This window comes from Paracoccus haeundaensis (genome assembly GCF_006239215.1).
Taxonomy (GTDB): domain Bacteria; phylum Pseudomonadota; class Alphaproteobacteria; order Rhodobacterales; family Rhodobacteraceae; genus Paracoccus; species Paracoccus marcusii.
On the sequence record NZ_VDDC01000013.1, the window covers coordinates 1 to 57262 of the forward strand.

Sequence of the window (57262 nt, forward strand, 5' to 3'; positions counted from 1 at the left end):
CGGGGGGCGCTGTCGGCGGCCGCGGCGGCGGCGCGGTGGCGCGGACCGCCCGACAAAGCGCCCACCGGTGCCGGCCGTGTGCCCGCGACGGTCAGGCCGGGCGCCGCGCAGTCCATGTCCAGCAGGGGCTTCAGGTCGTCGTCCAGCGCCATGACCGTCAGCGTGGCCCCCACCATCTCCAGCGATGTGAAATAGTTTCCGACAAAGGCCCGGTGCACCCGCAGGCCCGCGCGTTCCAGCCCGACCTCGATCCGGTCGTACAGCACATAGAGTTCGTTCACGGGCGTCGCGCCCAGGCCCGAGACCAGCACCGCGACCTCGGTTCCGTTGGGCAGGGCGTGATCGTCCAGCACGATCCGGACCATGTCGTCGGCGACCTGGTCGGCGGTCTTCAGCGCCTCGACCCGCGTGCCGGGTTCGCCGTGATGGCCGATACCGACCTCCATCGTGCCGGGCGCGATCTGGAAGTTCGGATGGCCCACCGCGGGCAGGGTGCAGGGGCCAAGGCCCACGCCCACCGACCGGCAGGCGTCGATCGCCTGCTGGGCCGTGGCCCGAACCTCGGCCAGGGTGCCGCCAAGCGCGGCCTTGGCGCCGCCGATCTTCCACATGAAGATCTCTCCGGCCACGCCGCGGCGCTTGGCGCGTTCGGATGCGGGGGCGGAACAGACGTCGTCATTGGCCACCACGGTCGCGACCTCGATCCCGTCCTCGGCCACCATGTCCGCAGCCATGCGCACGTTCATGTTGTCGCCCGCATAGTTGCCGTAGAGGACCGCGACCCCGGCACCGCCATCGGCGGCCCGGATCGCATCGGCAAAGCTTTTCGCGGTGGGCGACGAGAACAGCTCTCCGACGGCCACGGCATCGACTAGGTTGCGGCCCGCATAGCCGATGAAGGCCGGTTCATGCCCCGACCCGCCGCCGGTCACGATGCCGACCTTGCCGTCCTGGGGCGCAAAGCGCGACAGGACCACGCGCGGGTTGGCCGGGTCCTTGCGCACCAGGTCGCGATGCGCCTTGATGAAGCCCGCCACCGTCTCGTCGACGATGTCGTCGGGGTCGTTGACGAAACGCTGCATCGCCTTGGTCGTCATGTCGTCCCCCATCATCGCACCGTGTATCCGCCGTCGACCAGCAGGTCGGCGCCGTTGATCATCGCCGCCGCGTCCGATGCCAGGAACACCGCCGCCGCGGCGATCTCGTGGGGTTCGGCAAAGCGGCCGGCGGGGATCAGCGCCTTCATCGCCTCGCCCTTGGGGCCCTCCCAGGCCTTGCGGCCCAGATCGGTCATTACCACGGTCGGAGAGATGGAGTTGACGGTGATCCCGTGCCCGCCCCATTCCAGCGCCAGCGTCTTGGTCACGCCGACGATGCCGAACTTCGACGCGCAATAGGCGACATGCCCCTCGATCGCGACCGAGCCTGCCTGGCTGGCCAGATTGATGATGCGCCCGCCCTTTGCCCGCGCGATCATCCCGCGGCCCACGGCCTGCGCCATCAGGAAGCTGCCGGTCAGGTTGACCGCGATGGTGCGCGTCCAGGCGCCGTCGCTCAGATCCTCGGCCGAGGCCAGGTCCACGATGCCCGCGGAATTGACCAGGATGTCGATGCCGCCAAAGGCCTGCGTCACCGCATCGACGGCCGCGCCGATGCTGGCCGCGTCGGTCACGTCGCAGGCAAAGGCCTGCGCGTCGGGCAGGGCGGCCGCGGCATCCGTCGCGGCGGCCAGGTTCATGTCCAGCAGCGCGACGCGCGCGCCCTGGGCGGCAAAGGCCTGCGCGATGGCGGCGCCGATGCCCGATCCGGCACCCGTCACCACGGCGGTCCGGCCGCCCAGGCTGAAATCAAGTGAAGCGGCCATCCGCAGTCCTTTCGTGGGTCAGGTGGCCCCTCCGGCAGGCGTGCCGCCGAAGGGGGTGGTCGTTACTGGCGCGTGGCCAGCAGGGCGTCGACGTTCTCGGCGGTCACCGGGGTCCAGGGCACGTTGTATTCCTTGTCCGCGCCGTTGTTCCACGGCATGTCGGGATACTGTTCCCAGATCGCCGACATGGGCTCATAGTCGGGCTTGACTGCCTTGATCGCCACGTCGATAGAGCCCAGGGCCTGGGCCTCGCCGTCCTGCAGGATCGAATCCATCTGGCCCGCCTTGACCGCGTTCAGCGCGTCGGTCACCCCGTCCACGCCCGCGATCGCGAAATCGGCCACGTCCATGCCGGCGGCCTTGATCGCCTCGATGGCACCCAGGGCCATCTCGTCGTTCTGGCCGATCACGCCCTTGATGTCGTTGCCATGCGCGGTCAGCCAGTTCTCCATCAGGGCCTGCGCCTCGGCGCGCGACCAGTTGCCGGTCTGGCGTTCCAGGATCTTGACGTCGGGGCATTCGGCCAGGGCCTTCTCGTTGCCCTCGCCGCGCTGGATTTCGCCGGACTGGCCGATCGGGCCCTCGATGATGACCACCGCACCCTGGCAGCCCATCTTGTCCAGGACGGCCTTGGCCTCCAGATAGCCGGCCTCGACGTCGTTCGATCCGACATAGGCGGTCAGCAGGTCGCTGTTGACCCGCGCGTTCGATCCGACGACGGGGATGCCCGCATCGACGGCCAGCTGGACGGCGGTGGCGCCGGCCTCGACGTCCATCGGCGCAAAGACGATCGCGTCGAAGCCTTGGGTGATCATCGTCTCGAACTGGTCCTGCTGCACCAGCGCGTCATAGCGGCCGTCAAAGATGGTCAGCTCGACCATGCCGGATTCGACCGCCGGGTGCTTTTCGCCCGCCGCCGACCACAGCTGCATGAACTCGGCATTCAGGCCATAGGCGGCCATGCCGATCTTGATCGGGTCGTCCTGCGCCTGCGCCGCGCCAAGACCCAGGCCAAGCGCCAATGCGCTGGCCGTCATCATCATCTTCGTCGTCATCTGGTTTCCTCCCTCGGTGACACCATGTCCCGGCACGCGCCGGATCTCAGTCTTCGGTCTTGCGGGACCGGTCCAGCATGACGGCGGCCACGATCAGCGCCCCCTTGATCACCTGCTGGTAATAGGATTCGACCCCAAGCAGATCGAGGCCGTTGTTCATCACCCCGATCAGCAGCGCGCCGATGACGGTCCCGGTGACCCGGCCCACGCCGCCCGCCAGGCTGGTACCGCCGATCACGACCGCCGCGATGGCGTCCAGCTCATAGGCGACACCCGCTTGGGGCAGGGCCGAGCCGGTCCGCGCGGCCAGGATCATCCCCGCGATCCCCGCCAGCGCGCCCGATATGGCATAGACCGAAAACCGGATGGCCCGGACGGGCAGGCCCGACACCTTGGCGGCGTGCGGATTGCCGCCCACGGCATAGACATGGCGGCCGAACCGGGTCCGGGTCAGCACGAAATGCGACAGCGCAAAGACCAGGCCGAACAGGATGATCGGCACCGGGATGCCCGCGATGTCGCCCGTCCCGATCCAGCGATAGCCGTCGGTCAGCGCCGGGACCGGCCGTCCGCCCGAATAGATCAGCGTCAGCCCGCGCGCCGCAGACAGCATGCCAAGCGTCGCGACGAAGGCCGGAACTGCAAAGCGCGCGACCGCGATCCCCGACAGCGCGCCCATCGCGGTGCCGGTGATCAGGCCCACCGCGATCGGGATCAGCGGCATGTAGGGCGCGCCGTGAATGAACCCCGCCGCCGAGGTCGTGGCGAAGCTGGCCGAAACCACGCCCACCAGCGCGACCACCGATCCGACCGACAGGTCGATGCCGCGCGTCAGGATGACGAAGGTCATCCCGATCGCCAGGATCCCGTTGATCGAGGTCTGGCGCAGCACGTTGATGATGTTGCGCGAGGTGAGGAAATTCTCGCTGACGATCGACAGCACGATGCACAGCAGCGCCAGCGCGATCAGGATGCCGTATCGCTGCGCGTCACGTCCGATCCGCGCCGGGATCATGCGGCGCGGCTGCGCTGCGGTCTTGATCTGGTCTTCCACCCTGTCTCTCTCCCGTTCATGCATCCGTCGACGGCGTCCGTCCCGGCGCGTCAGGCCGCCAGATGCAGCAGTTTCTCGGCCGACATCGAGGCCCGGTCCAACTCGCCCGCCACGCGCCCGTCCCGCATGACGACCGCGCGGTCGGCCATGCCCAGCACCTCGTCCGTCTCGGACGACACCATGATGACCGCCCCGCCCGCGCGGGCGAAATCGGACATCACGCGATAGATCTCGCGCTTCGCGCCCACGTCGACGCCGCGGGTGGGTTCGTCCAGCAGCAGGATGCGCGGCTCGGTCAGGAACCACTTGCCCAGCACGACCTTCTGCTGGTTGCCGCCCGACAGATGCGCGACGTTCAGCCGGTCCGAGGCGGTGCGGATGTTCAGCGTGTCGATCATCCGGGTGGCGGCACGGCCCTCGGCGCGGGCGTTCATCACCGGGCCCGCGGACATGCGCTCCAGCGTGGCCAGGCACAGGTTCTCGCGCACGTCGCCGGTCAGGACCAGGCCGGACCGCTTGCGGTCCTCGGTCACATAGGCCAGCCCGGCCTCGATCGCCTCACGCGGGGTGGTGATGCGGGCGGGGCGCCCGTCGATGGTCACGGTGCCGGCCGTCTCGGCCGACAGGCCGAACAGGCGGTCGAATATCTCGGTCCGGCCAGACCCCATCAGGCCGTACAGCGCCAGGATCTCGCCCTCGTGCAGATCGAAGCTGACGTCCCGGACGCCGCGATCGGCGGCAAGCCCCGCGACCGACAGCAGGCGGCGCGCCTGCGGGGTGTTCTCCTTGACGAATTCCTCGGTCAGGGGGCGGCCCACGACCAACTGGATCAGGTGGTCCTTGTCGATGTCGGCCAGGTTGCCCGTCTCGACGAAGCTGCCGTCGCGGAACACGGTATAGCTGTCGCAGACGCCGAAGATCTCGGACAGGCGGTGGCTGACATAGATCACCCCCTTGCCGCGCGCCTTCAGCGTGTCGATGGCGGCGAACAGCTGGTCGGCCTCGGCCTCGCCCAGGGCAGAGGTCGGCTCGTCCATGATGATGACCTCGGCGTCATAGCTCAGCGCCTTGGCGATCTCGACCAGCTGGGTCTGGGCCACGGTCAGGTCCATCATCAGGCTGTCCGCGCGGATGCCGAACTGGAACCCGTCCAGCAGCGACTGGGCGCGGCTGTTCATCTCGCGGAACGCGATGCGTCCGAACATCCCCACCGGTTCGCGGCCCAGATAGATGTTCTCGGCCACGGTCATGGCCGGGACGGGGCTCAGCTCCTGCTCGATGATCGAGATGCCGTGCGCCAGGGCCTGGGACGGGTTGTCGAACACCACCGGCTGGCCGTTGCGCAGCAGGGTGCCCGCATCGCGGTGATGGATGCCCATCAGGATCTTGAGGAAGGTCGACTTGCCCGCGCCGTTGCCGCCGCACAGCGCATGCACCGATCCCGGCTCCAGCCGGAACTGGCCCAGCTTCAGCGCGGGAACGCCGTCGAAGGATTTGCGAAAGCCCGAGGCCTCCAACAGCGGCGTAGTCATGTCGTCCCCCCATGCCGGACGCCCACCGGGCGTGCCGATACATATGTCAGTCTCCCTCTGACATTTGCACGCTAAGCGGCGCGGGTGACTTCTGTCAACAGGGATGTGACATAGTTCAGATATGATCTGGCAGTTGTCCGCACGGCCCGCCTGCTGCTAAGCGTTGCGAAACAACAAGGCTGCAGGGGCAGGGACAGGCATGGGTTTTTCAAAAGGGATGCTGCGCGGCGCCGCGCTGCTGGCGGTGCTGTCGTCGCTGGCCGCCTGCGGCGGTTTCAAGCGTCAGAGCGAGCTGGAATGCATGGAACGCGCCATGTATTTCGAATCGAACCGGTCCAGCCGGGACGGGATGATCGCCGTGGGCAGCGTGGTGATGAACCGCGTCCAGTCGGGGAACTATCCGCGGTCGGTCTGCGGCGTGGTGGGGCAGAAGAACCAGTTCGCGCCCGGCGTCCTGACCAAGCGGATGGACCGCGCGTCGGCCCCGCGCCTGCGCGAGGCGGCCGTGTCCGTGCTGCGCGGCGAACGCCATCCGATGATCCAGAACGCCCAGTTCTTTCACGCGGCCAGCTATCGCGCGTCCTACAACAACATGCATTACGTCGTGACGGCGGGCGGCAACGCGTTCTATGAACGCCGCCGCCCGGAACTGGTGACCCAGCCCCGCGTGCTGCCGCAGATCGAGGGCATCACGGGGCGCTGAGGCGGATCTAGCGGGCCTTCATCCGCGACAGGATGTTGGCCACAAGCGCGCCCGAGATGTTGTGCCACACGCTGAAGATCGCCGCCGGCACCGCCGTCAGCGGCGAGAAATAGGCGGTGGCCAGCGCCGCGGCCAGGCCCGAATTCTGCATGCCGGTCTCGATCGCGATGGCCTTGCGGGCGGCCAGGTCCAGCCCGGCCAGCCGCGCCGCGATGAACCCGATCAGATAGCCCAGCATGTTGTGCAGCACGACCACGGCAAAGATCATCAGCCCCGACTGGACGATCGCGCCCTTGGATGCGCCGACGACGGCGGCCACGATCAGCACGATGCCCGTCACGCTGACCAAGGGCAGGGCGGGCACCGCCGCGCGCACGAAGGCCGGCAACAGCTTTTGCGCCGCAAAGCCCAGGGCCAGCGGGAACAGCACGACCTTGACGATGGACTGGAACATCGCCCAGGCATCCACGGGCAGGTATTCGCTGGCCAGCATCAGCATCAGGAAGGGTGTCACGATCGGCGCCATCAGCGTGGTCACGCTGGTGCAGGCGACCGACAGCGCCACGTCGCCCTTGGCCAGATAGGTCATCACGTTCGACGACGTGCCGCCGGGGCAGCAGCCGACCAGGATCACGCCCGCCGCGACCTCGGGGGACATCGGGATGATCATGGTCAGCGCCACCGCCAGCAGCGGCATGATCAGGAACTGCGACGCGACGCCCACGCCGACATTGACCGGGCGGCGCAGCACCTCGGCAAAGTCGCGCCCCGAGATGGTCAGCCCCATCCCGAACATGATGATCCCCAGCAGGGTGACGATCCAGGGTGTCAGCTGGCGGAACAGGTCGGGCAGCAGAAAGCCCAGGACCGCGAACAGGACGACCCAGGCCGCAAAAGTATTGCCGACGAACCGCGAAAGTGATGCCAATGATTTCACCGATGCCTCCTCTGGCACAGCTTTCCTGCGCCCTGACGTTTCGGCATGGGCCATAGTGCTGCCCGTGGCGGGCTTCAACCCGTGGTGGCGGAAAAACCGGCCCGGCGCCGTGAGTGGTCGGGTCCGCGCCGCTGCATCATCCCGGGCTGGCCGCACTCCGGTTGCGTCCCGGCCCGGCTGCGCGTGCGCGCCGACTGCGTCCTTGCCGCGTCCCCAGGCCGGCTGCCCCCCTGTGCGGCCCGGTCTGTGCCGGGCCGTCGGCGGGTCAGGACCCAGCGCGGACCACGACAGACATGCCGGGGCGCAGGGCGGCGCGGTCCTGGTCGGGATCGATGGTGATGCGCACCGGCAGGCGCTGGGCGATCTTGGTGAAGTTGCCGGCGCTTGCGGTGCCCGCCATCAGGCTGAATTCCGATGCGGTCGCGGGCGACAGCGATTCGACCTGACCGGTGAACCGGCGGTCCTGCAGCGCGTCCACGGTGAAGCTGACCGGGGAACCCGGCGCCAGGCCCCGCATCGCGGTTTCGCGAAAGTTGGCGATGACCCACAGGTCGGTGCCGACATGGGGGACCAGCGCAGTGCCGGGGGTCACGTACTGGCCGACATGGACGGCGATCTGGCCCAGGCTGCCGTCGGCGGGGGCATGGATGACGGTGTTGTCGACCTCGATCCGGGCCAGCTGGACGGCGGCCTCGGCGCTGGCGATGTCGGCGCGGCGGGCGTCCAGCGCGACATTGGCCGAACGGATCGCCTCGGTCTGGACGTCCAGGCGGGCGCCTGCCTGGATGCGGGCGGCCTGGGCCTGCTGAAGGGCCAGCCGGACCTGGTCGGACGACGACTGCGACGTCACGCCCCGGTCCAGCAGCTGCCCCGCGCGGTCGGCCTGCGACCGTGCATTCTCCAGCGCGCCGTCGGCGGCCTCGACGCCCGCCTGTTCGGCGCGGGCCACGGCCTCGGCCGACACGACGTCCTGTTCGGCGACCTTCAGCGCGGCCTGGGCGCCCTGCAGCAGGGCCTCGGCCTGGGCCAGCTTCTGGCGGGGGATGCGGTCGTCGATGCGGGCGATCACGTCGCCCTTCGCGACGGTCTGATAGTCCTCGACCTCGACCGCGGTGACATAGCCCGACAGCTGCGGGGCTATCATCGTGACCTCGGCGCGCAGATAGGCGTTCTCGGTCTGGGGGGCGGCGGTCGAGAAGGGCGGCAGGCCCCATGCGAACAGCAGCAGCAGCGTGCCCGCCAGGCCCAGGATCAGGGCAATGGCGGTCGGGACAAGGTTCTCTTTCTTCATGGCGTGGTTCCGGTGTTCTGGACGGCGGCCCGGCGGGCCATCACGTCGCGCAAAAGGTGAAGCAGCAGCACGGCCGCCGCCAGCAGGGCGGCCAGCGCGGTCAGCGCATAGGCATCGGCATAGGCGCTGACCCAGGCCTGGGCCGCGACCTGCTGGCCCAGATCGGTCGCCGCCTGCGCGCGGCGCGCGGCGGCATCGGGGATCTGGGCGGCCAGCATCGCGGCCCGGCCCGCCAGGGTCGCGACCGTGGCCGGATCGGTGGCGGTCAGCTGGACGGACAGGTCCTGCAGGTGCAGCGCCTCGCGCCGGGTGGTGAAGGTGTTGAACAGGCCCGACCCCAGCACGCCACCCAGGCTTTGGGTCGAGATGAAGACGATGACGAAGGACAGGATGTATTGCGGCCCCTTGGCCAGGGCCGACAGCAGGCCCGCCATCATCGCGGGCGGCATGAACAGCATCGCGGCAAAGCCGATCAGCGCCTGGCTGACCACCATCTGCGCGGGCCGGGTCAGTACGCCGGCGCCGCTGTCCAGCCAAGCTCCGGCGGCGATCAGCAGCAGGGCGGCCAGGTGGAACTGGGGCACGCGGGTGGGCCGCATCCAGGCGATGCAGGCCAGCGCGCCCATCAGGCTGGCCAGGGCGATCACGGCGAACAGGACGGTCATCTGCTGGGGCGCGACACCCAGCACCTGGAACATGCGCGGCGCGCCCGCCGACTGTTCCGACAGGATCAGCCGGAACAGGAACAGCGTGCCGGTCAGGTGCAGGATGGCCGGGCTGGCCAGCCAGCGGATGTCCAGCAGGGGGGCGGTGCGGTTCAGCTCCACGACCACCGCCAGGGTCAGCGACAGCGCCGCGCCGGCCAGCAGCCAGCCGATCCACGCGACATCCGTCCAGTTGTAGATCGGCCCCATGACGAAGGCCACGATCAGTCCGCCGAAGCCTGCGCCGATCAGCACGAAGCTGGCAAAGTCCAGCGGCTCGATCACCTTCTGGCGGGGGATGGGGCGCAGGGGCAGGCAAAAGACCAGCATCAGCGACACCAGCGCCATGCCCAGGCCCGTCACGTGGACCGCCGTCATGCCGCCGTCGCCGATCAGGTACGGCCCCACGACCCGGGCCAGCGTGGGGCCGGTCATCAGCACCGTCATCGCCAAGGGCAGGCCCAAGGTCATCTTGGCCTGCGGGGACAGGGGTTCCAGCATATAGAGGAAGGCCAGCGTCGACAGGGGCGCCGCGGCGGCACCCGCCAGGAACTGCAGCACCAGCGCCGAGCGGAAATCGACCGCCCAAAGCGACGCCAGCGCCACCAGCGCATAGAGGATGATCCCCAGTTCCGCGAACCGCCGCAGCCCGTACTGGGTGCGGATCTTGATCAGCAGCACCGGCAGCGCCGCGCGCGGGATCATGTAGACCGCCAGCAGCCAGGCCGCGCTGGTCGTGGTGATGCCCAGATCGCCCGCAAGCTGGGGCAGGCTGGTGGACACGAAGCCCTGCTGCAGGCCCTGCGACAGGCCGATCACGGTGGCGGCCAGCATATAGGCCACGGCCTGCAATCCGGGCAGCGGCGGATGCGGCGGCGGGGGTGCGGCAGGGGCGCTCATGTCCGGTCCATCCGTTCGATGTTGCGGGCGATCCGGTCCAGCACCTGGGCCGCGCGGTCCAGGTCCTGCGGATCGATTCCCTCTAGCACTTCGCCGCGCAGGCGGTGCGTGAATTCGACGATGGCGCTGTCGCGACCGCGTTCGGTCACGACCAGCCCGTTCTTGCGGCCGTCGCCATCCAGAGGACGCCGTTCGACGAAACCGCCGGCGACCAGGGCGTCGATCTGGCGTTTCAGGGTCGGCGCCTCGATCGCCAGTTCGGCGGCCAGTTCGGTCTGGGTGATGCCGTCGTGATGCGCCAGCGTCGTCAGCGCGCGCGCCCGCGACAGGGTCAGGCCCACGTCCCGCGCCCTGCGGTCATAGCTGCGCCGCAGGGTCCGCATGACCCGCAGCAGGGTATCAAGGATCGGGCTTTCGCGGGGCATGACGCGTCCTTTCGGCTGGTTCGTTAGCTAGCTAAGGATATCGTCGGCCGGCATCAATGCCCTGACCGAAAGAAATTTGCAGGATGTGCAATTTCGAGGCGCAGACGCATCACGGTTGCCAGCCGCGGATCGTGAACCTTAGTATACACTAATGATCCGGTCCCATTTCGGGCTGGCCGCACAGGGCGTCGCCAAGCGCCGGAACCGATCGGGAGACATCGATGAAGCTGACCACCTTTCTGGCAACGGCCCTGGGCACCGCCGCCATCGGCGGCATGGCCGCCGCGGCCGACCTGCGCATCGGCCTGAACGAGGACCCGGATTCGCTGGATCCCGCACAGTCGCGGACCTTCGTGTCCTCGCTGGTCTATGAATCGCTGTGCGACCGGTTGCTGAACACCAATGCCGACATGGAGATCATCCCCGAACTGGCCACCGGCTGGGCCTGGTCCGATGACGGCAGGACGCTGACCCTGACGCTGCGCGAGGGGGTGACGCATCACGACGGCACGCCTTTTGACGCGCAATCCGCCCGCCGCGTGCTGGAGCGGAACATGACGATGCAGGAAAGCCGCCGCAAGGCGGAGCTGGGATCGATCGACCGGGTCGAGGCGACGGGCGATCATGAACTGACCATCACGCTGACCGCGCCCGACGTGACGCTGCTGGCGCAGCTGGCCCATCACGCGGGGCGGATGTATTCGCCCGATGCCGCCGATACGGCGGGCGCCGCCTTTGGCCGGGCCCCGGTCTGTTCGGGCCCCTATGCCTTTGCCGACCGGGTCGAGGGCGACCGGATCGTGCTGGAACGCTTTGCCGATCACTGGGACGCGGACCAGTTCCATTACGACCGGGTGATCTATCTGCCGATCCCGGACACGACGGTGCGGCTGGCCAACGTGCGGTCGGGCGATCTGGACATCATCGAACGCACCGCCCCCGCCGACGTGCCGGGCGTGCGGGCCGACGACCGCCTGCAGCTGTTCGAGGTGCCCAACATCGGGTATCAGGGCATCACCATCAACGTCGGCAACGGACCCCGCGCGGAGGCACCGCTGGGCGCCGATGCCCGCGTCCGCCAGGCGCTGTCGCTGTCCATCGACCGCCAGGCGCTGAACCAGGTCGTGTTCGAGGGGGAATACGTGGTCGGCAACCAATGGGCCGCGCCGGGCACCCCCTATTACGACGACCGCGATCCGATCCCCGCGCGCGACCCCGATGCTGCCCGCGCCCTGCTGGCCGAGGCGGGTGTCCAGACCCCCATCCGCGTCGAGATGCAGATCGGAAACAACCCCATCGCCCAGCAGGTCGGCCAGGTGATCCAGGCCATGGCGGCCGAGACGGGGTTCGACATCTCTCTGCGCGCGACGGAGTTCGCGACGCTGCTGTCCGAGAACGTCGCCGGCAATTTCGACATGTCGCTGCAGGGCTGGTCGGGCCGGATCGACCCGGATGCCAACATCCACCCCTTCGTCGGGTCGGACGGGGCCAACAACGACCAGCATTACCGCAATGCAGAGATCGACGCCCTGCTGGCACAGGCCCGGTCTGAACCCGACACCGCGGCCCGCAAGGCGCTGTACGACCAGACGCGCGACATCCTGAAACAGGATCTGCCGCTGATCTACCTGTACCACATCAAGTACTTCTACACGATGCGCCAGGGGATCGAGGGGTTCGAACCCTATGCCGACGGCATCATCCGGCTGCGTGGCGTGTCGGGCTGACCGCGGCCGCGCCCCCCCCTGCGGGGCGCGCGGCTCAGGCGGCGGTCCGTGTCCACAGGCCCCGCACGGCCGCGGCGCCGCCGATCTGCGCCACGCGGATGACGTCGGCCCGCGCGCCCGGTGCCAGCCTGCCGCGATCGTGCAGGCCCACGGCCTGGGCGGGCGCCTGCGTCACTGTCGCGATGCCGCGCGCCAGATCGCCCCATAGATCGCCCAGCATCATCGCCCCCGACAGCAGCGACGACGGCACGTAATCCGACGACAGGATGTCCAGCAGGTCGGCTCGCGCCAGGTCGCTGGCCGCGACATTGCCGCTGTGCGATCCGCCGCGGATCAGGTTGGGCGCGCCCATCATCACGCGGATGTCGTGGTCGCGGCAGGCCTGCGCGGCATCGGCCGTGGTGGGGAATTCCGCGAAATGACAGCCATGCGCCGCGCTGACCGCGACCTGGGGCGCGGTGGTGTCGTCGTGGCTGGCCAGCACCGCGCCATAGCGGCGCGCCTCGGCCACGGCGGTCGCCTCGTGCAGCTCGCCCACGCGGGCGCGCAGGGCCTGCTGGTCGGCGACATGGTCCAGGAACTGGGCATCCGACAGGCCCTTCTTGCCGCAGACATAGTCGCGCAGCTTGCCGATGTCGCGGAACTGGCGTTCGCCGGGTGTGTGGTCCATCAGGCTGACGATGCCGATGCGGTCCCGGGGGCCGAACTTGGCCATCTCCTCGGGCAGGGTCTGGGAACAGATCTCGGCGCGCAGGTGCAGGAAATGGCTGATCCGCAGCGCCCCCTGGGCGCGCAGGCCCAGGATCTCGTCGGCCAGGGCGCGGGCATATTCGCCGTAGCCCGCATTGTTCGACGTCACGACCGACCCCACGCGCAGCGCGTCAAAGACGGTGGTGATGCCCACGCTGGCCAGTTCGGCGTCATGGGCGATGATCGCATGGGCATGGGGCCAGTCGACGCCGGGGCGCGGCTCGATATGGCGTTCCAGGTTGTCGGTGTGCAATTCGATCAGGCCCGGCATCAGCAGGTCGCCCTGACAATCCAGCGCGCCCGCGGGCAGGGCGCGGCCCTGGCCGATCTCGGCGATCAGCCCGTCGCGCAGGACCAGGTGGCCGTGGATCACCTCGGTCGGCAGGACCAGGCGGGCGTTGGCAAGGATGATGTCGGTCATGCGGTCGGGTTCCGTCTTGAAGGATCATGTCGAAGGGCGTCATCTGGCAGAGAGCTGTCACAGCCGTGTGACACAACGGGCTTAGGGTGCCGCGCATGCAGGATTTCACACGATATGCCGTCTATTACGCGCCGCAACCCGGCATCTTTGCGGACCGTGCGGCGGCGTGGCTGGGCTGGGACCTGGCGGGCGGCCATGCGGTCGATGATCCGTCCCTGCCGGCGCGCCCGGTGGGCCAGCCGCGCCGATACGGGTTTCACGGCACCATCCGCGCGCCCTTCCGTCCCGTCGTCCCCGAAGCGGACCTGATCGCGGCCGTCGACGCGCTGGCCAGCAACTGTCCGGCGGTGACCTGCGGGACGCTGGCGCTGCGCGATCTGGGCGGGTTCCTGGCGCTGATGCCCACCGGGGGCCAGTCCGACCTGATCGCGCTGGCCGATGCGGTGGTGCGCGCCACCGATCCGCTTCGCGCGCCGCTGACGGCCGAAGAGGTCGCGCGGCGGCGCCCCGACAGCCTGACCCCGCGCCAGCGCGCCCTGCTGGACCGGTGGGGCTATCCCTTCGTGATGGAGGAGTTTCGGTTTCACCTGACCCTGACCGACCGGCTGTCCGCCGCGGAACGGCCCGGGGTGCAGGCCGCGGCGCAGGCCTGGCTGGGCCCTGTCCTGCCGCAGCCTTTCGTGATCGCCGACCTGTGTCTGGTGGCCCAGGATGCGCAGGGCCGGTTCCACCTGCGTCACCGCGCGCCCCTGTCGGGCTGAAGCGCGGCCAGAAGGCGCGCGGTTCCCTGCGCAAGGCAGGCATCGTTGCACACGGTCAGGTGGGCGATGCCCGGCGGCATGGCAAAGGCGGCGCGGCGCAGGCGGGCGGCGATGTCGGCCGACCCCTCGCGGCCGCGGTCGGCCAGGCGGCGCGCCAGCACCTCCGCCGGGGCGGTGATCAGGATCACCCGCAGGTCGGGCAGCCGGGCCAGCGCCTGCGGCAGTGCCGCGCGGCTGCCGTTGAAGATCACCGACGGCCCCGTCAGCTGATCGTGCGGGATACCGTAGCACAGGCCATGCGCCCGCCAGTCCAGCGCGAAATGCCCGCCGTCGCGCAGGGCCGCGAAGCGTGCCGGGGTGACGCCGTCGAAATCCTCTCCTCCGGCGTCGGAGGGGCGGGTGATCACCCGCCGCGCCAGGCGCAGATCGGGCCGCGCGGCGCAGGCCGCGGCGATCAGCGTGTCCTTGCCCGCGCCGGATGGTCCGACGACCGCCGCGATCATGCCGCGCGTCCCGGCGTGAACCCGGTCACGTCCACCAACCGGTCGCAGACCGCGTCGCGCGCCTCGGCGTCGTGAAAGATGCCCAGGATCGCGGCGCCGCGGGCCTTGGCCTCGGCGATCAGGGACAGGACGACCTGCCGGTTCGCGGCGTCCAGGCTGGCCGTGGGTTCGTCCAGCAGCAGCACGGGATAGGGATGGACGAAGCCGCGGGCGATGTTGATGCGCTGCTGTTCGCCGCCGGAAAACGTGGTGGGCGACAGGGCCCACAACCGGCGCGGGATGTTCAGCCGCCATAGCAGGCCCTCGGCCTGCGCGCGCGCCGTCGCGGCGGGCACCCCAAGCGCGCGCAGCGGTTCGGCCACCACGTCCACCGCAGGCACCCGCGGCAGCACGCGCAGGAACTGGCTGACATGGCCCAAGGTGCCCCGCCGCAGTGCGGTCACGGTGCGGGGCGCGGCGCCCACCAGTTCCGTGCCGGCGATGCGGATGCTGCCGCCGCCCGGCAGATAGTTGCCTTGGATCATCCGCATCAGCGTGGATTTGCCCGCCCCGGACTGGCCCACCAGCCCCACGCATTCGCCGGGATCCACGTGCAGCGCGGCCCCGGCCATGACCGGGATGACGGTGCCGCCCTGATTGTGCAGGGTGAAGGACTTGGAAAGGTTTTCGACCTGGATCATCGTCACACCTGCAGGACGGAGGAGACAAGAAGCTGGGTATAGCCGTGCTGCGGATCGTCCAGCACCTGGTCGGTCAGGCCCTGTTCGACCACGCGGCCCGATTTCATCACCATCAGGCGGTCGGCCAGCAGGCGCACCACCGCCAGGTCATGCGTGACGATGACGACCGACAGGCCCATGTCGCGCACCAGCCCGCGCAGCAGGTCCAGAAGCCGTGCCTGCACGCTGACATCCAGCCCGCCCGTGGGTTCGTCCATGAACACCAGCCGCGGCCCGGTCACCAGGTTGCGCGCGATCTGCAGCCGCTGCTGCATCCCACCGGAAAAGGCCTGCGGGCGGTCGTCGACGCGGTCCTGGGCGATCTCGACCCGGTCCAGCCAGTCGATGGCGGCGGCGCGGATGTCGCCGTAATGGCGCTGGCCCACGGCCATCAGCCGTTCGCCGACATTGGCCCCGGCGCTGACGCCCATGCGCAGCCCGTCGCGTGCATGCTGGTGGACATAGGCCCATTCGGTGCGCGCCAGCCGGCGGCGTTCGGTTTCGGCCATCGCCAGCACGTCGCGCCCGTCATAGGTGACGGTGCCCGCATCGGGGCGCTGATGCCCGGCCAGACAGGACAGCAGCGTCGATTTCCCCGACCCGCTTTCCCCGACGATGCCCAGGACCTCTCCGGGCCACAGATCAAAGCCGACGCCGGTGCAGCCGATCCGCGCGCCATAGCGGCGTTCCAGGGTCCGGACGGACAGGATGGGGGCGTTCATGCGGCCTCCGCGGCCAGGCGGCCCCTGTGCCCGGCGGCGACCCGCGCGGTGCAGAAATCGGTGTCGGAACAGACGAACATCCGCCCGCCCGCGTCATCGGTCACCACCTCGTCCAGATAGCTGGCGTCAGCACCGCACAGGTCGCAGGCGTGATCGGCCTTCGAGGGGCTGAACGGGTGGTCGTCGAAATCCAGGCTGACGACATGGGTATGCGGGGGCAGGGCATAGATGCGCTGTTCGCGCCCTGCCCCGAACAGCTGGATCGCCGGGCTGTCCGACAGTTTCGGGTTGTCGAATTTCGGAATGGGCGACGGGTCCATGACATACCGCCCCTCGACCTTGACCGGATAGGCATAGGAGGTCGCGATGCGGCCGTGCCGGGCGATGTCCTCGTACAGCTTGACGTGCATCAGGCCGTATTCCTCCAGCTCGTGCATCTTGCGGGTCTCGGTCTCGCGCGGTTCCAGAAAGCGCAGCGGTTCGGGGATGGGCACCTGATAGACCAGGATCTGGCCCTGGGTCAGGGGCGTCTCGGGGATGCGGTGGCGGGTCTGGATCAGCGTCGCGTCGGCGGTGGCGGTGGTGACGGCGACCCCCGCCGTGCGCTGAAAGAACGTGCGGATGCTGACCGCGTTGGTGGTGTCGTCGGCGCCTTGGTCGATGACCTTCAGGCGGTCGTCGGGGGTCAGGCAGGCGGCGGTCAGCTGCACCCCTCCGGTGCCCCAGCCATAGGGCATGGGCATCTCGCGGCTGGCGAAGGGCACCTGGTATCCGGGGATCGCCAGTGCCTTGAGGATGGCGCGGCGGATCATCCGCTTGGTCTGTTCGTCCAGATAGGCGAAGTTGTAACCGCTCATAGCAGCCCCCGTCGGATCAGGTCGTCCTCCAGCGCGGCGGGATCGGTGAAATGATGCGCGGCCATGCCTGCGTCGCGCGCGCCGGCGACGTTGCGGGGGCTGTCGTCGATGAACAGGCACTGGTCGGGCGCCACGCCCGCCCGGTCGCACAGCGTGGCAAAGATGCGCGGGTCGGGCTTCAGCACGCCCTCGATCCCCGACACGATGGTCACGCCGAAGGCTGTGGCCAGCCGCGGGTGGGTGGCCAGGCCGATGGGCCAGGTCTGCGCGGACCAGTTGGTGATCGCGTGGACCGCGTGGCCCCGCGCCCGCAGGCGGTCCAGAAGCACCCATGTCCCCTCGATCGGCTCGCGGATCGAGGCCGCGTGTCCGGCCCGATAGGCCAGAAAGGCCGCACGGTCGCGGGGATCGGCGATCGCCTCGGCCAGATCGTCGAAGCACGCGCCCCCGTCCGCGCGCTGGTTCAGGGTGGCGAAATCCACGCGATCCAGGAAGGCGAGGACCGACGCACGGTCGCCCAGCAGGGGCAGGAAGGCGGCCACCGGGTCCCACCGGACCAGCACGTTGCCGATGTCGAAGACGATCGCCTTGATCATTGCGCATCCTTTGCGTTGTCGTCCCGCAGCCGGCGCACCAGCTCCAGTTCGGCCTGGAAATCGACGTAATGGGGCAGCTTGATATGCTCCAGGAACCCCGTCGCCTGGATGTTGTCGCAATGCGACAGCACGAATTCCTGGTCCTGCGCGGGGGCGCCGGTGAAATCCTCGCCCAGCTCCTGCCAGCGTAGGGCGCGATCGACCAGGCTGACGGCAATGGCCTTGCGTTCCGACTGTCCCATGACCAGGCCGTATCCACGCGTGAACTGCGCGGGTTCGGTGCGCGAGCCCTTGAACTGGTTCACGGTCTCGCATTCGGTCAGCGCGATCTCTCCGATGTCGATGGTCAGGTCCAGCTCGGGGATGTGCATCTGCACGGGCACGCGGCCGATGCGCAGTTCACCGACAAAGGCATGGGTGCGCCCGTAGCCACGCTGGGTGGAATAGGCCAGGCCCAGCACGAACCCCTCGTCCGCGCGGGCCAGCGCCTGCAGGCGCAGCGGGCGGTTCGCGGGCAGTTCCAGCGGCTCGCGGGTCAGGTCGGGGGCGGGGGTGTCGTCGCGGGGGCTGGGTTCGATCAGCCCGTCGCGGTCCAGGATCGCCATGACGTGGGGCATGGCGCCGGCGTCGGGCGCGGCCAGCGGCGCGGGGTCCACCGCCGCCTGATCGGCAAAATCCAGCAGGCGGTGCGTGTAATCGAAGGTCGGCCCCAGCACCTGACCGCCCGGCACATCCTTGAACGTGGCCGAGACGCGCCGGTCCACCGCCATCGCGCCGGTGTCCACCGGCACGGACGCACCGAAGCGCGGCAGCGTGGTGCGATAGGCGCGGATCAGGAACACCGCCTCGATCAGGTCGCCCCGTGCCTGGCGGATCGCCAGCGCGGCCACGTCGGGGTCATAGAGCGAGCCCTCGGCCATGACGCGGTTCACGGCCAGGGCCATCTGCGCCTTGATCTGGTCGACCGACATCAGCGGCAGGTCGGGGTCGCCGCGTCGCTCCTCGGCCAGCCAGGCATGGGCGTTCTCGATGGCGCGTTCGCCACCCTTGACGGCGACATACATCAGGCGGCCTCCACGCGGGTGCTGCGCGGCAGGCAGGCCAGCCGGTCGCCGCAGGTCAAGATGAAGTCCAGGCCCATCGGGAACAGGGCGCGGTTGACGCGGAAGGGGGCGGTCGCGGGCAGGGACAGCGTCGCGCGGTCGCGGATGCCCGGCCCGCGCAGGACGGGACCGTCCGCGTCCAGCCGGTCCAGCTCGACGATCAGCGTGGCCGAACGGTCGGGATAATCGGGCAGGCCCACCGCAAAGCGGTCCAGCGGCAGCAGGTCGGGCCAGCGCCCCACCGCCAACGCGGCCGACGGTGCATCTGCCATCGGGCAGCCCGCGTGAAACCGCAGCCACGGGGCCAGGCCGGGCAGCGCGCCCGCCAGATGCACCGGCGTCGTCGGATCGGCCAGCAACAGCAGCACCGTCGCGGCGGCGGGGCCGACCCCGGGGGCGTGGGCCTGATCCAGGCGGTGGATCGTGCCGGGCCGGGCCATGGCGTCCATCAGCACGCGGAACCCCTGGGCCGATTGGCGGGAGGGATCGGTGAATCCGTGGCCGGTCATGCGTCCTCTCCGCGTTGCAGGGTGAAGAACTCGACCCGGGTGGCGGCGGCCTTGGCGGCGCGGGTGTCGCGGGCGGCCTGCGCGTCGTCGCGCAGCGCGGCGATCAGGGGGGCGTGGGCGTCGGGGTCGGTCTGCATCAGCGCGTCCATCGCCGCGGCCCGCCGCGCATGGGCGTGCGACCGCCCCTGCACATGGCCGTGGCCCTGCGTGCCGCAGGGCAGGCGCAGGGCGCAGCGGGTCACGGTCATCTCTCCGACGTTGAAGGGCGCGCCGGTGGCGCCGATGCGGCCCTGGACCATCACGGTGCCGGTTTCGGGCGTGCGCAGCAGGGCGTGATCGGGCAGGTCGGGCAGCAGCTGCGCCAGCCTGTCGGGCGCGCTGCGGGCCAGGATCGACAGCCAGTCGCGGCGATGGGGAATGGGGGAAGCTGACATCTTGCCGGGGTGTCCCGTTATCTATACAACTAGACAAGTGATAGCGCGCCCGCGCCATGTTCTCAACAGGAACCGTGTGAATTTTTGATGACGGACAAGACCCCCCTGTGGCAGGCCATCGCCGACACCCTGCGGGCCGAGATCACCTCGGGCCACTATCCCCCCGGCGACCGTCTGCCGTCCGAGGCGGCGCTGGCCACCCGTTTCGGGGTCAACCGCCACACGGTGCGCCACGCGCTGGCGCAGCTGGCTGACGCGGGGCTGGTCCATGCGCGGCGCGGGGCGGGGGTCTTCGTGACCGCGCGGCCGACCGACTATGCCCTGGGCCGCCGGGTGCGGTTTTCGCAGAACCTGGCGGCGGCGGGGCGCACGGGGTCGCACCGCTTCACCCGGCTGGAAACCCGCCCCTGCGACGCGGTCGAGGCGCAGATGCTGGACCTGTCCCCCGGCGATCCGGTCCACGTGGTCGAGGGGCTGTCGCTGGCCGACGGCCAGCCGCTGGCGCTGTTCCGGTCGGTGCTGCCGGGATGGCTGGCGGGGTTCTGCGACCAGGCCCGCGACCATCAGTCGATCACCGCCGCGCTGGCCGCCTGCGGGGTGGCCGACTATACGCGGGCCAGCACCCGCATCACGGCCAAGCTGGCCAATGCCACGCAGGCGGTGGCCCTGCGGATCCCGCAGGGCGCGCCGGTGCTGCGCTCGGTGGCGGTGAACCTGGATGACCGAGGCCGGCCCGTGGAATATGGGCGGACGTGGTTCGCGGGCGACCGGGTCTCGCTGGTGCTGGCGGATTAGGTCCCGCGGATCAGGCGGCGCCGCAGCCAGCCCGACAGGCCGTCCATCGCGATGACCAGCAGCACGATCAAAAGGATGTAATAGGCGACCTTTTCCCAATCCTGCGTGGTCTGGATCGCCTGCGTCAGCATCAGTCCGATGCCGCCCCCGGTAATCGCGCCGATGATCGTTGCGCTGCGGGTGTTGCTTTCCAGAAAGTACAGCATCTGCGACAGCAGGACCGGCATCACCTGGGGGATGACGCCGAAGCGGTAGCGCTGCAGCGCGCCCGCGCCGGTCGAGCGGATGCCCTCGATCGGCTTGGCGTCCACGTTCTCCAGCGCCTCGGAGAACAGCTTGCCGAAGCTGCCGGTATCGGTCAGCAGGATCGCCAGCGCCCCGGTCAGCGGCCCCGGACCGAAGGCGCGCGACAGGATGATCGTGAAGATCAGCGCGTCCACGCCGCGCACGAAATCGAACACGCGCCGCACCGCGAACCGCAGCGCCCGCGACGGCGCAAAGTTCTGCGCCGCCAGGAAGGCCAGCGGCAGCGCCACGAAGGCCGCGCCGAAGGTGCCCAGGAACGCCATCAGGATCGTCTCGAACAGGGCCCAGGCCACGGCCCCGTGCTGCCAGATGTCGTTCGTCCAGAACTCGGACAGGGCCAGCGACAGGTTGGACCGCGCCGGGTTGATCCGGTCGCCCCACAGGACCGCCGCCGCGACCTGTCCCGCGGACAGGCCGGCCAGTGGGCTGGACAGGTCGAAGAAGAACATCTCCCACCCCCAGAAATAGCGCAGGGTTTCCGTGCGGGCGCGGGTGGCGGTGACGCGGCCCTGATCGGATGTGATGGTTACGCGGGCGGGGCTGGCGTTGATGAACGCGGGCACCTGTCCATCGGGCGTGTCCAGCGTCACGCCGTCGCCGACGGTCAGCGTGACGGGGCCGTAATCGGGAATGTCATAGGTGGTGCGCGGCCCGTCATAGGTGACGACATGGCCCGCGCCCAGGTCGATCACCGTCCGCGACCCCTGCGCCGCGACCCAGTCCGGCAGGCGGTCGGGGGCAAAGGTGGCGCGGGCGCTGCCTTCGACGCTGACGGACAGGGCGTCGCGGCGGTTGTCACGGGTCACGTGGATCTTGTGGCTGACCGTGTCGGCCATCAGCACCGCCGCGTTGTCCAGCCGCGCCCGCTGCGCCAGACCCGCCAGATCGAAGGTGATCGCGGCATAGACCAGATAGGCCAGAATCAGCGCCGGCACCGCCAGCGCCATGCGCCGCCTGCGGTCCATGATGCGGATGGTGCGGTCCTGCAGGGTCATCGTGGTCATGCCGTGGCCCCGTGCGTCAGGCGGTTGCGGGCCAGCCCCGAGATCTGGTCGACGACCACGATGGTCATGAACAGCAGCAAAAAGATCGCCGCCGCCTGATCGAACTTGCCCTGACCGAAGGTCATCGCGTTGCGCAGCTCGTATCCGATGCCGCCCGCGCCGACGAAGCCCAGGATGGCCGATGCGCGGATGTTCACCTCCAGCCGCAGCAGGCCATAGGACAGATAGTTCGGCGCCACCTGCGGGAACACGCCCAGCCAGATGCGCTGCGACCACGTGGCGCCGACGGATGCCAGACCCTCGACCGGTTTCAGGTCGACGTTCTCGTTCACTTCGGACAACAGCTTGCCCATCGCGCCCGCGGTGTGGATCGCGATGGCGATGACGGCGGGGACCGGGCCGCCGCCCAGGATGAAGATCAGCACCAGCGCGATGACGATTTCCGGGATGGCGCGGCAGATGTCCGACACCCGCCGCGCCACCGGCACCAGGCGCGGCCACCGGGCCAGGCCACGCGTGGCCGCCAGCGACAGGGCGGTGCCCGCGATGCAACCCAGAAGCGTGGCGACCAGCGCGATGTTCAGCGTCTCGACCAGGGCGGGCAGGGCGCGGATCATGTGGCCGGGCAGGTTGGCCGATTTCTGCACCGCCTCGGACACGAGGGCCGCGGGGAAATCGCCCACCTGGTGCAGCCCCTGCCAGAACCCGCCGGCGTTGCGGGCGTCGGCCACGCGGAACCCCGACACCATCATCGCCACGAAGATGACGACCAGCAACCCGCCATAGAGGCGTCGCCGCCGCGTCAGCGCCAGATAGTCGTGCTGGATTTCGGCCAGTGCCATGCTGCCTCCTGGATATGCGAAGGCCGGGCCCTGTGCGGGGCCCGGCCCAGACGGGGTGGCGATCAGTTCATCTCGGCGCGGCGGATGGCGATGATCGTCTCGTATTCCGCGTGGGTGACGGGGCTGAAGCCCGCGGTCTCTCCGGCGGCGACGCCATAGGCGCATTCGGGGTCCGATGCGTGCAGGCCTGCGACCAGGTCGATCATCGTCTGGCGCACGTCCTGGGGCAGATCCTTGCGGACGACCACCGGGCCTTCTGGGATGGGCGAGGATTTCCAGATCTCGACGATGTCGTTCATGTCGACGATGCCCGCATCGGCCGCCTTACGCAGCGCGCCGGAGTTGTAGCCGTCCTCCCACGCGCCCTGGCCGTCGGCCCAGGTCACGCCGGCGTCGAAATCGCCGTTGACGACGCCGATGATCGACTGTTCGTGCCCGCCCGAAAACGCGATGCGGCTGAAATACTCGCCCTCGGTCATCGAATAGCCCGCCTCGGGCAGTTCCACGTTCGGGATCAGGAACCCCGAGGTCGAGTTCGGGTCGGCAAAGGCAAAGCTCTTGCCCTCCATGTCGTCCAGCGAGGTGATGCCGCTGTCGGCGCGCGCGAAGCCGATCGAATGATAGGTATAGCTGCCGTCCAGGTTGGTCTTGACCAGCACCGGCTCGACCGCCTCGGGGTCGGCGACGTACACGGCGGCATAGGCCGACGCGCCCAGCCACGCCATGTCCAGCGACCCGCCCAGCAGCCCCTGGATGACGCCGTTGTAATCGGCGGGGGTGAACAGGCGGACGGGGACGCCCAGGGCCTGTTCGGCATAGTCGCGCAGGCATTCGTTCGACGCCATGCGGTCCTGGGCGTTCTCTCCGCCCAAAAGGCCGATGCGGAATTCGGTGATCTCCTGCGCATGCAGGGGGGTGGTCAGGGCGGCGGTGGCGGCCAGCAGGCTCAGCAGTCGGGTCATGGTGCTCTCCGGTTCGGGATCAGGCCAGCATGCGGGCGGCGTATTCGACATCCGCGCTGGTATCGGTGGGCATGGCGGTCGAGGTCGCGCTTTCGTTGAAATCCGCGTCGGCGCCATAGATGTCGCGGGCCACGCCCGTGGTCAGCTGCGACGGCAGCCCGTCGAACACCACGCGCCCGTCGCGCATGCCGATCACCCGGTCGCAATAGCGCCGCGCGGTGTCCAGCGTGTGCAGGTTGGCGATGACCATGCGGCCATCCTCGACGTTGATGCGGCGCAGGGTGTCCATCACGATCTGCGCGTTCATCGGGTCCAGGCTGGCGATGGGTTCGTCGGCCAGGATGATGCGGGGGTCCTGCATCAGCGCGCGGGCGATGGCCACGCGCTGCTGCTGGCCGCCGGACAGGGCCTCGGCGCGCTTGGGCGCCTGTTCGGCGATGCCGAGGCGGTCCAGGATCTCCAGCGCGCGGAGGATGTCGGCGCGCGGCCACAGGTTCAGCACCGTCTGCAACGTGCCGCGCCGGTTCAGGATGCCGTGCAGCACGTTCGACACCACGTCCATGCGCGGCACCAGGTTGAACTGCTGAAAGATCATCGCGCATTGGCTTTGCCACTGGCGGGCGGCGGCGCCGGTCAGGGCGGCAACGTCGCGCCCTTCGACCAGGATCCGGCCGCTGGTGGCGGGGGTCAGCCCGTTCATCATGCGCAGCAGCGTCGATTTTCCCGCGCCGGACCGGCCGATAATGCCGACGAAGGCCGGGCCGTCGATGCGGAAGGAAACGTGGTCGACCGCCGCCTTGCGGCCGAAGATGCGGGTGGCGTCGCGAATGTCCAGCATGGGGCCTCTCGATGTCATGGGGGCCGTCTAGCGGTGGGGCGTGACACCCATCCGACGATGCGGTGACGATTGGGTGACAGGGGTGGCGGGCCCACGCGCGATCCGGGCTTAACAGGCGGCGGCTTTGCCCCTATGAGGATGGCGTTGCCAGCCCGGCCCCGCGCCATCGCCAGCCATTGACCCGATGGATGGAGAACCCGATGACGCGACACCCCTTGGCCGCCCTGATGCTGGGCACCGCGCTTGCCCCCTTGCCCGCCCTGTCCCAGCCGATCCTGCTGGACGAGATCACCCTGACGGCCGAGGGCGAGGCCCCGGCCCGCATCGCCCCCAGCGCGGAACAGATCGAGGATGCCCGCACCGGCACCATCGAGGACGTGTTCCGCGCCGAACCCAGCGTGACCGTCAGCAGCGGCATCGCCATCGCGGAACGCGTCTTTGTCAACGGCATCGACGAACAGCAGCTGTCGGTCAGCGTCGACGGGGCCGCGCAGAACAACCGCATGTTCCACCATACCGGCACCAACATGATCGATCCGGGCCTGTTGAAGGCCGCGCGCGTCGATCCGGGCGTGGCGCCTGCGGATGCGGGCTTTGCCGCGCTGGGCGGCAGCATCGCGTATGAGACGAAATCGGCCATCGACATGCTGGAGGACGGGCGCGACCGCGGCGGGCGCGTCACCATCGGCTATGGCGACAACGGCGGCACGGCGACCGGGGCGGTGACGCTGTATGGGCGCCAGGGGCCGGTCGACGCGCTGATCTATGCGAAGCGGGCGACGGGCGACGCCTATCAGGACGGGAACGGCCGCACCGTGGCCCGCACAGGGGCCGACCTGAACAGCGAGGCGCTGAAGCTGGGGGCCGAGTTCGGCGACTGGCGGGCGGAGCTGGGCGCGATCCGGTTCCGGGACGACGCGCTGCGCCCCTATCGCGCGAACTTCACCGGCACGATCGGGGGCCGCCCGGTCCCCGAGACGCGCCGCTATGCGCTGGAACAGTCGACCCAGACGTTAACCCTGCGCCGCACGGTCGCGGAGGGCCTGCTGGACCCCGAGATCCGCATCGCGCGCAGCCGCAACCAGCTGGACACCGTCGACCTGCCCACGCCCGACGCCCCCGTTCCCGATTTCAACAATGGCGATGCGGATACCGTCAGCGTTGTCCTCCAGAACCGGATGACCGTGCACGGGGTCGAACTGACCGCGGGCCTGGACAACTATCGCACGCGCGCGACCTATGACGGGGTGTTCCGCGGCACGGCCGCCGCCTTCCGCGAGGACCGAACCACGACCGGACTGTTCCTTCAGGGGCGGGGCACGGCGGGGGACATCGACTACAGCGCTGGGCTGCGCCATGATTTCAGCCGGTTCACCGGCGCAGGGGGGCAGCGCCTGGACACCGACGGGACCAGCGCGAACGCCGCTGCCACCTGGCACGCCACCGATGCGCTGCGTCTGAACGCGGGCTGGTCGACGGTGTTCGGCGGCACGCAGCTGGCCTCGGTCTATGAGCTGGACGCGCCCTATGTCGCGCCCAGGGCCTATGACGCGCTGGAGCCCACGCGGGCGCGCAACGTGGTGATGGGCGTCGAATGGCAGCCGGGTGCGACGACCCTGGGGGCCGAGCTGTTCCAGACCCGTATCGACGGGGTCCGCAAGGGGCTGGTGTCGCGCGATCTGGAAAGCCGGGGGTTCCGTCTGTCCGCCCGTCGCGACTGGCAGGGCGGCTTTGCCGCGCTGCGCTACAGCAACACATCGGTCGAGCTGGACGGCCAGCCGGCCTCCAGCTTTGACCTGCGCGAGCTGGGCACCGTGCCGGGCGGCATGCTGTCGCTGGAGGCGCGCCACGCCGTCATGGCCGGGCTGACCTTGGGCGGCGTCATCCAGCACGCGATCGAGGAGGACGGGCAGGGCGTGGATGTCGACGGCGACTGGCCCGGCTATACCGTCGTGGACGTCTTTGCCGAATACGAACCGGCCGCGTTCCGCAACGTGACCCTGCGCGCCGAGGTCAACAACCTGTTCGACCGCGCCTATGCCGACCGGGCGACCTATGGGGCGGATTTCAGCACCGTCGTGCAGCAGCTGGAACCGGGGCGCAGCATCGCGCTGACGGCCGATCTGCGGTTCTGATGGCCCCCCGCGGTCCGGGAAACCGGGCCGCACCCCTCGAAATGTCCCGAGGAAGTGGCGTTTTCCGTCTGGAATCCCTCGTCTTTCGTTCAGGTTGCGGTTATGTTCCCCTTCCGCCCCCCTGGGGTCGGACGCGCAACGAGAAGACCTGGACCGATGACCCAATCCCAGCCCGCCGCCCTGACCCGCACCCTGGATGCCGCCCGCCGCAAGCTGCTAGAGACGGGGACGCGCAACCGCCTGATCCATGTGAACCGCGACAATCAGCGCGCCAGCTGCCTGAACATCATCCACGAACGCAGCGACGAGGTCTGGCGCCTGCTGCGCATCCAGGGCAAACGCATGCGCTTTCGCGCCATGGGCAGCGACACGGCCACGCCCGAGGGCGTTCTGCTGCTGGCCGCGCCTGGTGCGCAGACCCAGTCCGACAGCCAGCTGGAGACCCCCCTGGGCCCCGAGGCGCTGGCCCGCCGCCTGCTGCGCCTGTCCCACGACGCCCGCACCGCGGAGGAGGAGCAGGGCCTGAACGTGCTGTACCTGGCGATGGGGTTCCTGCGCTGGCGCGAGGCGCCCGGATCGCAGGTCCTGCGCGAGGCGCCGCTGATCCTGCTGCCTGTGCAGCTGGTGCGCAACGACCGCAGCTCGACCTTCGACCTGATGGCGCGCGAGGATGACCTGACCGCCAACCTGCCGTTGCAGGAGCGTTTGCGCCAGGATTTCGGCATCCATCTGCCCGAGATCGAGGAGGACGACAACTGGACGCCCGGCGACTATCTGAGCCTGGTTCAGGACGCCGTGTCCGGGCAGCAGGACTGGCAGGTGGACCGCGACGGGATGCAGCTGGGGTTCTTTTCCTTCGCGAAGCTGCTGATGCACCGCGACCTGGACCCCGCCAACTGGCCGGAGGGGGCGTTCGACGGCAACCCGCTGCTGGACGGGCTGCTGGCGCAGGGATTCGCGGGCGACGCGCCGCTGTTCGGCGATCGCGACCGGCTGGACGACCGTCTGGACCCGGCGCGCATCATCCAGGTGATCGACGCCGACGCATCCCAGACCAAGGTCATCGAGGAGGTCCGCGCGGGCGCCAGCCTGGTCGTGCAGGGCCCGCCGGGCACGGGCAAGTCGCAGACCATCACGAACATCATCGCCGCCGCCGCCCATGACGGCAAGACGGTGCTGTTCGTGGCCGAGAAGATGGCCGCCCTGTCGGTCGTCCACGACCGCCTTGCCCGCGCGGGCCTGCGCGACATCTGCCTTGAGCTGCATTCGCGCAGCGCCAACAAGAAGGCCCTGGCGCAGGAGCTGGGCCGGACCCTGATGGCCGGGGCGCATCCGTTGCCCGCCACGGCGGACCCCGCGCGCCTGCGCCAGACGCGCGACATGCTGAACGCGGTCACGGGCTTGCTGCACGACCCGTTGCCGCCCTGGGACGAGGCGCCCTATGCGGCGCTGTCGCGGATCATCGGGTTCATCGGACAGGGCGCCCGCCCGCCGGCCATCCCGCTGGACGGCCTGGAGGCGCTGGACGCCACCGCACGCGAACAGGCGGCGCAGGCCATCGCCCGTTTCGTGGCGGCGCGCGACCGGGCCGGTCCGCCCCAGGCCCATCCGTTCCGCGGCGCGCGGGCGCTGGACCTGCAGCCGACCGATCTGGCGCGGCTTGGCGACGACCTGCGCGCCGCGCTGGCGGCGCTGCAGGCGGTCGCGGCACAGGGCCAGCCGACGCTGGACCGGGCCGAGGCGCGGGTGCGGATGCTGCGTATGCTGGCGCGCGCCCCCCAGGGGGCGGCGGATCACGCCGCGACCCTGTTCGCGGCCGCCCGCGATCCCCGCCTGGTGCAGGCGCTGCAGGCGGGCGCCGAATGGGCGGCGGCCCAGGAACAGGTGTTGACCCGTTTCACCCCCGCCGCGCCGGATCTGGACCCCGCGCCCCTGCGGGCCGGGCTGGCGCGCGGGGTGGGGTCGTTCCTTGGTCGGCTGTTCGGCCCCTATCGCGCGGCGTCGGCACAGCTGCAGACGCTGCTGGTCGGACCGATGCCGTCGGCGGCCGCCGACCGGCTGGCGCTGGCGGATGAGCTGGTGGCGCTGCGCCGCCTGCGCCGCATCTTGGCCGACGACGAAGCCTATCTGGCGGCGACCCTGGGGACCGACTGGCGGGGCGAGCGGACGCCCTTTGCACGGCTGGCCGCGGTGGCGGGCTGGCTGGGAGAGTTGGACGGCTGCCTCCCGGACGCGGCGGCGGTGGTGCAGGCGCTGACCGACATTCCCGACCCCGCGGCGCAGGGCGATGCGCTGGCGGCGGCCGTGCAGGATGCGCGGGCGGCGCTGGCGCGGGTTCGCGACAGGCTGGACCTGGACGCGAAGGCCGCGGGCCTTGCGGGCGATGCGCCGATCGCGGATTGGCAGGCGGCGCTGTCGGGCATGGCCGACGCGCCCGCCCGCTATGCCGAATGGGCCGATCTGGCGCGCGACGCGCAGGTGGCGGGCCGCCACGGCGCAGCCGCGGTGGTCGAGGCCGTGCGCGCCGGGCATCTGGCCCCGCAGGACGCCGCGACCGAGTTCGCCTATGCCTGCGCCGAGGCGCGCTGGAACGCCGCCCGCCAGGCGCGGCCCGCGCTAAACGATCTGCCGATGCTGGATCGCCACGACCTGGTCGGCCTGTTCCGCCAGCTGGAGGCCGAGCGGATCGAGGCCACCAAGACGCTGATCCTGTCGCGACATTTCGATCAGCTGCCCCGCGGCACGCAGGGAGAGATGGGCCTGATCCGCGGAGAGATCGCCCGCCGCCGCGCGCACAAGCCGGTGCGCTGGCTGATGCGCAACGCGGGCGCGATGGTCCAGCGCATCAAGCCGGTGATGCTGATGAGCCCGATCTCGGTCGCCCAGTTCCTGCCGCCCGATGCGGTCAGCTTTGATCTGCTGGTCATCGACGAGGCGTCGCAGATCCGCCCCGAGGATGCCTTGGGCGTCATCGCGCGTGCGCGCCAGATCGTGGTGGTGGGCGACCAGAAGCAGCTGCCGCCGACATCGTTCTTCGACCGCCTGGTCGACGATGCCGAAGACCAGGACGAACCCGAGGACGGCCCCCAGGGCGCGAACGTGGCCGACATGGAGAGCATCCTGTCGCTGTGCGAGGCGCGGGGGCTGCGGTCGCGGATGCTGGAATGGCATTACCGGTCGCGCGACCCGTCACTGATCCGGGTGTCGAACGCGGAGTTCTATGACGACCGACTGGTTTTGCCGCCGTCGCCCCTGCAGCTGGACCCCGATTACGGGCTGAAGTTCCGTCGCGTGTCCGGCGCCTATGCCGCGCGCGGCAGCGGGCGGGGGCGCGCAGGGACGAACCGGATCGAGGCCGAGGCCGTCGTCGCCGCCATGGCCGATCACGCCCGCAACTGGCCGGGCCTGTCCCTGGGCGTGGTCGCCTTCTCGAAGGCGCAGGCCGACATGCTGACCGAGGTGGCGGATGCCGCCCGCCGCCGCGACCCGGCGCTGGACGCGCTGCTGCGCGAGGGCGGGGCCGAGGATGTGTTCGTCAAGAACATCGAGAACGTGCAGGGCGACGAACGCGACGTGATCCTGATTTCCGTGGGTTACGGCCCCGCCGAGCCCGACGGCCCGCTGACGCGGATGCAGTTCGGCCCCGTGAACGGCGAGGGCGGAGAGCGTCGTCTGAACGTGCTGTTTTCCCGCGCGCGCATCCGCTGCGAGGTGTTCGCGTCCTTTGACCCGGGCCAGATCGACCCGTCGCGGACCACCCGCGAGGGGCCGCGCGTCCTGAAGCGGTTCCTGGATTTCGCGCAGTCGGGCATCATCGAGGAACGCCGCCCCACCGGTCTGGCCCCCGACAGCCCGTTCGAGGAGGATGTCGCGCGCGTGATCCGCGATCTGGGCTATCTGGCCGATCCGCAGGTCGGCAGCGCGGGGTTCCGCATCGATCTGGGCGTGCGCCACCCCGATCGTCCGGGCCAGTACCTGGCGGCGGTCGAATGCGACGGCGCCGCCTATCACGGTGCGCTGTGGGCGCGCGAACGCGACCGTTTGCGCCAGGACATCCTAGAGAATCTGGGCTGGCGGTTCCACCGCATCTGGAGCACCGACTGGTTCCACCGCCGCGAGGCGGAGATCGCGCGGCTGCGTGACGCCCTGTCGCAGGCCCGCGATGCGGCGCAGGACGGCATCCGCCCGCGCGGCGCGAACCATGGGGCAGGGCCCGTCGTCCAAGACGACCCCGAACCGGTCCTGGAGCTGGCGCCGCCCTCGATGTCGGCGCCGCCCTATCGCCGCGCGGACCTGCAGGCCCCGCCCGAGGGAGAGCCCCATGACCAGCCCGACGCCGTCCTGGCCGACCTGGCCGCGGCCGTCATCCGCACGGAGGGACCGGTCCATGCCGACGAGGTGGCGCGGCGCATCGCCGCGGCCTTTGGCAAGGCGCGGACCGGCAGCCGGATTGGAGAGGCCGTGGCCCGGGCCACCGCACTGGCCCTGCGCCGCGATGCCGACCTGATGCGGCAGGGCGATTTCCTGATGACCCGGGCGCAGGCCGACAGCCCGCCCGTCCGCGACCGCAGCGCCGAGACGGGCAGCCTGCTGAAGGCCGCCTGCCTGCCCCCGCAAGAGATCGCCGCCGCCGCGCGGATGATCCGGACCGAGAACGGCGGCATGACGCCCGACCAGCTGACCCGCGCCGTGGCGCGCCTTCTGGGCTTTCAGCGCGTGGGGCCGGACCTGTCCGAGGCGATATCGGGGGTGCTGCTGGGCATGGCCGCGGCCTGAGGCCTATTCCCCGACGAGCGGAATGCGATTATGGCTGCCGCACAAGGCAAGGGAGCCGGACCGATGCGCGTGGACCTGATCATCTTCGACTGCGACGGCGTCATCGCCGACAGCGAGGTGCTGTCCGCGCAGGTGCTGATCGACCAGCTGGCGCGTCTGGACATCGTCGTGACACCCGACGACGTGCGCCGTGATTTCCTGGGGCGCAGCTTTCCCACGGTCGCGGCGTCGATCCGCGACCGCTTTGCCCTGACCCTGCCCGCCGATTTCGAGGCCACCTATCGGGCCCGCCTGCTGGCGCGGTTCGACACCGATCTGCGCACGACGCCGGGCTTTGCCGATGCGCTGGCGCAGATCCGGCTGCCGGTCTGCGTCGCGACCTCGTCCAGCCCGCCGCGGGTGGCGCGGACGCTGGCGGTGCTGGACCTGGCGCAGCGGTTCGGCGCGGACGTCTTTACGGCCAGCCAGGTGGCGCGCGGCAAGCCCGCGCCCGACCTGTTCCTGTTCGCGGCCGAACGGATGGGCGTCGATCCCGCCCATGCCCTGGTGATCGAGGACAGCCAGCCCGGCCTGCAGGCGGCCCGCGCGGCTGGAATGCGGGTCCTGCAGTACCGCGGCGGCGCCCATCTGGCGGGACAGCCCGCAACGGACGAGGGCTTTGACTGCTGGTCGCAGTTCTCCGATCTGCTGGCGCGCATCCAGGTGCCGGCATGAGCCAGAACCATTTCACCCCCGAAACGACCCGCCTGGACGATGCCGCCCGCGCCGGCTGGCTGTACTACGTCGCCGGAAACACCCAGGACGAGATCGCGCGCAAGCTGGGCGTCAGCCGCCAGACCGCGCAGCGTCTGGTCGCGATGGCGCTGGCCGAACGGCTGGTCAAGGTCCGCCTGGATCACCCGATCGGACGCTGCATGGACCTGGCGCGCGCGCTGCAGGACCGGTTCGGCCTGCTGACGGCCGAGGTCGCGCCGTCGGACCCCGAGGCGCCGGACCTGTTGGCGGGCATCGCCATCGCCGCCGCCGCGCATCTGGAACGCGTGCTGAAATCGCCCGAACGGCGGATCGTCAGCCTGGGCACCGGGCGCAACCTGCGCGCCACGGTGGAACAGCTGCCCCGCATGACCTGTCCCCAGCATGTCGTCGTGTCCCGCCTCGGCAACATGATGGAGGACGGGTCGGCCACCCCCTACAACGCCACCATCCGGCTGGCCGAGCGCATCGGCGCGCCGCACTTTCCCTATCCGCTGCCGGTGCTGGCGCGCGACGCGGCGGAACTGGCGGCGATGCAGGGACAGCAGGCCGCCCGCAACACCATCGACCTGTGCGCCCGCGCCGACCTGTCGCTGGTGGGCATCGGACAGATGGACATGACCGCGCCGCTGCATGTCGACGGCTTCCTGAGCGAGGCCGAAATGGCGCAGCTGGCCCGCGCCGGTGCCGTGGGCGAGATCACCAGCTGGGTCTATGACGCCCAGGGCCAGGTGATCGATTGCGACTTCAACCGCCGCGTGGCGTCGGCGCCGCTGCCCTGCGGGAGCGACCGTCCGGTGATCGCTGTCGCCTCGGGTCAGGCCAAGCTGCCGGCCATCCGCGCGGCGATGGTGGGGGGGCTGATCAACGGCCTGATCACCTCGGAGGCGACGGCGGAACGCCTGCTGGCCTGAAGAACTGCACTGTCGTCAAGCCTTTACACCCTCGCTGCGCTGCGGCGGGGAATCTGCGTTGACAGATTCGCAAGACGGCGCGAGTATATGCCCATCGGAAGGGCAAATGCCCAACCGCCAAGGGAGGACTACATGACCACGACATTCCGCGCCCTTCTGGGCGCTACGGCCCTGTGCGCCGTCGGCAGCATGGCCGCCGCGCAGGACAACGTGACCCTGACGATCGCGACCGTGAACAACGGCGACATGATCCGCATGCAGCAGATGACCGCGCCCTTCACCGAGGCGAACCCGAACATCCAGCTGGAGTGGGTCACGCTGGAGGAGAACATTCTGCGCGAGCGCGTCACCACCGACATCGCCACCAGCGGCGGGCAGTATGACGTGCTGACCATCGGCACCTACGAGGTTCCGATCTGGGCGGCGCAGGACTGGCTGACGCCCCTGGACGACCTTCCCGAAAGCTACAACGTGGACGACCTGGTCCCTGCCGTGCGTGCCGCCCTGTCGGTGAACGACACGCTGTACGCCGCGCCGTTCTATGCCGAATCGGCGATGGTGATGTACCGCACCGACCTGGCCGAGGCCGCGGGCGTGACCATTCCCGACAACCCGACCTGGACCGACATCACCGCCGCCGCCAAGGCGATGACGGACAAGGAGAACGAGGTCTATGGCATCTGCCTGCGCGGCAAGCCGGGCTGGGGCGAGAACATGGCCTTCCTGACCGCCATGGCCAACAGCTATGGCGCGCGCTGGTTCGACATGGAATGGGCGCCCCAGTTCGACAGCCCCGAATGGCAGGCGACGCTGACCGACTATCTGACGCTGATGAACGAATACGGTCCTCCGGGCGCGTCGTCGAACGGCTTCAACGAGAACCTGTCGCTGTTCCAGCAGGGCAAGTGCGGCATGTGGATCGACGCGACCGTCGCCGCAAGCTTCGTGACCGACCCCGAGGATTCGACCGTCGCGGACAGCGTGGGCTTTGCACAGTTCCCCAACAAGGAAGGCGTCGACAACCACGGCAATTGGCTGTGGGCGTGGAACCTGGCCATCCCGGCCTCCAGCCAGAAGCAGGACGCGGCCAAGACCTTCGTGGCCTGGGCGACCAGCCAGGAATACACCAACATGGTGGCCGAGGCCGAGGGCTGGCGCGCCGCACCTCCGGGCACGCGCACGTCGCTGTACGAGAACCCCGACTATCAGGCCGAAGCTCCGTTCGCGGCGATGACACTGGAATCGATCAACGCCGCCGACACGCAGAAATCGTCGGTCCAGGACATTCCCTATACCGGCGGCCAGTTCGTCGCGATCCCGGAATTCCAGGGCATCGGCACGGCGGTCGGACAGACCTTCTCGGCGGCGCTGGCAGGCCAGATGTCGGCCGAGGACGCCCTTGCGGCGGCACAGTCCAGCACCGCCCGTGAAATGGCGCGCGCGGGCTATCCCAAGTAAGCCGCGACCCGCGCCGCCCCCGACATGCGGGGCGGCGCACCCCGCTTTCCCCCAAAAGGACGCAAGCCATGGCCACCCGCCAGACCGCAAGTCTTGCGCGCCTGATGCGCGCACCTGCCATCATCCTGCTGCTGATCTGGATGATCGTCCCGTTGGGGATGACGCTGTACTATTCGTTCCTGAACTACAACCTGCTGAACCCGGCCTCCGTCAGCTGGGCAGGGTGGTTCAACTATCAGTATTTCTACACCGATCCGGCCTTCTTCGACGCGATCTGGAACACGCTGGCCCTGGTGCTGGGCGTGCTGGCGATCACCGTCATCGGCGGCATCGCGATCGCCCTGCTGATCGACAAGCCGATCTTCGGGCAGGGGATCGTGCGGATCCTGATCATCTCTCCGTTCTTCGTGATGCCGCCGGTGGCCGCGCTGATCTGGAAGAACATGATCATGCACCCGTCCTATGGGGTCTTTGCCGACATCGCGCGCGCCATCGGCGTGCAGCCGGTGGACTGGTTCGCGCAATATCCGCTGACCTCGATCATCATCATCGTGGCCTGGCAATGGCTGCCCTTCGCGACGCTGATCCTGCTGACCGCCCTGCAGTCGCTGGACGGCGAACAGATGGAGGCGGCCGAGATGGACGGCGCGGGCGCCGTCAGCCGGTTCATCCACCTGACCCTGCCGCACATGGCACGCGCCATCACCGTCGTGGTGCTGATCCAGACCATCTTCCTTCTGGGCATCTATGCCGAGATCCTGGTGACCACCAATGGCGGTCCGGGCAATGCCAGCACCAACCTGACCTATCTGATCTATCGCGCGGCCCGTCTGAACTTCGACATCGGCGGTGCGGCCGCGGGCGGCATCATCGCGGTCATCCTGGCCAACATCGTCGCGTTCTTCCTGATGCGCGCCGTCGGCAAGAACCTGGATTGAGGAGCATTCCATGGCACGCGCAGTAAGCACCCGCACCAAGGTCGGCTATACCATTGCCGCCTGGATCGTGGCCTTGGTGATCTTCTTCCCGATCCTCTACACGATCATCACCAGCCTCAAGACGGAACAAGAGGCCATTTCGGGCTTCAGCCTGATCCCGTCCTTCACCCTGTCCAGCTTCGAGGCAGTGCAGACCCAGAACAACTACTGGAAGCCCTTCACCAATTCGGTGATCCTGGCGGTGGGTTCAACCATCCTGGCGCTGATCGTCGCGATCCCGGCGGCCTGGGCGATGGCGTTCTCTCCCACCAAGCACACCAAGGACATCCTGATGTGGATGCTGTCCACAAAGATGATGCCCGCGGTCGCGGTGCTGGTGCCGATCTATCTGATCTTCCTGCGCACCGGGCTGATGGACACGCGGATCGGCCTGACGGTCATGCTGATGCTGATCAACCTGCCGATCGTGGTCTGGATGCTCTACACCTATTTCCGCGAGATCCCCGGAGAGATCCTGGAGGCCGCGCGCATGGACGGTGCCACGCTCAAGGACGAGATCCTGTACGTGCTGACGCCCATGGCGGTTCCGGGCATCGCGTCGACCATGCTCCTGAACGTCATCCTGGCCTGGAACGAGGCGTTCTGGACCATCCAGCTGACCACCACCAACGCCGCGCCCTTGTCGGCCTTCATCGCCAGCTTCTCCAGCCCGCAGGGGCTGTTCTGGGCGAAACTCTCGGCGGCCTCCGTCATGGCCATCGCGCCGATCCTGATCATGGGCTGGTTCAGCCAGAAACAACTTGTCCGCGGCCTGACCTTCGGCGCGGTGAAATAAGGGGACCATCATGGGACGCATTACCCTTGAAGCAGTGACCAAGCGGTTCGGAGACGTCGAGGTCATCCCGCCCCTGAACCTGGACATCAACGACGGAGAGTTCGTGGTCTTCGTCGGCCCCTCGGGCTGCGGGAAATCCACCCTTCTGCGCCTGATCGCGGGGCTGGAGGACACGTCGGGCGGGCGCATCCTGATCGACGGCAAGGATGCCACCGACACGCAACCGGCCAAACGCGGCCTGGCGATGGTGTTCCAGTCCTATGCGCTGTACCCGCACATGTCGGTCAGAAAGAACATCGCCTTTCCGATGCGCATGGCGGGTGTGCCGCAGGACGAACAGGACCGCCGCATCACGGCGGCCGCCAAGGCGCTGAACTTGACCGATTATCTGGACCGCAAGCCGGGCCAGCTGTCGGGCGGCCAGCGCCAGCGCGTGGCCATCGGGCGGGCCATCGTGCGCGAACCGGCCGCGTTCCTGTTCGACGAGCCGCTGTCGAACCTGGACGCCGCCCTGCGCGTCGGCATGCGCCTTGAGATCAGCGAACTGCACAACCGCCTGAAGACCACGATGATCTATGTCACCCATGACCAGGTCGAGGCGATGACCATGGCCGACAAGATCGTGGTCCTGCGCGCCGGCAACATCGAACAGGTCGGCAGCCCGATGGAGCTGTACCGCGCGCCCAGGAACCTGTTCGTCGCGGGCTTCATCGGCAGCCCCAAGATGAACCTGATCGACGGGGCGGCGGCCGCGGAATACGGTGCCCACACCATCGGCATCCGGCCCGAACACATCGCGGTGTCGCCCGATCACGGCAAGTGGCGCGGGCGCGTCGGCGTCAGCGAGCATCTGGGATCGGACACGTTCTTCTATGTCGAGGACACGGGTCTGGCCGACACCATCACGGTGCGCGCGGGCGGCAACATCGACCTGCATCACGGCGACACCGTCTGGCTGACCCCGGACGACGCGCAGATGCACCGCTTTGACGCCACGGGGGCACGGGTGGCATGATGCTGTCGGGAAAGACCGCCCTGATCACCGGGGCCGCGCGCGGCATCGGGCTGGCATTCGCCCGCGCCTATCTGGATCAGGGGGCGCGCGTCGCCATCTGCGACATCAACCTGGAGGCCGCCCGCGCGGCGGCCGCGGGTCTGGGCGAGAGCGCCATCGCGGTGGCACTGGATGTGACCGATCAGGCCAGCATTGACGCCTGCGTGGCCTCCGTCGAACAGCAGTTCGGCGGCATCGACATCCTGATCAACAACGCGGCCCTGTTCACCGCCGCCCCCATCGCCGAGATCACCCGCGCCGATTACGACCGCATCATGGCGGTCAACGTGTCGGGCACGCTGTTCATGATGCAGGCCGTCGCGCGGTCCATGATCGCGCGCGGTCAGGGCGGGCGGATCATCAACATGGCGTCCCAGGCCGGCCGCCGGGGCGAGGCGCTGGTCGCGGTCTATTGCGCCAGCAAGGCCGCGGTGATCAGCCTGACGCAATCGGCGGGCCTGAACCTGATCGCCCACGGCATCAACGTGAATGCCATCGCGCCCGGCGTGGTCGACGGCGAACATTGGGACGGCGTGGACGCGTTCTTCGCGAAATACGAAGGCAAGGCCCCCGGCCAGAAAAAGGCCGAGGTGGGCGCCGCCGTCCCCTTCGGCCGCATGGGCACCGCGGCCGACCTGACCGGCATGGCGGTGTTCCTGGCATCCGACGGGGCCGACTACATCGTGGCCCAGACCTACAATGTCGACGGCGGCAACTGGCTCAGCTGACCGCCGCACCCCCTGCAATTCCCGGCCCCCCGCGCGCATCCTGCGCCGCGGCCACGGGGCGATTTGACGAAAGGTCCGATCATGGCCATCCAACTGACCCAATCCGCGCTGGCCGGGCTGCCCGACACCGTGGCACGCCCCGCCTATGACCGCAGCGCCCTGACGGCGGGCATCCTGCATGTCGGCGTCGGCAATTTCCACCGCGCGCACATGGCGTGGTACCTAGACCGGCTGTTCGCCCAGGGGCGCGACCACAGCTGGGCGCTGATCGGCGCGGGCGTGCGTCCGGGCGACGCCGCGATGCGCGAACGGCTGGCGGCCCAAGACTGGCTGACCACGCTGGTCGAGCTGGACCCCGCGGGCCTGTCCGCACAGGTGCTGGGCTCGATGATCGATTTCGTGGCCGTGGACCCTGCCGCCACCATCGCCGCGATGGCCGATCCGGCAATCCGCATCGTCTCGCTGACCATAACCGAGGGCGGCTATTACGTCGACGCCAAGACCGACGGCTTCGATGCCGGTCACCCCGACATGGTGCATGACGCGGGCGCGCCGGATGCGCCGCGCACAGTGTTCGGCATGATCCTGGCTGCGCTGCGGGCGCGGCGCGCGGCGGGGTATGCGCCCTTCACCGTCCTCTCCTGTGACAACCTGCCGGAAAACGGCCATGTCTGCGCGCGCACCCTGACGGGGCTGGCCCGCGCGCAGGACCCGGCGCTGGCCGATTGGGTTCAGGCCAACGTGGCCTTTCCCAACAGCATGGTCGATTGCATCACCCCGGCGACCAGCGACCGCGAGCGCGCCCTTGTCCGCGACCGCTTCGGCATCCAGGACGCCGCCCCGGTCGTCTGCGAGCCCTTCCGCCAATGGGTGCTGGAGGACAATTTCCCGCAAGGCCGCCCGGCGCTGGAGGCCGTGGGCGCGGAATTCGTCGCCGATGTCAGCCGCCACGAGCTGATGAAGCTGCGCATCCTGAACGGCGGGCACGCGGCCATCGCCTATGCCTCGGCGCTGCTGGGGCACCACTTCGTGCATGACGCGATGGCGGACGCGGACATCGCCGCCTGGCTGCGCGCGCTGGAGACGCGCGAGATCATCCCGACCCTGCAGCCCATTCCGGGCGTCAGCTATGACGAATACCTGTTGCTGATCGTCAGCCGCTTCTCGAACCCGGAAATCGGCGACACCATTCCGCGCCTGTGCCTGGACGGGTCGAATCGCCAACCGAAATTCATCCTGCCGACGTTGCGAGACCGGCTGACGGCGGGCGCGCCCATCGACGGGCTGGCGCTGGAGCTGGCGCTGTGGTGCCGCTATTGCGAAGGCACAACCGAGGCAGGCGCGCCGATCGCACCCAATGACGATGCCCATGCGACGCTGCGCGACCATGCGCTGGCGGCAAAGGACGATCCGCAGGCGTTCCTGTCCCAGCACGCGATCTTTGGCGATCTGGTGGGGTCCGCGCCCCTGGTCGCGGCCTTCGGCGACGCGCTGGCCGCGTTGCGCAGGGACGGGGTGCGGGCGACGCTGGCGGCCTATGTCGCGGGCATGCCCCACCGCTGAAAGCTGGCGGCCAGGTCGGGGCAATCGGCTGCGGCCTGGGCGGGCGTCAGGCCCGCGCCGGCCGCGGCCCAGGCATGGCGGATGGCGCGCACCCCGGCGGCCGGTCCGTTCGGATGACCGTGGATGCCGCCGCCGCCCAGATACATCAGATCCAGCGTGCCGCCCGTGCGCGCCCAGGTCTGGAACGCCTGACCGCCCCATTGCCCCGAACAGACCACCGGCAGCGCCCGGTCCGCCTCCGAGAAGATCGGCGTCGTGACGTCCGCAAAGGACCGCACGAAGCTGTCGTCACCCTCCCAGTATTTGGCGCCGATGCCGTTGATCTGGAACTGGTCGACGCCCAGCAGGCGCCAGATCTTTTGCCAGGCGCGGAACTCGAACCCCAAGCCCGGATGGCGCGTCAGCAGGTCCCACCCGTTGCGATGCGCGTGCAGGCACAGCGCCGACCGCCGCCGCAGGAAGGCCATCGCCCCCGGCCCGATCGAATTGATGTTCACCACCGCCGCATTGCCGCCCCGTGCCACGACGTGATCGTGGCGGCGCATCATCACGTCCGGGTCCGCCGATGACAGGCCGAAGGCATACATCACCCGCTTGCCCGTCCGCTGCGCATGGTCGCGGATCACCGCCATGACGGCATCGACCCGCGCCTCGAAGGGGGAATAGGCGGGCGACATCATCTTTTCGTCGTCCTTGATGAAATCGACCCCGGCCTCGCACAGCGTGCGCACGACCTCGGCCGTCTGATCCGGGGTCAGGCCAAGCGAGGGCTTGATGATCGACGCGATGATTGGCCCTTCCGCCACCCCGGTCAGGCGGCGAGAGCCTTCGAGGCCGAATTGCGGCCCCGGATGGGCGGCGAAATCGGGCGTCAGGTCGAAATCCAGCACCCGCATCCCGGTCAGGCCGCGCGCCGCGAAGAGGCCCCCCGTCGTCACGGTCAGCAGCGCCGCGATGTCGCCGCCGATGCTGTCGGGCGAAAAGGCGATGGTCGCGCGGGCGCGCCGCACCGGCCCTGCCCCTTCGGGCAGCGAGGGCTGGGGCAGGGGCTCCAGCAGGGTCACCTCCTCCACCCGCGCGGCATGGCGGGCGCGCAGGGCGTCGGTCTCTGCGGGCAGGTCGGTGAAGGTGCCGGTGGACTGGTCGGCGGCGATCTTTTCCGCCATGGCGCGCGGGTCGCCCGGGGTCTCCAGCAGATAGGTGACGCGGATCATGGCTGCTCCTGATGTCGGGGGCCGCCGCCGTCGCGGATCCAGCCGAAATAGTCGGTCGAGCCCATCTGCCCGCCCTTCAACGCGATCTCCAGCCCGTCATGCGGGCCGTCTCCATAAGCCCGGCACAGCGCCGCGCCGGGGATGGTGGGGGCCAGCGCGGTCAGCGCCGTCAGGCCCAGCTGCCGCATCGCGTGCCCCGAGGTGTCGCCCCCCGAGATCACTGCGCGGCGGATGCCCGACCCGCGCAGCACCCCGTCCAGGATGCGGCCCAGCCCCTCTCCGATGCGCCGGGCGGCGGTCTCGGGCGCCAGGCCGGAGGCCGACAGAGCGCTGCGGAACGCGCCGACCTGTGCGCCGTCATGGCCCGCAGCCGAATGGATCAGCGGGCTGGAGCCGTCACTTGCGGCACGCAGGGCGGCGGCGGTCAGGCGCGCGACCTCGGCCGCCAGATCAGCCTCGGACCCGCAGGCTGCCCGCGCGTCAAAGGGCAGCAGCGCAAAGCCGTGCCGCCCGGCCCAATCCAACTGCGCCGCCGTCACCGGCGAGACCGAGCCCGACACCGCCGCGATTTGCGCCACGCGCCCGGCCGAGGCGGGCGGGGGCGGCGCGGGCAGGTCGCCCGTCTGCTGCCAGTGGCGCACCAGCGCGTATTCGACCCCCTGGCTGCCTGCGACGAAGCCCATCCGCGCGCGGTTCCGCCAGATCAGCGCGCCCGCCGCGGCCTCGGATGCCGGGTCCATGCTGTCGATGGACAGGATGCGCGCGCCTTGGGCCAGCGCCTCCTCCAGCCGGGCCTGCGGGTCGGTGGCCAGCGCCTCCAGGTCGATCAGCGCGCCGGGCAGGTCGGTCTGCGCCGACAGATGGGCCAGCAGATCGGCTTCGGCCATGGGCGTCGCGGGATGGTGCGCCATGACCGGGTGCCGGTCCAGCCGGAACACCCCCTGCGGGCTGCCCGCGAAGAGATGCCCGAAGGCCTGATAGCGGCGCATGGCGGGGGCGGCGGTCAGCAGGGGCACGGCCCGGGACGGCCGCACCGACAGCCCCGCCGCGATGGCCGCGCCGATCGAGCCCAGATGCGGCGCCGAATCGAAGGTCGAGCAGATCTTGTAATGCAGGATCTGCGGCCGCCGCGCGTCCAGCGCGGCGAACAGCGGCGGCAGGTGTTCGGCCATCCAGTCCAGTCCCTGGGCGCGGGCGGTCGTGGCCAGCCCCACCGCCGCGCAATCCGCGAACCGCGCCATCAGCGCCGCTGTGGGCGGTTCGGTGAACAGGACCGATGGCAGGCCGGCGAAGGTCAACACCTCCATCACCGCGGCGGCGCCGGTGAAGTCGTCGCCCAGCCAGGCCAGCCGCAGATTGGTCATTCGCATCCCCTCTTGACGTAACGGAATAATTATCACCTCATCATACCAGTTAGGCAAGTGATTCCCGAAGGCCGGAGGAGACCGAGATGACCAAGGTGGCGCTGCTGGGGGCGGGCGGAAAGATGGGGGTGCGTCTGGCGACGAACCTGGCCCGGACCGATTTCGAGGTGGCCCATGTCGAGGTCAGCCCCGCCGGACAGGCCCGGCTGAAGGCCGAGACGGGGCTGGGCTGCGTCCCGCAGGAGGCGGCGCTGGCGGGCGCCGAGGTGGTGATCCTGGCGGTGCCGGACACGGTGATCGGCAAGGTCGCTGGCGCGGTCGTGCCGCAGCTGGCGCCGGGCACGATGGTCGTGGTGCTGGACGCGGCCGCGCCCTTTGCGGGCCATCTGCCCGAACGGGCCGACATCACCTATTTCGTGACCCATCCCTGCCACCCGCCGATCTGGAACGACGAGGACACGCCCGAGGGCCGGGCCGACCATTTCGGCGGGGTGGCCGCCAAGCAGGGCGTGGTCAACGCGCTGATGCAGGGCCCGCGCGAGCATTACGCCCTGGGCGACAGCATCGCGCGGGCGATCTATGCCCCCGTCGCCCGCAGCCATGAGGTGACCGTCAGGCAGATGGCCATGCTGGAGCCGGGCCTCTCTGAGACGGTCTGCGCCTCGCTGCTGGCGGTGATGCGCGAGGCGCTGGACGAATGCGTGGCGCGCAGCGGCGTCAGCCACGACTGCGCCCGCGACTTCCTGCTGGGCCATATGAACATTCTGGGCGCGGTGCTGTTCAACGAGCGCGAGGGCGCGTTCTCGGACGCCTGCAACAAGGCGATCGAGTTCGGCAAGCCGATGCTGATGCGCGACGACTGGAAGCGGGTCTTCGACTGGGACGAGGTCGAGGCCAGCATCCACCGCATCACCTGACATCGCGCGGCGGGCGGGGGAGCGTCCGCCGCGATCAGCAACACAAGGGAGGAGACCTTCGATGACCAAGATGATGACCGCCGCGTCGATGCTGGCCATGCTGCTGGGTGCGGGGCCGGCGCTGGCCCAGGCCCGCGTGATGAACCTGGCCTTCACCCCGCCCGCCGACAGCCATTACGGCGACGCGGCCCGCGCCTTTGCCGAGACCATCGCGGAACGGTCGGACGGCGCCTTCGAGATCGCGCTGCGCCCGGCAGGCGCCCTGGGCGGCGAGCGCGACGTGATCGAGGGGATGCAGATCGGCACGGTCGAGCTGGCGATCTCCTCGACCGGACCCATCGGCAACTTCGTCCCCGAGGTCTATGCCCTGGATTTCCCGTTCCTGTTCGACGACTACGCCAGCGCGCATGCGGTCCTGGACGGAGAGATCGGACAGGAGCTGCTGGCCAGCTTCCAGCCGCACGGCATCGTGGGCCTGGCCTGGGCCGAGAACGGGTTCCGCCACATCACCAACTCGGTCCGTCCGATCCGCGAGCCGGCCGACCTGGCCGGGCTGAAGCTGCGCACGATGGAGAACGAGGTCCATATCGCGGCCTTCCGCGCCGCCGGGGCCGCCCCCACGCCGATGAGCTGGACCGAGGTGCTGACCTCGCTGCAGCAGGGCACCATCGACGGGCAGGAGAACCCCATCCCCATCGTGACCGCCAACAACATGTGGGAGATCCAGGACAACATCACCCTGACGGGCCATGTCTATTCGCCCGCCGTGGTGGCCATGTCCGCGATCCACTGGGACGGCCTGACCGAGGAGCAGCAGGGCTGGTTCGTGGAGGCCGCGCAGGCCGCCGCCGCCGCATCGCGCCAGACCGTCGCCGCGAACGAGGAATCGGGCATCGCGCTGATGCGCGAGAACGGGATGGAGGTGATCGACGGCATCGACAAGGCCGCCTTCGCCGCCGCGGTCCAGCCCGCCTATGACGAGTTCGCCGACCGCTATGCGCCCGAGCTGATCGCGCGCATCCGCGCGGCGCAGGAATAGCGCTTCCGGCGGGGCCGTCCGCGGCCCCGTCCCGCGAACGGGGACATCATCATGAGACATGTCGAAGCCTGGGCCGAGGGCGTCGTCCGGCTGACCCACAACCTGGCCGCGCTGCTGCTGGCGGTGGCGACGGGGCTGGTCTTCTTTCAGGTCGTCACGCGGTTCGGCCTGGGCCATGCCGCAGGCTGGTCCGAGATCCTGGCCCGAGGCCTGATCATCTGGTCCACGCTGCTGGTCGCGGCGGCGGGCTTCCGCCTTGGCGCGATGATCCCCATCGACTTCATCCGCGGGTTGCTGCCCGCCCGCGCGCAGATCTGGGTGATCCGGCTGGTCACGCTGCTGACGCTGATCCTGCTGGCGGTGCTGGTCTGGCAGGGCTGGTCCATGACGCTGCGGGTGCAGGCGCAGCGGGTGGCGATGCTGGGCACCTCGATGAGCTGGTTCTATGCGGCGATCCCCCTGGGCGCGCTGATGGCCATTCCGGGCGTGCTGCTGCGCCATGTCGAACAGGAAAGGGAACGCCCGTGAACACCGCTCTTGCCGCAGGCCTCGTGGGCCTCTTCGCGCTGTCCGTGCCGGTGGCGGTGTCCATCGCGCTGGCCTCGATCATCGCGATCCACTTCTTCTCCAACCTGCCGCTGCTGGTCGTGCCGCAGAAGATGTTCACCGGGCTGGACAGCTTTCCGCTGATGGCGGTGCCGTTCTTCATCCTTGCGGGCGCGATCATGACCCAGGGGGGCATCTCGGCCCGGCTGGTCGATCTGGTGAAATCCATGGTCGGCAACATCCAGGGCGGGCTGGCCAGCAGCTGCGTGCTGACCTGCATGCTGTTCGCGGCCATCTCGGGGTCTTCGGTGGCCACGACCTTCGCGGTGGGGTCCATCCTGATCCCGGCGATGCTGCGCCACGGCTATCCGGTGGGCATGGCGGGCGCGATCCAGGCGTCATCCGCCGAACTGGGCGTGATCATCCCGCCCTCGGTGCCGATGATCCTCTATGCGGTCTCGACCGAGACCTCGATCACCCGGCTGTTCCTGGCGGGCATAGTGCCGGGGCTGATGATCGCCGCCGCGCTGGTCGTGATGGTCCAGATCTGGTGCCGCGTGAAGGGTCACGGCAAGCGGGACGGCGAGGGACGCCAGGCCATCCTGCCCGCCGCGCGCCGCGCCTTCGGGGCGCTGATGATGCCGATCATCATCGTGGGCGGCATCTATGGCGGCGTCTTCACCCCGACCGAGGCCGCCGCCGTGTCGGTCATCTATGCGCTGATCCTGTCGATCTTCGTCTATCGCGAACTGTCCTGGTCCGACCTGCCGGGCATCTTCCGCGCGGCGGCGGTGTCGTCCGGGGCGGTCATGCTGATCATCTCGGCGGCGGCACTGTTCAGCTTCCTGATCAGCCTGTCGGGCCTGCCCGGCGCCGTCGGCACCTGGGCCCAGGAGAATTTCGGCAGCGCGCTGACCTTCCTTCTGGGTGTCAACCTGCTGCTGCTGGTCGTGGGCATGTTCATCGAGACCAGCGCCGCGATCCTGGTGCTGGCCCCGATCCTGACGCCGGTGGCGATCAGCTTCGGCATCGATCCGGTGCATTTCGGCATCGTCATCGTGGTGAACCTGGCACTGGGCATGATCACGCCGCCTTTGGGGGTGAACCTCTTCGCGGCGGCCGCTGTGGCGAAGGTTCCGGTGCAGGCGCTGTTCCGGTCGCTGGTCTGGCCCATCGCCACGGTTCTGGTGATGCTGGCGGCGATCACCTATGTTCCCGCCATCTCCCTGGGGCTGGGCTGGTGGATGATGCCATGATCAAGGTCGGACTGATCGGCTGCGGCTTCTTCGCGGTGAACCAGATGCAGGGCTGGGCCGATGCCGAGGGGGCGCAGGTCACCGCGATCTGCGACCGCGACCCGGACCGGCTGGCCGCGATGGGCGCGCGCTTCGGCATCGCGCAGCGCTTTGACGACGCGGCGCGGATGATGCGCGAGGCGGATCTGGACGTGGTCGACATCGCCACGACCCTGCCCTCGCACCGCCCGCTGGTGATGGCGGCGGCCGAGGCCGGCCTGCACGCCATCTGCCAGAAGCCCTTTGCCGAGACGCTGGAGGATGCCCGCGCCATCGTCGCCGCGATGGAGCGCGCGGGCCGCGTCCTGATGGTGCATGAGAACTTCCGCTGGCAGTCGCCGATCCGCGCCGTGCTGGCCGCGCTGCGCGAGGGCGCGGTGGGGCGGCCCTTCTTCGGGCGGGTCAGCTTCCGGTCGGGCTATGACGTCTTCTCGGGGCAGCCCTATCTGGCGACCGATCCGCGCTTCATCATCCAGGATCTGGGCATCCATATCCTGGACATCGCCCGCGCCCTCTTCGGAGAGGTGGAACGCCTGTCGGCCAGCACCGCGCGCATCAACCCCGCGATCCGCGGCGAGGACGTGGCGACGATCCTGATGGATCACGCAGGTGGGGTGACGTCGGTCGTGGATTGTTCCTATGCGACGCGGCGGGACGAGACCTTTCCCCAGACCCTGATCGAGATCGACGGCACCGAGGGCACGCTGCGGCTGGAGGCCGGATACCGGCTGGTCATCGACCGCCGCGGCGACCGGCAGGTGCGCGACGTGTCGCCCCCGCTGCTGCCTTGGGCCGAACGGCCCTGGCACAACATCCAGGAAAGCGTCGCGCTGATCCAGCAGGACTTCGTCGCCTGCCTGCGCGAGGGCCGGGTGCCCGAGACCTCGGGGCGCGACAACCTGGCCACGCTGGCTTTGGTCGAGGCCGCCTATGCCTCGGCCCGCGACGGCAGCCGGGTCCGGCCGTGACGCGGACGCTCTCCTGCGGGCCGGCGCGGCTGGTGCTGGAGGGTGACCGCCTGCGCCACCTGCATCTGGACGGGGTCGAGGCGATCCGCGGCCTGGCCTTCCTGGTCCGCGACCGCGACTGGGGCACCGTAGTGCCCCGCATCGACGATCTGCGCCTGTCCGACGGGCCAGACGGCCCGCGCATCGCCTGGACGGCGCGGTATGACATGGGCACGGGCAGCGTGCGCGCCGCGCTGACGGTCGATCTGACGCCCGACGGGTTGACCGCGCGGGCGGTGATCGGGGCGCGGGGGCAGGTCTGGACGAACCGCACCGGCTTCACGCTGCTGCACCCGATCACCGGGGTCGCGGAGGTGCCGGTCACGGTCGATCACGCGGACGGCCCGCCCGAGCAGGCGCGCTTTCCCACGCTGATCGCGCCGTGGCAGCCCTTCATGGACATCACCGGCCTGACCCATCAGGCGGGCGGCTGGCGCGTCCATTGCCGCTTCGACGGCGACATCTTCGAGATGGAGGATCAGCGCCAGTGGGGCGATGCGTCCTTCAAGACCTACAACCGCCCCTTGGCGCAGCCCTGGCCCTACCGTCTGGAGGGCGAGACCATCCAGACCGTCACCATCCGCTGGACCCCGGCCGCGCCCGTGGCCCCGGTCCTAGGCCCGCAGACCCGCGTGGCCGACCCGCGCTTTCCGCAGACGGCCCTGGCCCTGACCGGGGCGGATGCGGCGCATCTGGCCCGCGCGCCGCAGGATCTGGCCGCGATCGGGGCGCAACGTCTGCTGTGCCATCTGGATGCAGCGGGCGATGTCGCGCGCGATCTGGCGAGTTTCGCCGCGCTGCAGGCGGCGTTGCCCGGCCCGGCCTATGATCTGGAGCTGCTGGCGCTCTGCGACCCTCAGGGCGACCCGCAGGAGGAGTTCGCCCGCCATGCCGCGGCGCTGGCGGCATCGGGCCTGGTCGCGGCCACGGTACTGGTCCATGCGCGGCCGGACCGGCAATCGACGCCGCCGGGGTCGGACTGGCCGCCCTGCGCGCCCTTGGCGCAGGTCCATGCGGCGGCGTGCGCGGCCTTCGCGGGGCATCCGGTGGGCGGGGGCGTGGCCGGCTTCTTTCCCGAACTGAACCGCAAGCCGTCGCCGCCGGGGCTGGCGGTCGTGACGCATGGGCTCTGCCCCATCGTGCATGCCGCCGACGATCTGTCGGTGGTCGAGGCGCTGGAGGCGGTGCCGCATATCCTGGCCACGGGGCGTGCCCTGGCGGGGGATGCGGACTATTGGCTGGGGCCCTCGACCATCGCCATGCGCCACAACCCCTATGGCAGCCGCACAATCCCCAATCCGGGGCGCGGGCGCGTCTGCATGACCGATGACGATCCGCGCCAGGAGAGCGGGTTCGCGGCGGCCTGGGCCTGCGGGCTGGCCGCGGCCATTGCGCCCGCCGGGCTGTCGGTCTGGACCCCGGCCGAGGTCCTTGGCCCGCGCGGCCTCTTCGCGCCCGATGGCCGTCCGCGCCCGGTGGCGGGGGTCGTGGCCGCGCTGGCGGTGCTGGCCGGCGCGCCGGTCCATGATGCGCGGGGGGGCGATCTGGTGCGGCTGCATCTGGGCGGGCGCGTCCTGCGCGCCAACCTGACGCCCCATGCGCAGGCGGGACTGGCGCCCTGGGGCTGGGATCAGGACGACGCGCCGGATTTGCAGGCGGGCGCGGGCCGCCCTAAACCATGGGCATGATGCAACCGACCGACCCCTCCGACCGAATCGTCCGGCGCAAGCTGTCCGACCAGGTGTTCGACCGCCTGCGCGACATGATCGCCAGCGGAGAGCTGCCGCCCGGCGCGCCGCTGCCGTCGGAACGCGACCTGATGGAGCGGTTCGGCACCGGCCGCCCCGCCGTGCGCGAGGCGCTGCAGCACCTGCACACCATGGGCCTGATCACCATCAGTCACGGCGAGCGCAGCCGCGTCAACGCGCTGAGCGCGGACAGCGTCCTCAGCCGCGTGGACGACGTGGCGCGGATGCTGCTGTCGTCGGAGCCCGACCAGCTGGACCACCTGAAGCAGGCGCGGCGGATGTTCGAATGCGGGCTGGTGCGCATGGCCGCCCAGACCGCGACCGAAGACGACGTGGCCGAGCTGCGCGACCTGATCGCCGCGCAGCGCGACTGTCTGGGCGATGCCGCGCGCTTTGTCACTCAGGACATGGCGTTCCATGCGCGCATCGCGGCGATTTCGGGCAACCCGATCCTGGTCGCCACCAGCCAGTCGATGCTGCGCTGGCTGTTTCAGTATCACGGCGTGCTCCTGCACTGGTCGGGCAACGAGCAGGTCACCCTGCGCGAGCACGAGGCCATCACCGACCTGATCGCCGCGCATGATCCGGACGGCGCGGTGGCGGCGATGCAGGCGCATCTGGACCGCTCGGTGGGTCTTTACGCGCATCAGAACGCCCAGGGGTGAGCGGGGCGCGCATCCTGCTGCTGGGGGCGGGGCATGCCAATCTGCTGGCGCTGCCGCAGCTGCGGGCGGCGCTGCCGAAGGCGGCCGTTCTGCTGGTCGACATGGCCGAGCACGCGACCTATTCGGGCATGTATCCCGGCCTGATCGCGGGCCATTACCGCGCCGACCAGCTAAGCGTCGGGCTGGCGGATTTCGCCGCGCGGCACGGGGCGGGTTTTCTGCGCGCGCGTATCACCGGGATCGACCCGGTCGCGCGCCAGGTGACGGCCGAGCAGCCCTGCGGCACGGCGCAGCGTCTGGATTATTCCCAGGCCGCGCTGGATGTGGGCAGCCAGGGCGTCATGCCTGAAATCGCGGGGTTTCTTGACTATGCGCGTGCCGTCAAGCCGCTGCGCGCCGATCTGCCGTTGCCCGACCGGGGCCTGCCGTCGGTCGTGATCGGCGGCGGCGTGGCAGGGGCCGAGATCGCGCTTGCCCTGTCCCATCGCCAGCGCGCGCCCGTCACTTTGGTCGAGGCCGGGCCCCGCATCGCCGCAGCCCTGACGCCGCGCGCCCGGACCCTGCTGCGCCGCGCACTTGACAGGGCAGGGGTCGCGGTCCTGACGGAGGCGCGCGTGCATCGGGTCGCGGCCGATCACGTGGTGCTGGCCGACGGACGGCGGATCGACAGCGCCCTGACCCTGGGCATCGCCGGCGCGCGTGCGCCGGACTGGTTGGCACGCGATCTGCCGGTGGACGAGGCGGGCTTTGTTTGCGTGGGGCCTTGCCTGCAGGTGCCTGGCCATCCCGACCTGTTCGCGGCCGGCGACTGTGCCTTTATGACCCACGCCCCGCGCCCAAAGGCCGGTGTCTTTGCCGTGCGCCAGGCGCCCGTGCTGGCGGCGAACGTGGCCGCGCGGCATCTGGGCCGCCCCTGCCGGGCGTTCCGGCCGCAGCGGGATTATCTGAAGATCATCTCGCTTGGCGGGCAGGAGGCGCTGGCCCAGTGGCACGGCATTGTCCTGCAGGGCCGCTGGCTGTGGCGGGTCAAGGACCGGATCGATCGGGGGTTCATGGCGCGCCTGAAGGGCTAGGCCGTCGATGGCCGTCGGGATCGATCGATTTGGTCACGTTCGACGGCGCCCCGGTAACGGATCGGAAACCTGTGGCTGCTATCCCGGCGGGACAGACCTCTTTCCCGACCAACCCCCAAGAGAGGGGCAAGCATGCCGTTCCGTTCCATCTCCATCCGCGCCAAGCTGGCCCTGTCCGCCGCCGCGCTGACCGCCTTTGCCATCGTCGCCGTGATCGCGCTGACGACAAGCCTGATGACGCGCGATTCGGCCCGCGAATCCGAGGCGCATGCCGGCGCGCTGATGACCGGCTATGCCGCGACCATCGCGCAGGAGGTCGGCAGCGTCATCGACACCGTCCGCACCGGCGTCGCCGGGATCGAGGGGGCGATCGCCGACGATCCCGCAAATCGCGACGCGCTTGCCTCTATCGTCACCACGATCCTGCGCACGCGTCCCGATCTGGTCGGCATGACGCTGGCGCTGGAACCCGACGCGCTTGGGCCGGATGGCGCCCATCTGGGCAGCCCCTATGCGGATGCCGCCGGGCGGTTCGTGCCGTATTTCTTCTACGCCCCTGACGGAAGCATCGGCATCGAACAACTGGACATGCGCCCCGAGGCCGGGACCGACAGCTGGTACGACCGGCCGCTGCGCGAGGATCGCAGCCTGATCACGCCGCCCTATCTGTACCCCGTGAATGGTGCCGAGGTGCTGATGACCACCGTCAGCGGCGTGGTCCGCGACGGCACGCGGCCGGTAGGCGTGCTGACCGGTGACGTATCGCTGGACCGGCTGTCGGCGCGGATCGAGGAGCTGCGTCCCTTTGGCGACGGTCGCGTGCGGCTGGTCAGCTCCGGGGGGCTGTGGATCGCGCATGAGGACCGCGCGCTGCTGGGCCAGCCGGTGCAGGCTGCGGACCAGGCGTTGATGGCGGCGGGACCGATGCACTACGCTGAGGTGGAGGGGCAACAGTCGATGGTCCTGACAGGGTCAGTCGCCTTTCCCGGCATGGACGAAAGCTGGACCCTGATGATGCATGTGCCGCGCGCGACCGTGATGGCGCACGTCACCCAGACGCGCGACCGGGCGGTTCTGACCGCGGCGCTGATGCTGCTGGGAACGCTGGTCGTCGTCTGGTTCGGCGCGCAGATCATCTCTCGTCCGATCGAGGGGATGACGGCGGCGATGACCCGTCTGGCGGATGGTGACCTGGAGACGCCGGTCCCCCATGCCGGCCGCGGCGACGAGATCGGGGCGATGGCCGGGGCGATGCAGGTGTTCCGCGACCGGGCGCTGACTGCCCGGCGTCTGGAGGCCGAGGCCGAGGCCGCGCGCGACGCCCGCGACCGCGACGCCCGCGCCGAGGCCGAGCGTCAGGCCCGCGTCGTGCGCGAGATCGGCACCGGGCTGGACCGGCTGGCCGCTGGCGATATGACGCATCAGATCGCCAGCCCCGCGCATGATCCCTTTCCGCAGGGCTATGATTCGCTGCGCCTGGCGTTCAACGGTGTCGTGGGCGGTCTGTCGGACACGATCCGCCGCATCACCGACGTCGCCAACCAGGTGCGCGGCGGCGCGGACGAGATCAACATGGCCGCCGGAGAGCTGTCCAGCCGCGCCGAGACCCAGGCCGCCACACTGGAACAGTCCGCCGCGGCCCTGAACCAGATGAACGAGAGCCTGCGCCAGACCGCCGAACGCGCCCGAGAGGCGGAGCGCGCCAGCGGCCAGAACCGCGACATCGCCCAGACCAGCGCGGCCGTCGTGGCCGATGCGGTCACCGCCATGCAGGGCATCCAGCGGTCGTCGGAACAGATCACCCGCATCATCGGTGTCATCGACGACATCGCGTTCCAGACCAACCTGTTGGCCCTGAACGCGGGCGTCGAGGCTGCTCGAGCCGGAGAGGCGGGTCGCGGCTTTGCGGTCGTGGCCTCCGAGGTGCGGGGCCTTGCGCAGCGCGCGGCGGAATCCGCGCGCGAGGTGCGTGGCCTGATCTCGCAAAGCGCGGCGCAGGTCAGGACCGGGTCCGATCTTGTGGGCCGGACGGGCGACAGCCTGGGGGTCATCCTGCAGAAGGCGTCGGACGTGTCCGAACAGATCGCGGCCATCGCCCTGGCCACCGCCGAACAGTCCATCGGCCTGTCCGAGATCAACAGCGGCGTGAACCAGCTGGACCAGGTGACCCAGCAGAATGCCGCGGTGGCAGAACAGGCGACGGCGGCGTCCATGTCGCTGCGCCAGCAGGCCCAGGTCCTTTCGACCGAGATGGGGGCATTCACCGTGACCGATCAGGCACCGCCCGCCCAACGCCCGTCGCTTGCACCGGACTTTGCGGTCGAGGCGCGCCCGATCCGGGTCGCGGCCCCGGCCGGTCGAGGGCAGATGCTGGAGTTCTAATGCCGCGCGATGCCGCCCGCATAAGCGCATGCTTGTGCGGGCGGCCGATTCGTGGTATGCGCCGCCCTGCGGACCGGGCCCCTCTGGCAGCATGATCGTCACGATCGGCTGCGATGTCGGACCGCATCGAGCGTGCTCGGTGCATCGGTGGCCCTTCCGTCGTCCCTTGCCCCGCACATTTTCAGTCTTGCGAGGGCATCGTGGAACTTCTTCTAAGCGAATTCTTGGGCAAGCCCATCTGGATGTGGCTGCTTTTCATGGGGCTGGTCATCGCCCTGCTGGTCTTTGACCTGGGAGTCCTGAACAAGGACGACCATGAGATCGGGATCGCCGAAAGCCTCAAGCTGTCGGCCATGTACATCACCTTGGGCATCGCCTTTTCGGGCTTCATCTACTGGACGATGGGCGGGGAGGCCACGGCGCAGTACCTGACCGCGTTCATCGTCGAGAAGACATTGGCGATGGACAACATCTTCGTCATCGCGCTGATCTTCAGCTTTTTCGCGATTCCGCGCGAATACCAGCACCGCGTGCTGTTCTGGGGCATCCTGGGCGTGATCCTGCTGCGCGGCATCATGATCGGCCTGGGCGCGACCATCGTCGAGAACTATCACTGGGTCCTGTACCTGTTCGCGGCCTTCCTGATCTTCACCGGCATCAAGATGCTGTTCGCCAGCGACGATCACACGGACATGGCCGACAACAAGGCGCTGAACTGGCTGCGCCGCCGCATGCGCGTCACGGACGAGCTTCACGGCCATGCCTTCACGGTCAAGATTCCCGATCCCAAGACCGGCAAGCTGGTCCGCTGGGCCACGCCCCTGCTGCTGGCGCTGATCGTGATCGAGATCGCGGACCTCGTCTTTGCTGTCGACTCGGTTCCCGCGGTGTTCACCATCACCACGGACCCGTATTTGGTCTACACCTCGAACATCTTCGCGATCCTGGGCCTGCGGGCGCTGTACTTCGCGCTGGCCGCGATCCTGCACCGCTTCGCCTATCTGAAATACGCGCTGTCGATCCTGCTGATCTTCATCGGTTCCAAGATCTTCATCGCGGACCTGATGGGCTGGGAGAAGTTCCCGCCGTCCTGGTCGCTTGGGATCACGTTCTTCATCCTAACGGTGGGCGTGGTCGTGTCGCTGGCCAAGACCCGCGGCCAGTCTCCCGAACCGCTGCCCTTCGGCGAGAACCGGAACTGACCCGGACTGTATGCTTTCCGCGTCGGCGCCCGAAAGGCCGCCGGCGCAAGTTCCGCTGTTCCCCTAGCGTGTTGACGAAACATTCCGAACGCGCACAGTGACCTGTCTTGGACGCAGAGAAGGCGCGCATGGGTGATCGTCAAGATTACCGAGCCGGGAGAAAATTTCATCCCGCCGTCATTGGGCAGTGATTTTAGATCGCCTTTAATCGGTCGCATCGGTTCCGAGCATGATGATCGGCTTCGTCACTAGTCCAGGCTTCATTCTCGGCGTCAGAGTAAGTCGTACTCGTAACGCTATCGGGCAATATCCGAGTTCCGACAAGTCAGTGTCCTCTCGCGCGTCCGTAGCTGGACGCCAGCAAGACCGCGGGGTCAGTATGGATGCTGCGGCACAATTTGATGATAACCTGTGACGGCATCATGGGATAAGAAACGTTTCCAGCGGCGCTTTTTCCTGTTCCGCTTTTTATAGATTCAGCCCTTCTGTCGGTTTTGCGATGGAAAGGAGGAACGCGCAGACCATGCAGAGATTTGCTGGTTAGGCTTACAGAGCATGCCATCCTAAAAAACGATATGCATGCGTGTCGCGTCGTTAGGACTGCTACACTGCCAAGGTCTTCGTGCGAGTGACTAGTCTCGCCTCGACAAGGACGTGAATGCTTTCTCCGCCGAGAGGCGTAGGAATGAAGGCCTCTGTTGATCGTTCACCACCGTGCTTTTACACAGGTCAATCCAACGAAAGCGGCTGACTGGCTGCATACTGTCGGCCCGAATGACGGCAGGGCCCTCTGGCAGGTTTATCACGACGTGCGACGACGCCGGAGGTCGTGTTCCGTCGCTTTACCAAGAACACAATTACAACTGCCATAACGTCCGTTTGTCAGGGCAGCATACTGTCTCAACATTATCGACGCACGACAGGAGCAACCTTGTCGTGATCATCACATTGAGCAACGATCCTCCTGTAAAACTGCGCTTAGGCCGTAGTGCCGTGGCTGGACGGAACTGGCTATCCGTCGATGGGTCACCTCAGCGAACCAAGGCGTGAGATTAGCATCAGCAACAATCCAGACCCGGAATTCAGATGATGACTTGCTTTTCTGCAGCGCCACAATCCGCGCAGGGCGTCCAGGAATCACCGCTATAGTGTTTTGCAAAAGCATCCGCAGAATGGCGTGTTGCATAGATATGCGACTGTCGGCACGGGCGGCACCAGTCATCGTCGTTCAACCATGTACGGTTCGATAACCGCGACTGTGCCCAAGGAATGCCCGGCGCGAGGTCAGGATCTTCTGTGGCGCTGGTATCGGCACCGACCCACGCATCTGTCAGCGCTCGCCGGAGCGCCGGGCTTGGGTCGGTAGAGACCGACGGGGAGCGCGGGTCGGTGCGGTCTTTACAGCTGCGCTATAACGGCCGTGGTGATGGCGTCGGTGGTGTCGCGGCCGGGGCGGGTGCCGATGCCGCGGGCGGTGGCGGCCTCCAGTGCGGCCATGATGCGGGCGGCGGGGGCCGTCTGGCCCAGGTGGTCCAGCATCATCGCCGCCGACCAGAACGCCGCCATCGGGTTGGCGATGCCCTGATCCGCGATGTCGGGGGCCGAGCCGTGGACCGGTTCGAACATCGACGGGTTGCGGCGCGTCGGGTCGATGTTGGCCGAGGCCGCAAAGCCCAGGCCCCCCTGGATGGCCGCGCCCAGATCCGTCAGAATGTCGCCAAAAAGGTTCGAGGCCACGACCACGTCCAGCGTTTCGGGCGCCATGACCATCCGCGCGCACATCGCGTCGATGTGGTAGCGGGTGACAGCGACGTCCGGGTATTCGGCGGCCAGTTCGTCGGTGACCTCGTCCCAGAATACCATGCTGTGGCGCTGCGCGTTCGACTTCGTGACCGAGGCCAGCTTGCCCCGCCGTGCCTGCGCCTGTTCGAAGCCGAAGCGCAGGATGCGTTCCACGCCAGCGCGAGTGAAGATCGAGGTCTCGACCGCGACCTCGTCAGGTGTGCCCTGATGGACGCGGCCGCCAGCGCCGGAATATTCGCCTTCGGTGTTCTCGCGGATGCAGAGGATGTCGAAATTGCGGGTCTTCAGCGGACCCTCGACGCCGGGCAGCAGGCGGTGCGGGCGTATGTTGGCGTATTGGACGAAGGCCTTGCGGATGGGCAGCAGCAGCCCGTGCAGCGACACGGCATCGGGCACGCGGGCGGGCCAGCCCACCGCGCCCAGGAAGATGGCGTCGAAGCCGCGCAAGGTCTCGATCCCGTCCTCGGGCATCATGCGGCCGTGCTGCAGGTAATGATCGCAGGACCAGGGAAAGCTCTCGGTCGCGATGTCGGCGCCGCTGGCCTCCATGACGCGCAGGGCGGCCTCGGTCACGGGAATGCCGATGCCGTCTCCGGGGATCAGGGCGATGCGGTGGGTCATGGAAGGCTCCTCAGATTTCATTCGGCACGGTCTTGTGTTGGCCACGTTCGCGACAGGCCGTGCAGCCCGGATCGCTGCCGATGCCCGGTTACTCGCAGGCCCCGGCCGGCAGAGCATGATTGCACCAGCGACCATGGCGGTTGATCCGGACCGTGCCTGTCCGGAGCCGCCGCATGGCCGGTGACGGGGCGCGTGTAAAGTGCCGGCGCAGGGACCCTAGGTCGGATAGGCCGACAGGTCCATGGCCTGACCCGCGTTGTCAAAGCTGCACGGCGTCAAGAATGCGCTGAAAGCCCTCGTCCGGATGAAGTGCCAGTCAGGTGCCGCATTCGACCGGAATGCCGGGGACGCGGAGATGTCCGGGGCGGTACATCCTGGATTGCCCGATCACCGCCTAAGCGGAGCACCGCGCGTGGATTCCGCAGTCATCGTCACGGAAAGCGATGGGCGGGCCGGCGCTGTCACTTATGGCATCCGGTGGAGGGAGTATTGGAAGCGAGCAGCACATAGGAACCAGCCGCCGGTCGATCACACGACCCCGCGGGTGGGCGATGTTGTTGAGATCACAGAATGCAGCGATGATCGACTAGCCTGGAGCCACTGCCCCATCTCAGAATAGGGAATCCTTCACGAAATACAGTCGTGCGGGGCGACTGATCCGCTTTGTCCCATGATTTTTAGGCAGCCATGGCAGCGCCGGGCGGGGGCGGGGTTCGGCGGCCCGTCTGCGAGGGCCGTTGCACGCGGATTGCGTCCCGCGGTGGCCGGGGGCTACGCGCCCCCGGACCCCCCGTGGGCGCACGGTTACGCCACTGGTTCCGTATGAACCGCATCGTTTTGGACATTCTTGCATTCGACCGGTCTGCGGACGGACGACGCGTTGCGGGATATTGTGCACTTCAAGGATAGGGCAGGAGC

At 69.1% G+C, this 57262-nt stretch carries 49 protein-coding genes; 24 read left to right on the forward strand and 25 right to left on the reverse strand.

Going from position 1 to position 57262, the window contains the following annotated elements:
- The 5 genes from FHD67_RS08055 to FHD67_RS08075 form a co-directional block, all read right to left on the reverse strand.
- On the reverse strand, positions 1-1097 hold a 1097-nt coding region (locus FHD67_RS08055; protein ID WP_246071263.1), incomplete at its 3' end, for a dihydroxyacetone kinase subunit DhaK.
- Positions 1098-1108: 11 nt separating this feature from the next.
- Positions 1109-1864, reverse strand: coding sequence for a GolD/DthD family dehydrogenase (locus tag FHD67_RS08060; RefSeq protein ID WP_046001054.1), 756 nt, complete (start codon positions 1862-1864; stop codon positions 1109-1111).
- A gap of 62 nt (positions 1865-1926) precedes the next feature.
- Positions 1927-2919: a substrate-binding domain-containing protein gene (locus FHD67_RS08065; RefSeq protein WP_127898990.1), complete on the reverse strand. Its 993-nt coding sequence runs from the start codon at positions 2917-2919 to the stop codon at positions 1927-1929.
- A 46-nt stretch (positions 2920-2965) separates the two neighbouring features.
- Positions 2966-3973 (reverse strand): ABC transporter permease, encoded by a 1008-nt coding sequence (locus tag FHD67_RS08070; RefSeq protein ID WP_246071264.1) that lies wholly within the window; start codon positions 3971-3973, stop codon positions 2966-2968.
- Between the two features lie 50 nt (positions 3974-4023).
- Positions 4024-5505 carry a sugar ABC transporter ATP-binding protein gene (locus FHD67_RS08075; RefSeq protein WP_139598399.1) on the reverse strand — a complete coding sequence of 494 codons (1482 nt, stop codon included), beginning with the start codon at positions 5503-5505 and terminating at the stop codon, positions 4024-4026.
- 199 nt (positions 5506-5704) lie between these two features.
- On the opposite strand from FHD67_RS08075, the gene FHD67_RS08080 reads away from it, so the two are divergent.
- On the forward strand, positions 5705-6208 hold the full coding sequence (locus FHD67_RS08080; protein WP_139598400.1) for a cell wall hydrolase: 504 nt from the start codon (positions 5705-5707) through the stop codon (positions 6206-6208).
- Between the two features lie 7 nt (positions 6209-6215).
- On the opposite strand, the gene FHD67_RS08085 is transcribed toward FHD67_RS08080, so the two are convergent.
- From FHD67_RS08085 to FHD67_RS08100, 4 genes are all read right to left on the reverse strand, one after another.
- A complete protein-coding gene (locus FHD67_RS08085; protein WP_139598401.1) occupies positions 6216-7145 on the reverse strand; it encodes a bile acid:sodium symporter family protein in 930 nt (309 codons plus the stop codon).
- A 265-nt stretch (positions 7146-7410) separates the two neighbouring features.
- Positions 7411-8436, reverse strand: a complete 1026-nt coding sequence (locus FHD67_RS08090; RefSeq protein WP_046001049.1) for an HlyD family secretion protein — start codon at positions 8434-8436, stop codon at positions 7411-7413.
- Positions 8433-10040, reverse strand: a complete 1608-nt coding sequence (locus tag FHD67_RS08095; RefSeq protein ID WP_127898986.1) for an efflux MFS transporter permease — start codon at positions 10038-10040, stop codon at positions 8433-8435. The genes FHD67_RS08090 and FHD67_RS08095 overlap by 4 nt, the downstream gene beginning before the upstream one ends.
- Positions 10037-10465 (reverse strand): MarR family winged helix-turn-helix transcriptional regulator, encoded by a 429-nt coding sequence (locus FHD67_RS08100; RefSeq protein ID WP_045983896.1) that lies wholly within the window; start codon positions 10463-10465, stop codon positions 10037-10039. Before FHD67_RS08100 ends, FHD67_RS08095 begins: the two co-directional genes overlap by 4 nt.
- A 221-nt stretch (positions 10466-10686) precedes the next feature.
- On the opposite strand from FHD67_RS08100, the gene FHD67_RS08105 reads away from it, so the two are divergent.
- Positions 10687-12192 (forward strand): ABC transporter substrate-binding protein, encoded by a 1506-nt coding sequence (locus FHD67_RS08105; RefSeq protein WP_139598402.1) that lies wholly within the window; start codon positions 10687-10689, stop codon positions 12190-12192.
- 34 nt (positions 12193-12226) lie between these two features.
- On the opposite strand, the gene FHD67_RS08110 is transcribed toward FHD67_RS08105, so the two are convergent.
- A complete protein-coding gene (locus FHD67_RS08110; RefSeq protein ID WP_046001046.1) occupies positions 12227-13363 on the reverse strand; it encodes an alpha-D-ribose 1-methylphosphonate 5-triphosphate diphosphatase in 1137 nt (378 codons plus the stop codon).
- Between the two features lie 95 nt (positions 13364-13458).
- On the opposite strand from FHD67_RS08110, the gene FHD67_RS08115 reads away from it, so the two are divergent.
- On the forward strand, positions 13459-14124 hold the full coding sequence (locus FHD67_RS08115) for a DUF1045 domain-containing protein (RefSeq protein WP_139598403.1): 666 nt from the start codon (positions 13459-13461) through the stop codon (positions 14122-14124).
- Here FHD67_RS08115 and phnN read toward each other — a convergent pair.
- Genes phnN through phnG form a run of 8 tightly spaced genes read right to left on the reverse strand, consistent with a single transcriptional unit; the run spans position 14100 to position 19567 of the window.
- On the reverse strand, positions 14100-14627 hold the full coding sequence (phnN, locus tag FHD67_RS08120; RefSeq protein ID WP_139598404.1) for a phosphonate metabolism protein/1,5-bisphosphokinase (PRPP-forming) PhnN: 528 nt from the start codon (positions 14625-14627) through the stop codon (positions 14100-14102). The genes FHD67_RS08115 and phnN overlap by 25 nt on opposite strands.
- Positions 14624-15307, reverse strand: coding sequence for a phosphonate C-P lyase system protein PhnL (phnL, locus tag FHD67_RS08125; RefSeq protein ID WP_139598405.1), 684 nt, complete (start codon positions 15305-15307; stop codon positions 14624-14626). Before phnL ends, phnN begins: the two co-directional genes overlap by 4 nt.
- A 2-nt stretch (positions 15308-15309) precedes the next feature.
- Positions 15310-16068: a phosphonate C-P lyase system protein PhnK gene (phnK, locus tag FHD67_RS08130; protein ID WP_046001043.1), complete on the reverse strand. Its 759-nt coding sequence runs from the start codon at positions 16066-16068 to the stop codon at positions 15310-15312.
- Entirely contained in the window at positions 16065-16925 is an 861-nt protein-coding gene (locus tag FHD67_RS08135) for an alpha-D-ribose 1-methylphosphonate 5-phosphate C-P-lyase PhnJ (RefSeq protein WP_045983744.1), read from the reverse strand. Before FHD67_RS08135 ends, phnK begins: the two co-directional genes overlap by 4 nt.
- On the reverse strand, positions 16922-17521 hold the full coding sequence (locus tag FHD67_RS08140; protein ID WP_139598406.1) for an HAD family hydrolase: 600 nt from the start codon (positions 17519-17521) through the stop codon (positions 16922-16924). The genes FHD67_RS08135 and FHD67_RS08140 overlap by 4 nt, the downstream gene beginning before the upstream one ends.
- A complete protein-coding gene (locus tag FHD67_RS08145) occupies positions 17518-18585 on the reverse strand; it encodes a carbon-phosphorus lyase complex subunit (RefSeq protein WP_139598407.1) in 1068 nt (355 codons plus the stop codon). The genes FHD67_RS08140 and FHD67_RS08145 overlap by 4 nt, the downstream gene beginning before the upstream one ends.
- A complete protein-coding gene (gene phnH / locus FHD67_RS08150; RefSeq protein WP_139598408.1) occupies positions 18585-19133 on the reverse strand; it encodes a phosphonate C-P lyase system protein PhnH in 549 nt (182 codons plus the stop codon). The genes FHD67_RS08145 and phnH overlap by 1 nt, the downstream gene beginning before the upstream one ends.
- Positions 19130-19567, reverse strand: coding sequence for a phosphonate C-P lyase system protein PhnG (phnG, locus tag FHD67_RS08155; RefSeq protein WP_139598409.1), 438 nt, complete (start codon positions 19565-19567; stop codon positions 19130-19132). The genes phnH and phnG overlap by 4 nt, the downstream gene beginning before the upstream one ends.
- Before the next feature lie 87 nt (positions 19568-19654).
- Between phnG and phnF the strand changes: the two genes are divergently transcribed.
- Positions 19655-20362 carry a phosphonate metabolism transcriptional regulator PhnF gene (gene phnF / locus FHD67_RS08160; RefSeq protein ID WP_139598410.1) on the forward strand — a complete coding sequence of 236 codons (708 nt, stop codon included), beginning with the start codon at positions 19655-19657 and terminating at the stop codon, positions 20360-20362.
- Here the strand turns inward: phnF and phnE (FHD67_RS08165) are convergent.
- From phnE (FHD67_RS08165) to phnC, 4 genes are all read right to left on the reverse strand, one after another.
- Positions 20359-21672, reverse strand: coding sequence for a phosphonate ABC transporter, permease protein PhnE (gene phnE, locus FHD67_RS08165; RefSeq protein WP_139598411.1), 1314 nt, complete (start codon positions 21670-21672; stop codon positions 20359-20361). The two genes, phnF and phnE (FHD67_RS08165), sit on opposite strands and share 4 nt — an antisense overlap.
- On the reverse strand, positions 21669-22514 hold the full coding sequence (gene phnE / locus FHD67_RS08170) for a phosphonate ABC transporter, permease protein PhnE (protein ID WP_139598412.1): 846 nt from the start codon (positions 22512-22514) through the stop codon (positions 21669-21671). Before phnE (FHD67_RS08170) ends, phnE (FHD67_RS08165) begins: the two co-directional genes overlap by 4 nt.
- Before the next feature lie 62 nt (positions 22515-22576).
- Complete coding sequence (gene phnD / locus FHD67_RS08175; protein WP_139598413.1) at positions 22577-23476, reverse strand: phosphonate ABC transporter substrate-binding protein; 900 nt, start codon at positions 23474-23476, stop codon at positions 22577-22579.
- A 19-nt stretch (positions 23477-23495) separates the two neighbouring features.
- Positions 23496-24314: a phosphonate ABC transporter ATP-binding protein gene (phnC, locus tag FHD67_RS08180; RefSeq protein ID WP_127898970.1), complete on the reverse strand. Its 819-nt coding sequence runs from the start codon at positions 24312-24314 to the stop codon at positions 23496-23498.
- Positions 24315-24514: 200 nt separating this feature from the next.
- Between phnC and FHD67_RS08185 the strand changes: the two genes are divergently transcribed.
- The 10 genes from FHD67_RS08185 (at position 24515) to FHD67_RS08230 (ending at position 39468) form a co-directional block, all read left to right on the forward strand.
- The gene (locus FHD67_RS08185) at positions 24515-26449 is read left to right on the forward strand and encodes a TonB-dependent receptor domain-containing protein (RefSeq protein ID WP_176695082.1); all 1935 of its coding nucleotides are present in this window, start codon (positions 24515-24517) and stop codon (positions 26447-26449) included.
- Positions 26450-26605: 156 nt separating this feature from the next.
- Positions 26606-31225: a DUF3320 domain-containing protein gene (locus FHD67_RS08190; RefSeq protein ID WP_139598415.1), complete on the forward strand. Its 4620-nt coding sequence runs from the start codon at positions 26606-26608 to the stop codon at positions 31223-31225.
- Positions 31226-31255: 30 nt separating this feature from the next.
- A complete protein-coding gene (locus FHD67_RS08195; RefSeq protein ID WP_139598416.1) occupies positions 31256-31939 on the forward strand; it encodes an HAD family hydrolase in 684 nt (227 codons plus the stop codon).
- On the forward strand, positions 31936-32892 hold the full coding sequence (locus FHD67_RS08200; RefSeq protein ID WP_139598417.1) for a sugar-binding transcriptional regulator: 957 nt from the start codon (positions 31936-31938) through the stop codon (positions 32890-32892). The genes FHD67_RS08195 and FHD67_RS08200 overlap by 4 nt, the downstream gene beginning before the upstream one ends.
- A 132-nt stretch (positions 32893-33024) precedes the next feature.
- Complete coding sequence (locus FHD67_RS08205; protein ID WP_127898966.1) at positions 33025-34350, forward strand: ABC transporter substrate-binding protein; 1326 nt, start codon at positions 33025-33027, stop codon at positions 34348-34350.
- A 68-nt stretch (positions 34351-34418) separates the two neighbouring features.
- Positions 34419-35288, forward strand: coding sequence for a carbohydrate ABC transporter permease (locus tag FHD67_RS08210; protein ID WP_046001028.1), 870 nt, complete (start codon positions 34419-34421; stop codon positions 35286-35288).
- A 10-nt stretch (positions 35289-35298) separates the two neighbouring features.
- On the forward strand, positions 35299-36123 hold the full coding sequence (locus FHD67_RS08215; protein ID WP_045982117.1) for a carbohydrate ABC transporter permease: 825 nt from the start codon (positions 35299-35301) through the stop codon (positions 36121-36123).
- A gap of 10 nt (positions 36124-36133) precedes the next feature.
- Positions 36134-37138, forward strand: coding sequence for an ABC transporter ATP-binding protein (locus tag FHD67_RS08220; protein ID WP_139598418.1), 1005 nt, complete (start codon positions 36134-36136; stop codon positions 37136-37138).
- Positions 37135-37905: an L-iditol 2-dehydrogenase gene (locus FHD67_RS08225; RefSeq protein WP_139598419.1), complete on the forward strand. Its 771-nt coding sequence runs from the start codon at positions 37135-37137 to the stop codon at positions 37903-37905. The genes FHD67_RS08220 and FHD67_RS08225 overlap by 4 nt, the downstream gene beginning before the upstream one ends.
- Before the next feature lie 81 nt (positions 37906-37986).
- The gene (locus tag FHD67_RS08230; RefSeq protein WP_139598420.1) at positions 37987-39468 is read left to right on the forward strand and encodes a mannitol dehydrogenase family protein; all 1482 of its coding nucleotides are present in this window, start codon (positions 37987-37989) and stop codon (positions 39466-39468) included.
- Here the strand turns inward: FHD67_RS08230 and oiaX are convergent.
- Both oiaX and FHD67_RS08240 read right to left on the reverse strand, forming a co-directional pair.
- On the reverse strand, positions 39441-40682 hold the full coding sequence (gene oiaX, locus FHD67_RS08235) for a 3-oxo-isoapionate-4-phosphate decarboxylase OiaX (RefSeq protein WP_139598421.1): 1242 nt from the start codon (positions 40680-40682) through the stop codon (positions 39441-39443). The genes FHD67_RS08230 and oiaX overlap by 28 nt on opposite strands.
- Entirely contained in the window at positions 40679-42046 is a 1368-nt protein-coding gene (locus tag FHD67_RS08240) for a four-carbon acid sugar kinase family protein (RefSeq protein ID WP_139598422.1), read from the reverse strand. Before FHD67_RS08240 ends, oiaX begins: the two co-directional genes overlap by 4 nt.
- 86 nt (positions 42047-42132) lie before the next feature.
- On the opposite strand from FHD67_RS08240, the gene FHD67_RS08245 reads away from it, so the two are divergent.
- The 10 genes from FHD67_RS08245 (at position 42133) to FHD67_RS08290 (ending at position 53920) form a co-directional block, all read left to right on the forward strand.
- A complete protein-coding gene (locus FHD67_RS08245; RefSeq protein ID WP_046001021.1) occupies positions 42133-42963 on the forward strand; it encodes a phosphogluconate dehydrogenase C-terminal domain-containing protein in 831 nt (276 codons plus the stop codon).
- A gap of 61 nt (positions 42964-43024) precedes the next feature.
- Positions 43025-44002 carry a TRAP transporter substrate-binding protein gene (locus FHD67_RS08250; RefSeq protein ID WP_246071265.1) on the forward strand — a complete coding sequence of 326 codons (978 nt, stop codon included), beginning with the start codon at positions 43025-43027 and terminating at the stop codon, positions 44000-44002.
- Between the two features lie 51 nt (positions 44003-44053).
- Positions 44054-44530 carry a TRAP transporter small permease gene (locus FHD67_RS08255; protein ID WP_139598423.1) on the forward strand — a complete coding sequence of 159 codons (477 nt, stop codon included), beginning with the start codon at positions 44054-44056 and terminating at the stop codon, positions 44528-44530.
- On the forward strand, positions 44527-45804 hold the full coding sequence (locus FHD67_RS08260; RefSeq protein WP_139598424.1) for a TRAP transporter large permease: 1278 nt from the start codon (positions 44527-44529) through the stop codon (positions 45802-45804). Before FHD67_RS08255 ends, FHD67_RS08260 begins: the two co-directional genes overlap by 4 nt.
- Positions 45801-46811 carry a Gfo/Idh/MocA family protein gene (locus FHD67_RS08265; protein WP_139598425.1) on the forward strand — a complete coding sequence of 337 codons (1011 nt, stop codon included), beginning with the start codon at positions 45801-45803 and terminating at the stop codon, positions 46809-46811. The genes FHD67_RS08260 and FHD67_RS08265 overlap by 4 nt, the downstream gene beginning before the upstream one ends.
- Entirely contained in the window at positions 46808-48538 is a 1731-nt protein-coding gene (locus tag FHD67_RS08270) for a D-apionate lactonase family protein (protein ID WP_139598426.1), read from the forward strand. The genes FHD67_RS08265 and FHD67_RS08270 overlap by 4 nt, the downstream gene beginning before the upstream one ends.
- Entirely contained in the window at positions 48535-49263 is a 729-nt protein-coding gene (locus FHD67_RS08275) for a transcriptional regulator NanR (protein WP_139598427.1), read from the forward strand. Before FHD67_RS08270 ends, FHD67_RS08275 begins: the two co-directional genes overlap by 4 nt.
- Complete coding sequence (locus FHD67_RS08280; RefSeq protein ID WP_139598428.1) at positions 49260-50336, forward strand: FAD-dependent oxidoreductase; 1077 nt, start codon at positions 49260-49262, stop codon at positions 50334-50336. The genes FHD67_RS08275 and FHD67_RS08280 overlap by 4 nt, the downstream gene beginning before the upstream one ends.
- Before the next feature lie 132 nt (positions 50337-50468).
- The gene (locus FHD67_RS08285) at positions 50469-52718 is read left to right on the forward strand and encodes a methyl-accepting chemotaxis protein (protein ID WP_052715292.1); all 2250 of its coding nucleotides are present in this window, start codon (positions 50469-50471) and stop codon (positions 52716-52718) included.
- Between the two features lie 200 nt (positions 52719-52918).
- Positions 52919-53920, forward strand: a complete 1002-nt coding sequence (locus FHD67_RS08290) for a TerC family protein (protein WP_045983577.1) — start codon at positions 52919-52921, stop codon at positions 53918-53920.
- Between the two features lie 1398 nt (positions 53921-55318).
- Here FHD67_RS08290 and FHD67_RS08295 read toward each other — a convergent pair.
- Complete coding sequence (locus FHD67_RS08295; protein ID WP_046001016.1) at positions 55319-56344, reverse strand: tartrate dehydrogenase; 1026 nt, start codon at positions 56342-56344, stop codon at positions 55319-55321.
- Between the last annotated feature and the right edge of the window lie 918 nt (positions 56345-57262).

Excerpts from the sequence above, each read along its gene's own strand:
- FHD67_RS08230 (WP_139598420.1), top strand. The coding sequence starts at position 37,987 with ATGGCCATCCAACTGACCCAATCCGCGCTGGCCGGGCTGCCCGACACC.
- FHD67_RS08105 (WP_139598402.1), top strand. The coding sequence starts at position 10,687 with ATGAAGCTGACCACCTTTCTGGCAACGGCCCTGGGCACCGCCGCCATC.
- FHD67_RS08285 (WP_052715292.1), top strand. The coding sequence starts at position 50,469 with ATGCCGTTCCGTTCCATCTCCATCCGCGCCAAGCTGGCCCTGTCCGCC.
- FHD67_RS08295 (WP_046001016.1), bottom strand. The coding sequence starts at position 56,344 with ATGACCCACCGCATCGCCCTGATCCCCGGAGACGGCATCGGCATTCCC.
- FHD67_RS08145 (WP_139598407.1), bottom strand. The coding sequence starts at position 18,585 with ATGTATGTCGCCGTCAAGGGTGGCGAACGCGCCATCGAGAACGCCCAT.
- FHD67_RS08100 (WP_045983896.1), bottom strand. The coding sequence starts at position 10,465 with ATGCCCCGCGAAAGCCCGATCCTTGATACCCTGCTGCGGGTCATGCGG.
- phnK (WP_046001043.1), bottom strand. The coding sequence starts at position 16,068 with ATGAACGCCCCCATCCTGTCCGTCCGGACCCTGGAACGCCGCTATGGC.
- FHD67_RS08240 (WP_139598422.1), bottom strand. The coding sequence starts at position 42,046 with ATGACCAATCTGCGGCTGGCCTGGCTGGGCGACGACTTCACCGGCGCC.
- FHD67_RS08115 (WP_139598403.1), top strand. The coding sequence starts at position 13,459 with ATGCAGGATTTCACACGATATGCCGTCTATTACGCGCCGCAACCCGGC.
- phnC (WP_127898970.1), bottom strand. The coding sequence starts at position 24,314 with ATGCTGGACATTCGCGACGCCACCCGCATCTTCGGCCGCAAGGCGGCG.
- phnF (WP_139598410.1), top strand. The coding sequence starts at position 19,655 with ATGACGGACAAGACCCCCCTGTGGCAGGCCATCGCCGACACCCTGCGG.
- FHD67_RS08135 (WP_045983744.1), bottom strand. The coding sequence starts at position 16,925 with ATGAGCGGTTACAACTTCGCCTATCTGGACGAACAGACCAAGCGGATG.
- FHD67_RS08245 (WP_046001021.1), top strand. The coding sequence starts at position 42,133 with ATGACCAAGGTGGCGCTGCTGGGGGCGGGCGGAAAGATGGGGGTGCGT.
- phnH (WP_139598408.1), bottom strand. The coding sequence starts at position 19,133 with ATGACCGGCCACGGATTCACCGATCCCTCCCGCCAATCGGCCCAGGGG.
- phnN (WP_139598404.1), bottom strand. The coding sequence starts at position 14,627 with ATGATCGCGGCGGTCGTCGGACCATCCGGCGCGGGCAAGGACACGCTG.
- FHD67_RS08225 (WP_139598419.1), top strand. The coding sequence starts at position 37,135 with ATGATGCTGTCGGGAAAGACCGCCCTGATCACCGGGGCCGCGCGCGGC.
- FHD67_RS08195 (WP_139598416.1), top strand. The coding sequence starts at position 31,256 with ATGGCTGCCGCACAAGGCAAGGGAGCCGGACCGATGCGCGTGGACCTG.
- FHD67_RS08205 (WP_127898966.1), top strand. The coding sequence starts at position 33,025 with ATGACCACGACATTCCGCGCCCTTCTGGGCGCTACGGCCCTGTGCGCC.
- FHD67_RS08190 (WP_139598415.1), top strand. The coding sequence starts at position 26,606 with ATGACCCAATCCCAGCCCGCCGCCCTGACCCGCACCCTGGATGCCGCC.
- FHD67_RS08140 (WP_139598406.1), bottom strand. The coding sequence starts at position 17,521 with ATGATCAAGGCGATCGTCTTCGACATCGGCAACGTGCTGGTCCGGTGG.
- FHD67_RS08265 (WP_139598425.1), top strand. The coding sequence starts at position 45,801 with ATGATCAAGGTCGGACTGATCGGCTGCGGCTTCTTCGCGGTGAACCAG.
- FHD67_RS08065 (WP_127898990.1), bottom strand. The coding sequence starts at position 2,919 with ATGACGACGAAGATGATGATGACGGCCAGCGCATTGGCGCTTGGCCTG.
- phnL (WP_139598405.1), bottom strand. The coding sequence starts at position 15,307 with ATGATCCAGGTCGAAAACCTTTCCAAGTCCTTCACCCTGCACAATCAG.
- FHD67_RS08255 (WP_139598423.1), top strand. The coding sequence starts at position 44,054 with ATGAGACATGTCGAAGCCTGGGCCGAGGGCGTCGTCCGGCTGACCCAC.
- FHD67_RS08075 (WP_139598399.1), bottom strand. The coding sequence starts at position 5,505 with ATGACTACGCCGCTGTTGGAGGCCTCGGGCTTTCGCAAATCCTTCGAC.
- FHD67_RS08275 (WP_139598427.1), top strand. The coding sequence starts at position 48,535 with ATGATGCAACCGACCGACCCCTCCGACCGAATCGTCCGGCGCAAGCTG.
- FHD67_RS08080 (WP_139598400.1), top strand. The coding sequence starts at position 5,705 with ATGGGTTTTTCAAAAGGGATGCTGCGCGGCGCCGCGCTGCTGGCGGTG.
- phnG (WP_139598409.1), bottom strand. The coding sequence starts at position 19,567 with ATGTCAGCTTCCCCCATTCCCCATCGCCGCGACTGGCTGTCGATCCTG.
- FHD67_RS08185 (WP_176695082.1), top strand. The coding sequence starts at position 24,515 with ATGACGCGACACCCCTTGGCCGCCCTGATGCTGGGCACCGCGCTTGCC.
- FHD67_RS08090 (WP_046001049.1), bottom strand. The coding sequence starts at position 8,436 with ATGAAGAAAGAGAACCTTGTCCCGACCGCCATTGCCCTGATCCTGGGC.
- phnE (WP_139598411.1), bottom strand. The coding sequence starts at position 21,672 with ATGACCACGATGACCCTGCAGGACCGCACCATCCGCATCATGGACCGC.
- FHD67_RS08250 (WP_246071265.1), top strand. The coding sequence starts at position 43,025 with ATGACCAAGATGATGACCGCCGCGTCGATGCTGGCCATGCTGCTGGGT.
- phnD (WP_139598413.1), bottom strand. The coding sequence starts at position 23,476 with ATGACCCGACTGCTGAGCCTGCTGGCCGCCACCGCCGCCCTGACCACC.
- FHD67_RS08215 (WP_045982117.1), top strand. The coding sequence starts at position 35,299 with ATGGCACGCGCAGTAAGCACCCGCACCAAGGTCGGCTATACCATTGCC.
- FHD67_RS08200 (WP_139598417.1), top strand. The coding sequence starts at position 31,936 with ATGAGCCAGAACCATTTCACCCCCGAAACGACCCGCCTGGACGATGCC.
- oiaX (WP_139598421.1), bottom strand. The coding sequence starts at position 40,682 with ATGATCCGCGTCACCTATCTGCTGGAGACCCCGGGCGACCCGCGCGCC.
- FHD67_RS08110 (WP_046001046.1), bottom strand. The coding sequence starts at position 13,363 with ATGACCGACATCATCCTTGCCAACGCCCGCCTGGTCCTGCCGACCGAG.
- FHD67_RS08095 (WP_127898986.1), bottom strand. The coding sequence starts at position 10,040 with ATGAGCGCCCCTGCCGCACCCCCGCCGCCGCATCCGCCGCTGCCCGGA.
- phnE (WP_139598412.1), bottom strand. The coding sequence starts at position 22,514 with ATGGCACTGGCCGAAATCCAGCACGACTATCTGGCGCTGACGCGGCGG.
- FHD67_RS08210 (WP_046001028.1), top strand. The coding sequence starts at position 34,419 with ATGGCCACCCGCCAGACCGCAAGTCTTGCGCGCCTGATGCGCGCACCT.
- FHD67_RS08060 (WP_046001054.1), bottom strand. The coding sequence starts at position 1,864 with ATGGCCGCTTCACTTGATTTCAGCCTGGGCGGCCGGACCGCCGTGGTG.
- FHD67_RS08220 (WP_139598418.1), top strand. The coding sequence starts at position 36,134 with ATGGGACGCATTACCCTTGAAGCAGTGACCAAGCGGTTCGGAGACGTC.